37 protein-coding genes are annotated in these 40,670 nt (G+C 66.3%); 20 read left to right on the top strand and 17 right to left on the bottom strand.

Features of this window, described 5'->3' with window-relative positions; genetic code table 11:
* Window positions 1-61: 61 nt before the first annotated feature.
* From HWX55_RS33500 to HWX55_RS33485, 4 genes are all read left to right on the top strand, one after another.
* Window positions 62-1,222 carry an IS30 family transposase gene (locus tag HWX55_RS33500; RefSeq protein ID WP_175978805.1) on the top strand — a complete coding sequence of 387 codons (1,161 nt, stop codon included), beginning with the start codon at window positions 62-64 and terminating at the stop codon, window positions 1,220-1,222.
* A 114-nt stretch (window positions 1,223-1,336) separates the two neighbouring features.
* Window positions 1,337-2,173 carry a hypothetical protein gene (locus HWX55_RS33495; protein WP_175978807.1) on the top strand — a complete coding sequence of 279 codons (837 nt, stop codon included), beginning with the start codon at window positions 1,337-1,339 and terminating at the stop codon, window positions 2,171-2,173.
* 250 nt (window positions 2,174-2,423) lie between these two features.
* The gene (locus HWX55_RS33490; RefSeq protein ID WP_175978806.1) at window positions 2,424-3,332 is read left to right on the top strand and encodes a DUF3304 domain-containing protein; all 909 of its coding nucleotides are present in this window, start codon (window positions 2,424-2,426) and stop codon (window positions 3,330-3,332) included.
* Window positions 3,319-5,580, top strand: coding sequence for a DUF2235 domain-containing protein (locus tag HWX55_RS33485; RefSeq protein ID WP_175978804.1), 2,262 nt, complete (start codon window positions 3,319-3,321; stop codon window positions 5,578-5,580). Before HWX55_RS33490 ends, HWX55_RS33485 begins: the two co-directional genes overlap by 14 nt.
* An 81-nt stretch (window positions 5,581-5,661) precedes the next feature.
* Here HWX55_RS33485 and HWX55_RS33480 read toward each other — a convergent pair whose 3' ends face one another.
* From HWX55_RS33480 to HWX55_RS33465, 4 genes are all read right to left on the bottom strand, one after another.
* The gene (locus HWX55_RS33480) at window positions 5,662-6,615 is read right to left on the bottom strand and encodes an OmpA family protein (protein WP_175978803.1); all 954 of its coding nucleotides are present in this window, start codon (window positions 6,613-6,615) and stop codon (window positions 5,662-5,664) included.
* A 4-nt stretch (window positions 6,616-6,619) separates the two neighbouring features.
* Entirely contained in the window at window positions 6,620-7,609 is a 990-nt protein-coding gene (tagF, locus tag HWX55_RS33475; protein ID WP_175978802.1) for a type VI secretion system-associated protein TagF, read from the bottom strand.
* Window positions 7,606-11,550, bottom strand: a complete 3,945-nt coding sequence (gene tssM, locus HWX55_RS33470; protein ID WP_175978801.1) for a type VI secretion system membrane subunit TssM — start codon at window positions 11,548-11,550, stop codon at window positions 7,606-7,608. The genes tagF and tssM overlap by 4 nt, the downstream gene beginning before the upstream one ends.
* 301 nt (window positions 11,551-11,851) lie before the next feature.
* Window positions 11,852-12,697, bottom strand: coding sequence for a M15 family metallopeptidase (locus HWX55_RS33465; protein ID WP_050013094.1), 846 nt, complete (start codon window positions 12,695-12,697; stop codon window positions 11,852-11,854).
* A 121-nt stretch (window positions 12,698-12,818) separates the two neighbouring features.
* Between HWX55_RS33465 and HWX55_RS33460 the strand changes: the two genes are divergently transcribed.
* Together HWX55_RS33460 and HWX55_RS33455 are read left to right on the top strand one after the other, a co-directional pair.
* Window positions 12,819-13,790 carry a phage tail protein gene (locus HWX55_RS33460; protein ID WP_175978800.1) on the top strand — a complete coding sequence of 324 codons (972 nt, stop codon included), beginning with the start codon at window positions 12,819-12,821 and terminating at the stop codon, window positions 13,788-13,790.
* Between the two features lie 211 nt (window positions 13,791-14,001).
* Entirely contained in the window at window positions 14,002-15,030 is a 1,029-nt protein-coding gene (locus tag HWX55_RS33455; protein ID WP_050013092.1) for a transporter, read from the top strand.
* 19 nt (window positions 15,031-15,049) lie between these two features.
* Here HWX55_RS33455 and HWX55_RS33450 read toward each other — a convergent pair whose 3' ends face one another.
* Entirely contained in the window at window positions 15,050-15,202 is a 153-nt protein-coding gene (locus tag HWX55_RS33450) for a DUF1427 family protein (protein WP_080334215.1), read from the bottom strand.
* Between the two features lie 23 nt (window positions 15,203-15,225).
* A complete protein-coding gene (locus HWX55_RS33445) occupies window positions 15,226-16,203 on the bottom strand; it encodes a zinc-binding alcohol dehydrogenase family protein (RefSeq protein ID WP_175978799.1) in 978 nt (325 codons plus the stop codon).
* Between the two features lie 161 nt (window positions 16,204-16,364).
* On the opposite strand from HWX55_RS33445, the gene HWX55_RS33440 reads away from it, so the two are divergent.
* The gene (locus tag HWX55_RS33440) at window positions 16,365-17,285 is read left to right on the top strand and encodes a LysR family transcriptional regulator (protein WP_175978798.1); all 921 of its coding nucleotides are present in this window, start codon (window positions 16,365-16,367) and stop codon (window positions 17,283-17,285) included.
* A 122-nt stretch (window positions 17,286-17,407) separates the two neighbouring features.
* On the opposite strand, the gene HWX55_RS33435 is transcribed toward HWX55_RS33440, so the two are convergent.
* Complete coding sequence (locus HWX55_RS33435; protein ID WP_175978797.1) at window positions 17,408-19,576, bottom strand: M1 family metallopeptidase; 2,169 nt, start codon at window positions 19,574-19,576, stop codon at window positions 17,408-17,410.
* A gap of 14 nt (window positions 19,577-19,590) precedes the next feature.
* On the opposite strand from HWX55_RS33435, the gene HWX55_RS33430 reads away from it, so the two are divergent.
* The 5 genes from HWX55_RS33430 to HWX55_RS33410 all read left to right on the top strand — a co-directional run bounded on the left by HWX55_RS33430 (window position 19,591) and on the right by HWX55_RS33410 (window position 23,466).
* Window positions 19,591-19,803, top strand: coding sequence for a hypothetical protein (locus HWX55_RS33430; RefSeq protein ID WP_175978796.1), 213 nt, complete (start codon window positions 19,591-19,593; stop codon window positions 19,801-19,803).
* A 433-nt stretch (window positions 19,804-20,236) separates the two neighbouring features.
* Window positions 20,237-20,731: an LEA type 2 family protein gene (locus HWX55_RS33425; protein WP_175978795.1), complete on the top strand. Its 495-nt coding sequence runs from the start codon at window positions 20,237-20,239 to the stop codon at window positions 20,729-20,731.
* A 154-nt stretch (window positions 20,732-20,885) separates the two neighbouring features.
* On the top strand, window positions 20,886-21,218 hold the full coding sequence (locus tag HWX55_RS33420) for a YegP family protein (protein WP_175978794.1): 333 nt from the start codon (window positions 20,886-20,888) through the stop codon (window positions 21,216-21,218).
* A 134-nt stretch (window positions 21,219-21,352) separates the two neighbouring features.
* Window positions 21,353-22,486, top strand: a complete 1,134-nt coding sequence (locus HWX55_RS33415; RefSeq protein ID WP_175978793.1) for a class I SAM-dependent methyltransferase — start codon at window positions 21,353-21,355, stop codon at window positions 22,484-22,486.
* Window positions 22,487-22,575: 89 nt separating this feature from the next.
* Window positions 22,576-23,466, top strand: a complete 891-nt coding sequence (locus HWX55_RS33410) for an SAM-dependent methyltransferase (RefSeq protein WP_175978792.1) — start codon at window positions 22,576-22,578, stop codon at window positions 23,464-23,466.
* A 42-nt stretch (window positions 23,467-23,508) separates the two neighbouring features.
* Here HWX55_RS33410 and HWX55_RS33405 read toward each other — a convergent pair whose 3' ends face one another.
* Window positions 23,509-24,081, bottom strand: a complete 573-nt coding sequence (locus tag HWX55_RS33405) for a DUF1415 domain-containing protein (protein WP_175978791.1) — start codon at window positions 24,079-24,081, stop codon at window positions 23,509-23,511.
* Between the two features lie 76 nt (window positions 24,082-24,157).
* On the bottom strand, window positions 24,158-24,778 hold the full coding sequence (locus HWX55_RS33400; protein ID WP_050013084.1) for a TetR/AcrR family transcriptional regulator: 621 nt from the start codon (window positions 24,776-24,778) through the stop codon (window positions 24,158-24,160).
* A gap of 218 nt (window positions 24,779-24,996) precedes the next feature.
* Here HWX55_RS33400 and HWX55_RS33395 point away from each other — a divergent pair, with 218 nt between their 5' ends.
* The 3 genes from HWX55_RS33395 to HWX55_RS33385 all read left to right on the top strand — a co-directional run bounded on the left by HWX55_RS33395 (window position 24,997) and on the right by HWX55_RS33385 (window position 28,478).
* On the top strand, window positions 24,997-26,280 hold the full coding sequence (locus HWX55_RS33395) for an MFS transporter (protein WP_050013083.1): 1,284 nt from the start codon (window positions 24,997-24,999) through the stop codon (window positions 26,278-26,280).
* A gap of 154 nt (window positions 26,281-26,434) precedes the next feature.
* A complete protein-coding gene (locus HWX55_RS33390) occupies window positions 26,435-27,040 on the top strand; it encodes a nitroreductase family protein (protein WP_175978790.1) in 606 nt (201 codons plus the stop codon).
* A gap of 187 nt (window positions 27,041-27,227) precedes the next feature.
* Window positions 27,228-28,478 carry an Hsp70 family protein gene (locus HWX55_RS33385; protein ID WP_175978789.1) on the top strand — a complete coding sequence of 417 codons (1,251 nt, stop codon included), beginning with the start codon at window positions 27,228-27,230 and terminating at the stop codon, window positions 28,476-28,478.
* A gap of 109 nt (window positions 28,479-28,587) precedes the next feature.
* On the opposite strand, the gene HWX55_RS33380 is transcribed toward HWX55_RS33385, so the two are convergent.
* Window positions 28,588-28,791, bottom strand: coding sequence for a cold-shock protein (locus HWX55_RS33380; protein ID WP_006477070.1), 204 nt, complete (start codon window positions 28,789-28,791; stop codon window positions 28,588-28,590).
* Between the two features lie 419 nt (window positions 28,792-29,210).
* On the opposite strand from HWX55_RS33380, the gene HWX55_RS33375 reads away from it, so the two are divergent.
* Window positions 29,211-30,809: an APC family permease gene (locus HWX55_RS33375; protein ID WP_050013080.1), complete on the top strand. Its 1,599-nt coding sequence runs from the start codon at window positions 29,211-29,213 to the stop codon at window positions 30,807-30,809.
* A gap of 118 nt (window positions 30,810-30,927) precedes the next feature.
* On the opposite strand, the gene HWX55_RS33370 is transcribed toward HWX55_RS33375, so the two are convergent.
* The 7 genes from HWX55_RS33370 to HWX55_RS33340 all read right to left on the bottom strand — a co-directional run bounded on the left by HWX55_RS33370 (window position 30,928) and on the right by HWX55_RS33340 (window position 37,011).
* On the bottom strand, window positions 30,928-31,719 hold the full coding sequence (locus HWX55_RS33370; RefSeq protein WP_175978788.1) for a class III extradiol ring-cleavage dioxygenase: 792 nt from the start codon (window positions 31,717-31,719) through the stop codon (window positions 30,928-30,930).
* 199 nt (window positions 31,720-31,918) lie between these two features.
* Window positions 31,919-32,515 (bottom strand): UbiX family flavin prenyltransferase, encoded by a 597-nt coding sequence (locus HWX55_RS33365; protein ID WP_175978787.1) that lies wholly within the window; start codon window positions 32,513-32,515, stop codon window positions 31,919-31,921.
* Window positions 32,516-32,538: 23 nt separating this feature from the next.
* Complete coding sequence (gene grxD / locus HWX55_RS33360) at window positions 32,539-32,850, bottom strand: Grx4 family monothiol glutaredoxin (protein ID WP_006477066.1); 312 nt, start codon at window positions 32,848-32,850, stop codon at window positions 32,539-32,541.
* A gap of 67 nt (window positions 32,851-32,917) precedes the next feature.
* Entirely contained in the window at window positions 32,918-33,760 is an 843-nt protein-coding gene (prmC, locus tag HWX55_RS33355) for a peptide chain release factor N(5)-glutamine methyltransferase (protein WP_175978786.1), read from the bottom strand.
* Window positions 33,761-33,767: 7 nt separating this feature from the next.
* The gene (prfA, locus tag HWX55_RS33350) at window positions 33,768-34,850 is read right to left on the bottom strand and encodes a peptide chain release factor 1 (protein WP_006477064.1); all 1,083 of its coding nucleotides are present in this window, start codon (window positions 34,848-34,850) and stop codon (window positions 33,768-33,770) included.
* 71 nt (window positions 34,851-34,921) lie between these two features.
* The gene (gene hemA / locus HWX55_RS33345; protein WP_050013076.1) at window positions 34,922-36,220 is read right to left on the bottom strand and encodes a glutamyl-tRNA reductase; all 1,299 of its coding nucleotides are present in this window, start codon (window positions 36,218-36,220) and stop codon (window positions 34,922-34,924) included.
* A gap of 26 nt (window positions 36,221-36,246) precedes the next feature.
* On the bottom strand, window positions 36,247-37,011 hold the full coding sequence (locus tag HWX55_RS33340) for a response regulator transcription factor (RefSeq protein WP_124557528.1): 765 nt from the start codon (window positions 37,009-37,011) through the stop codon (window positions 36,247-36,249).
* A 171-nt stretch (window positions 37,012-37,182) separates the two neighbouring features.
* Between HWX55_RS33340 and HWX55_RS33335 the strand changes: the two genes are divergently transcribed.
* From HWX55_RS33335 to HWX55_RS33320, 4 genes are all read left to right on the top strand, one after another.
* Window positions 37,183-37,437, top strand: coding sequence for a hypothetical protein (locus tag HWX55_RS33335; protein WP_089488127.1), 255 nt, complete (start codon window positions 37,183-37,185; stop codon window positions 37,435-37,437).
* An 18-nt stretch (window positions 37,438-37,455) separates the two neighbouring features.
* Window positions 37,456-39,270, top strand: a complete 1,815-nt coding sequence (locus tag HWX55_RS33330) for an aminopeptidase P family protein (protein WP_175978785.1) — start codon at window positions 37,456-37,458, stop codon at window positions 39,268-39,270.
* Window positions 39,271-39,347: 77 nt separating this feature from the next.
* Window positions 39,348-39,899 (top strand): cysteine hydrolase family protein, encoded by a 552-nt coding sequence (locus HWX55_RS33325; protein ID WP_175978784.1) that lies wholly within the window; start codon window positions 39,348-39,350, stop codon window positions 39,897-39,899.
* Window positions 39,896-40,519, top strand: a complete 624-nt coding sequence (locus HWX55_RS33320; RefSeq protein WP_175978783.1) for an HAD-IA family hydrolase — start codon at window positions 39,896-39,898, stop codon at window positions 40,517-40,519. The genes HWX55_RS33325 and HWX55_RS33320 overlap by 4 nt, the downstream gene beginning before the upstream one ends.
* The last annotated feature ends 151 nt before the right edge of the window (window positions 40,520-40,670 follow it).

Raw genomic sequence — 40,670 nt, 5'->3', positions numbered from 1 at the left:
TGCGGATTCAACCGGTCGATGCAACACACTAGAATCTGCGCAAGCAGCGGAGGTGTTGCAAATGAAGCAGAGGCCGAGGATCTACTATTCTGAGAGTCAGAAAGCACTCATGTGGGACCGCTGGCGCAAAGGTGAAACGATTCATCAAATTGCCAAACTGTTCGATCGGGGCCACTCTTCGATACAGCGGATCCTGTCAGAGGCCGGCGGCATCGAGCCACCGCAAAGACATCGCGCACCGCAGACATTGACGCTCGCGGAACGCGAGGAAATCTCTCGCTGCCTGGTGAGCGGATTATCGATTCGGTCTATCGCGGCCAAGCTGGGACGTGCTCCTTCCACGATCAGCCGCGAGCTGCAGCGCAACGGAGGCAGCCAAGGGTATCGAGCGAGCCGGGCGGATGAGCTCGCCTGGGATCGGGCACGTCGCCCGAAGATTTGCAAATTAGTGAGCAACCAGACGCTGGCGCGAGTTGTCGCTGCAAAGCTGAAGCTGCAGTGGTCCCCTGAGCAGATTTCTGGTTGGCTCAAACATGCGTATGCCGTCAACAAGGACCATCTGGTGTCACACGAGACGATCTATCGGAGCCTCTATATTCAAGCTCGCGGTGCCCTGAAAAAGGAATTGCTTGAACACTTGCGACGCTCTCGAGCGATGCGCCGGTCTCGCCATCACACATTGAAAACCGAAGACCGCACGAACATTCGCGACGCTGTATCGATCAGTGAACGCCCCGCGACGGCGGAGGATCGCGCGATACCCGGGCACTGGGAAGGTGACTTGCTGTTTGGCAACGCTACCAGCCAGATTGCGACTCTTGTCGAACGTCAGAGTCGATACGTGATGCTGGTAAAAGTAGCCGGTAAGGATTCCGAGGCTGTGGTCAACGCGCTGATACGACACGCCAGCAAGTTACCTCGAGAACTATATAAATCGCTGACCTGGGACAGGGGCACGGAAATGGCTGATCACAAACGCTTTACCGTGGCGACCAAGATCCAGGTCTATTTCTGCGATCCGCAGAATCCGTGGCAACGCGGCTCGAATGAAAACATGAACGGACTGCTGAGGCAGTACTTCCCGAAAGGTACCGACCTCTCTGCCTATTCCCAAGCCCAACTCGACGCTGTAGCGAGGCGTCTCAACGAGCGTCCGCGTAAGACGCTAAACTTTGACACACCCGCCCAGCGGTTCCATCAATCCGTTGCATCGACCGGTTGAATCCGCAGCCGGTGACGGTTCCTGCCATTTCAGATGGCTTGCTGCCGCCATCGCCCGCAGAGGCGGTGCTGCACGGCTGATCGCGTTTGAAGGGAAACGTCAATGGGTGCAGCAATGAGATTGTCGAGTCTGGTTGGCCGCATTTTGGCAGGGTGTCTGCTTGTGACGGCCATGACTGCTTGTGGCAAGTCGGAACCCACCTACAGTGGAATTTCAGTCATTGGCCGGAATTATCTGCCGTACAACATGGGCGGCTTCACGATTGCCGACGCGTTTGGAAATACGGCGAGCGGGGGCGGCGACGATCCGCCCGGTGCAGGAGGCGGTAGCGTGAAATGTTGCTACAAGCTCAAGGGCACGGAATTCGTCGTCAAGTGGAATTACTACGATGTCGACCAATGGCATAAAGGGAACAAGCAGATGTTCCATGCCGAGACGAAAGTGTCGATGCCACAGTCCCAGTCGCCGGACGATGTCGGGGCGCGGATTCTCGAAGTGCATTTCTTTCCAGACCGGCACGTCGAATTCGAGTTTCCAGGCAAGATGCTTGACGACGCGCGACTGCCTATTGTCGATGTCGTGAGGTGGGCGAAACAGTACCAGACGCAACTGGAGAAGCGATATGACGAGCGCGAGGATCAGCAGTTTCGTCGTATCGCTCGTGTCGTCGCGTCGGCGTGGCTGAAATACCGTCTTACCGACCGCGATGATCTCGAGCAGTATGCGTATTACGCGTTGCTCGTGAACAGCCGGTTCGATGCACATCCGGCGGTCCAGCACATACTGCAGACCGCCGCCGGCAAGCCGGGGATGTTCGCGAAGTCGATGCAATCGCTGCCGAAGCGTGTGTTGTCCTCGCTGTCGAACGACGCGTTCGAAGCAGCGACGGTGCCGGCGATATCCGATGGTTTGCTGCCACCGCTGCGTGCAGAGGATGCGCTGTATCGGTGATCGTATCGGGTACGTATCGGATGCGATTTGCGATGCATGCGATCGGAGTCTTCTGCAGGAACGCAGCTGTGTGGCGTAAGTTTGCGACCGCCGTTTGCGACGGCAAGGTCGACACACTCACTCGCGGAGCGAATGCGGCAGAAAGCGCTGTTCGACCCGACGAACGAAAATATCCAGCCGGTCGCGGTGCCGGCCGTTCCCGACGGCATGCTGCCGCGGCCTTGTGAAGAGCGTGCTTGTGCCTGATTTCATGCAATACGCTGCACCGAAATTCCACGCGATCGTTCCAGACCGTCACGGCGCACGCGCAGCTCGCGGACGGTTCCTCGCCGCGTTGCGCGTCGCCGCCGCAGGCTTGCTGTTCGTGTCGATGGCGGCGTGCAGCAAGTCCGATCCGACCTACACCAGCATTTCAACGGAGGCGCTGAACTACCTGCCATACAACCTCGTTCGGTTCACGATCACCGACCAGTTCGGCAACAAGGCACGCGGTGGCGGCGACCTGGAACCCGGGGCCGGGGAAGGCAGCATCGCCTGCTGTTACTTGCTGAAGGGCAACGATTTCAAGGTTCAGTGGACGTATTACGATGCGGACGACTGGCGACCGGGTGAGCAGGTGAAGAAACAGCAGGCGGAGACGAACGTTTCGTTGCCGCCAACCAAGGAGCCGGATTCGATCGGCTCGCGCATTCTCGAGGTCCACTTCTACCCCGATCACCATGTCGAACTGGTATTTCCTGGCGAGATGCTGGGCAGTACCAGATTGCCGATCGTGGACGTGTCGCGTGACTTGACGAAACAGTACGGCAAGCGGCTCGACAAGAAGTACGAGGACAATGACGCTCAGTCGCATCGCAGGATTTCGAGAACCGTTGCGGAAGCCTGGATCAAGTACCGCTTCACAGATCGCAGCGACCTCGAGCAATACGCCTATTACGCGCTTCTGGTGAATCCCCGGTTCGACGCGCACCCGGCGGTGCAGAAGCTCATCCAGTCGAGCAAGGGGAAACCGGGCGCATTCGCGAAGGCGGTCGCCGCCCTGTCACCGACCGTTGTGAAGGAGCTTGGGCAGAACCGATTCCAGGCGGTTGCGGTCCCGTCGATTCCGGCGGGCCTGGTGCCGCCGCCACGTGAGGAGAATAGCCATGGCCGGGGCTAACGATCGAAACGCCATTCGACTCGATCCGGACGACGCTACGCCGCAGAGCGTGCGAATGGCAGTCGACAAGATGGCGACCGCCAACTATCCAAAGGGCGACTGTCTGCCGTGCGGGGCAACGATCCGTATCGGCGTATTCTTCGATGCGTTCGGTCGCAGCAGGGACGAAGACGATCCGGACAGCGGACTGTACTCGAACATCTCGCGTCTTTTCGATGCGCACCGCACCAACCTGGACGTCGATCGTCCCGTGAATCAGTTCTGGTTCCGTCTCTACTATTCGGGCCTCGGGACGGATCTCAACGCGGATGCCAAGTCGAACGACTGGCTCAATGCAGGCCTAGCCGCGGGGAAAATGGTCGGCAAGAAGGTGCTCGCCGCAACGAAAGGCGTTGCGGAGTCAGTCGCCCGTGTGAACCAGCCGATCAAGCAACTGGACGTGAAAGGTCGCGTGACGACGGCAGCCAAGCAGTCCGCCTCGGAGTTCTCGTTTCGGCCGATGCTGAGTGCTTTCAACGACTTCAAGAAGGACATCCAGAACATCCCCCGTACCGCGCGCCGCATCGCGAACGTACTGGACGCGTCGCCGGAGCGAATCTGGGAGCGCACGAAGGCAGGCGGCATCGCGGTGTTCCGGAATGCAAAGAACGACGCGAAGCGCAATCCGCTCAAGATCGTGCAATCGACAGTCCGTCAGGTCATTACGGGAATCGCGATCGAAAACGTACCGATCGTGCGCGATGCGCAGGTGATGAGCGCGTACTTCGGCACCGGCGTCGATTCGCGGCTCGTTGCCGCGAGGGACCAGTTGGAAAAAGCGGTCGAGGCGGTCAAGGGGCAGGCGTCGAAGATTCGAAAGATCGAAGTATCGGTGTTTGGTGCCGATCGTGGTTGCGTGCTGGCACGCGCGTTCGTCAACGATCTGGCGACCAAGTACAAGCGTCGCGACGATCAGGATCTTGCGCTCAACGGCATTTCGCTCGAAATAAAGTTCGTCGGTCTACTGGACGCGGTGTCGTCGATCATGTCGGAAGAGGCCGGCGAGATTATCGGCATCCTGCCGTTTCTCGGAACCATCAAGCCGAATTACAAGGACCGGTCGCTTGCCGTGCCCGCAAGCGTGCAGCGATGCGTGCATTTCGCCGCCGCTCACGAGATGCGCATGTACCAGCGCCTCGACAGCCTGGAAAAGACCCGTGCCGAGCAACGGCTCTATCCGGGAACGAGCAGCGACATCGCGGGCGGTTCGTTGCATGGCTCGCTGGGCTTCAATGCGGAGCTGATGCGTATTCCGCTCAGGGACATGCTGTTCGAAGCGCTCAAGGCCGGTAGTGCGCTTCTCGACATGGAAACGCTAGCCAAGCGGCGGCCTGACGTATTCAGTCGCTTCTCGATTGCGACGCCGATCACCTACGAAGGCAAGCAATACAGGATCAGGGCGCTTGTCGATGCGTACCGCAAGGTCGTTCCGGACACGCGAGGCGTGAACTTTCTGCCGCATGCGGAGGTATTCCTGCGCTGGATCGCCGTGCGATACCAGGACCCGGAATTCCGTCATTCCGTGACCGACCCGGCGACCGAGTGGCGCAAGGACGTCGAGAAAGCCGACTACGATCGGCGCGACGCAAAGGCGAAGCTCGACTGGGCGATGATGGGCAGCCAGCGGATGGACTCGCCCGAGATCCAGAAGCTGAAGCTCGCGAAGCAGGCGGCGGACAAGCGTTACAACGATTTATGGAAGGATGTCCCGCCGAGCAACTACATGACGGTCTGGCAGCGTCTCGACAAGGAGGCTAAGGAGATGACCGGCAAGTGGGAGAAGATGCGGCCGGAATACGAGGCCGAGCAACAGCGCCGCTTCACGCAGTCGTTCAACAACAAGCCGACCTATACGCCGCTGTTTCTTGCGCCCGCGTTTGCACGCCATGTCGAGCTGAACGAGGACGAGGTTGCGCTGGTCAAGGCCTGGCAGCAGGGGTATGCGGGAAAGAACCCGCTTCCGTCCGAGGTGATGGCGATGTTCGACATGCTCGTCCACGATACGTTGCTGACGAGCTGGCAGGATCACGTACTCGCGCCGTCACTGTACTTCAGGACACGGGACAAGGACGTGTTCGGAAAGACGGATTATGCGAAGGAGGACAAGCAGCGCAAGAGTGACGATCTCACCGCCGAACGAGTCGACCAGGCGAGCAAGCAGAGCCAGCAATGGGCGAAAGGTTACCAGGGCACGCCACCGACACATTGACATCCTTCAGCGGCGCGCAATCGCGTACCGCTGACACCCGGTCGCACCGGGGGGATCATCCCGAGCCGCCCCCCCGCCAACTCACTGCCCCACCCGGAACTCGATCCGCCGATTCCGCGCCCTGCCATCCGCCGTATCATTCGGCGCAATAGGCTGATCCGGGCCCACCCCCGTCGTCGTCATCTGCTGCGGCGGAATGCTCTTCGTGATCAGATAACCCTTCACCGCATCCGCGCGCGCCTGGCTCAGCGCGATGTTCGACGTCCGGTTCCCCGAATTGTCGGTGTGGCCGATGATGTCGACCGTGCGGTTCTGCATCTTCGCGAGCGCAGCCGCCATCTGGTCGAGAATCAGCTTGCCCTGCGGCGTCAGCGTCGCGCTGCCGGTCTCGAACTCGATCGTCCGGTTCGCGAGCGTCTGGTCGAGCACGCCCTGTTCGGACGCCGACACGCGCAGCCCGTTCTTGATCGTATACGTCGGGTTCAGCGTGTTCGCCATGTCGCTCGCCAGCTGCTGGCGCTGCGCCTCGTTGTGCACCTCGCCCTTCATCTCGATCTGCGTGCCGTTGATCTTCAACTGGCCCTTGCTGATCTGCTTGAGCTGCGCGCCGAGCAGCTTCTGCACGTTCGCGCTCCAGTTCGGCGGCGTCGCGACGTCGCCCACCTCGACCTGGTCGACGACGTTCGTCGCGCCGTAGGTGTCGCGCAGCTTCTGCAGCACGGCGGCCTTGGTCGCCTCGTCGGGCACCTTGCCGCCGACCACCACCTGGCCGGGCGTTGCATTCGCGGGCGGCGGCGCGATCGTGCCGGCGGCGGTGCCGTGCACCACCGTGCCCGACGCGCCGCCGGCGTTCGGGTTCGCCTGCGGCAGCGCGGTCGTCGCGACCGTGCCGTTGCCGACCGGCGTGACGGTCGCGCCCGTGTTCTGCGCGAAGGCCGCGCCGCTCGCGACGAGGCCGGCCGCGAACAGCGCGGCGAGGGCGGGCGAGACGGCGGCCGACAGGCGCGCGCGCCGGACCTGAATCGTGCGATGCATGCCGTCAGCCTCCGATGAACGCTTCGCGGAACGCGTCGATGGCGACGCGCAGCGAGAGTTGCGGTTGGTCGAGGTAGCTGACGAGCTTGCTGATCTGGTGATCGTTTTGCGCATGGGCGTCGATCCACTCGGGATCGTCGATGTCGATGTTGTGGGCGGCGTAGGTCTGCGGGTCGACGACGCTCAGCAGCGTCTTCGCCGACGCGCCGTTGAAGCCGATGACGAGCCGTTCGCGTTCGGCGATCGTGCCGATGAAGATGGCGAGCTCGAAGTCGGCCTGCGCGACGAATGGCGCGATCAGCTCGAGCCAGAACGCGGCGACGAGGCTGCGGTAGAACGGATCGACCGGCAGCGGCAGCGTGAGGCCGCGTTCGATGTGCGACGAGCCGCTCTGCATCACCGGCCGCAGCAGCGAGCCGAGCGCGAGCATCGCGCCGCGCAGCCGCACCGGATGACCGCTTTCGAGCAGCATCTCCTGCAGGCCGTGCAGCGACTGGTGTTCGACGAAATCGTTGAAGGTGCCGTCATGCGACGTGCCGGGGCCGCCGACGTCGATCGGCACCTGCGTGTCGCCGAGCGCCTGCAGCGCGCCGGGCGGCTCGTCCTTGCCGAGCAGCGGCGGGATCTGCGCGGCGACGCGCGACCACAGCCGCGCGAACGCGAGCGGGCTGCGCGCGAGGAACGCGAGCGGCCGGTCGACCTCCAGCGCGGTGGCGCCGAGGAACGGGAAGCGGCGCATCGACACGTCGTGGCTCGCGACCATGTGGCCCGCGATCGCGAGCTTGCTGCGCGAACCGAGGAACGCGAAATGCATCGGCTTCGCGTCCTCGTAGACGATCTTCCAGCGCGGATCTTCCGCGAGCAGCTCGAGCGCCTGCGCGATCCAGCGATCGAGCGTCTGCAGCAGCTGCGGATTGTGCGCGCTCTTCACGAAGTCGCCGCGCGACGGAATCTTGCCGAAGTAGGCGATTTGCGCCTGTACGGTTTGCGTCATTGCGCCCTCTGTGCATTCGTTGCGTTGGCGGCCGCGACGGCCGGCGCGGCGCCCGGCGTGCCGGTGCCGGCTTGCGTCGCGTTCTGCGCGGCGCCCGCGCTCGCGTCGGCGACCGACGACGGCAGCTGCAGGCCGCGCAGGCCTTGCTGCTGCGGCTGGTCGCCGCCACCGGCCGACGGTTGCGACGTACTGATGATGCGCATCGTCACCGACACGTTCACGCTGCCCTGTGCCCACGTCAGGTCGAAGGTGCCGTCCGGACGGCGCTTGCGCTGCGCCGAGTTGATCAGCTTCTCGAGACCGTAGCGGCCCGGCTCGTTGACGAGCTGCACCGTGCGGCCGTCGAAGGTCGTCGCGGACAGCGTCGCGCCCGGCGAGCCCTGCGGGTTCGGCCACACGAAGTTGGTCCACTGCGGCGGCGTGTTGCGGTAGCGCAGTTGCTGGCCGTCGATCGCGATCGTGTATTCCGTCGTGCCCGTGCTCGGTTGCGGCAGGATCTGGAACACGGTCTGCGGCTCGGACGACGCGGCCGCGCTGCCGGCGGCGCCGCCCGCGAGCGGCGCGACCCAGCGTGCGAAGCCGTTCGTGAAGTCCGGCGTGAGCCCGATGCCCATGTCGCCCCACGTGCGGGCGGCGAGCGTGTCGCCGCGGCGCACCGCGAGCGGTCCGAGCGTCGTGCCGACGAACTTCGCGATCGAGCCGTCCGGGCCGAACACCTGCGCGATCTCGCCGGCGCCGGCCTCGACCTTCGCGTTCGCCGCGAACGGGTACTTGGTCGCGAGCGAGCTCTGGAACGGCTGGTAGACCTGCGCGTTCCACACCTTGTTGACTTCGGCGCTGGCCGGCTGGATCACGACCGCGAACGCCTGCATCAGCGGCCGCACCAGCAGCGGGCGCAGCGACTTGCGTTGCGAATCGGTCAGGCCCGTCAGCATCTGCTCGTCGACGAGCTTCAGCGAATCGGCGAGTTCCGAACCGCTGCCGTCGAGCGTTTGCTGCATCAGCTGGCGCGCGCCCGGCCCCGGGTCGCCCTGGTTCTTGATCACGTTGAAGCGGGTGCGGACCTTCGACAGCGACTCCATGTAGCCCTTCAGCATCGACGTGCCGTCATGCGTCGCGACGATCCGCGCGAGGCCGACGAACTCCTGGCCGATCGGCCCCATCGGCACCTCGGCCGGATTGCCGTTGATGTCGATGTTGGCTGCCGCCATCTGGCCGGCCTGCGAGCGCGTGAACAGTTGCTTGACCCAGTTCACGACGCCCGTCTGCGCCTTCTTGATCGTCACGTTCGCGAGCGACGGGTTGTCCCACGACGTCTGGTCATACGCGGTCTCGAGGATCTTGCGGATCGGCGAATCCTGCGGGTCGCCGAGGCGGTTCATCCCGTCGACGGCCTGGCCGAAGCTGGTGAAGCCCTGCACCGCGATGCCCTGCATGAATTTCTGCCAGTGCTGCGCGTACTCGGTCTTGTACATGCCGACGAGCGTCTTCTGGATCTGCTCGGGGCTGCCCTCGAGCGTCAGGTCGTCCTGCGTCGACGTGTTGAGCACCCAGTCCTTCGCCTGCAGTTCCTTGGTCGCCGCATCGCGGATCGCCGGCTGCACGTAGTCGAACCACGCTTCACGCGTGAACGTGCCCGGAATCGCGTAGCTGCCTGCCACGAGCCCCTGGTTGCCGTCGCCGACGATGCGCGCGATGGTCATCGGCGCGAAGCGGGTCGACGCACGGGCCTTGATTTCCTCGTACACGCGCTGGCGGGCCGGCATGCCGCGCACGACGCGGCGCAGGTTCTCGCGGGTCTGGTCGACGAGCGCGAGGTTCGCGTCGATCATCGGCCAGTCGTTGTCGTTCACGCGCGACAGGTAGAACGAGATCATGCGCTCGGCGCTCCGGATCATCTCGTCGCGCGGCATGTTGCCGCGATTCGTCTCGAGCCAGCCGCGCCAGAAGCGGGCGAGCTGGTCGGTCAGGTGCGCCTGCTCGACGTGACGCTTGTCGGACAGCATCAGGTAGGTCTTCAGCGCGTTGTACGCGTCCTGCACGTTGGTCGGCGACGCGTCGCTGTAGAGGCCGCCCTGCGGCGCGGCGGGCTGCTGCGGGGCGGCGGCCGGCGCGGCGCCCGACGCGGCCAGCACGGCGCCGGCCTGCGGCGCGGCGCCTGCCGCGTTCGTCGACACCGGCATCGTGCCGCCCTGCACGGCGCCCGATTCCGGCGGGCGCGTCATCGGCACCAGCTGCTCGGGGTGCGCGTTCACGTCCTTCATGAACGACGCGAGGTTCTGCGACACGGGAGCCAGCAGGATCTGGCGCACGCCGTTGTAGTACTCGGTCAGCAGGTGCTGCTCGAGACGGTCGCCCTGGTACAGGCCGAGCGACACCGACAGCGGCTTGTCGCGGCGGAACTGTTCGAGCTGCTCGATCCGGTCTTCCAGGATGTCCATCGCCTGCAGGCGCGACTGCAGGTCGTTGCGGCCCTGCTGCAGGCGCGTGACGTTGTCGAGGTCGGCCTGCACGTTCGACACGAGCTGCTGGTTGCCGATCGTCGACCAGGTCCAGCCGCCCAACGCGAGCGCAAGCGCCGCGACGAAGCCGAAGAAGGTCGCGTAGCGCAGCCGCGTCTTGGTCGGGCTCGCGAACTGGCGCACCGTCTGGCGGTCCGCGAAGATCACTTTCGAGAACAGGTCGCGCAGGAAGAAGCCGTTCTTCGAGAACGCGCTGTGCGGTTTCGGCAGCGCGCTGCCGTCGAGGCCGAAGCGGTGCGCGATGCGCTGCGCGGCCGCGCTGTTGGTTTCGCCTTCCTGCAGCGCGCTGGTGAAGTAGAAGCCGCGGAAGATCGGCTTGTACTGGAACGGGTTGTTCTCGAACAGCGTCGCGAGGAATGCGCGCAGCGACGGCTTGATCGTCGAGAATTCGAGCGGGAAGCTCAACTGGCCCGGCGACAGCTGGTTGCCGCGCGACAGCGACAGCTGCGCGACGCTGATTTCCTTCAGTCCTTCGTAGAGTTCCTCGAAGTGCGTGTCGAACTGCGCGACGACGTCGCGCTTGTCGTCGGGCTCGTAGGGCAGGGTCGCGCCCCACACGCGGTCGTACTCGTGCTTGTCGCTGCTGCTGAAGAATTCGGTGAAGCCGGTGATCAGGTCGGCCTTCGTGAACATCACGTAGACCGGCGCGAACACTTCGAGCTTTTCCGTCAGCTCCTGAACGCGCTGACGAAGGTTCTTCGCGAGGTTGATCGCGAATTCCGGGCGGTTGCCGGTGAGTTCGGCGATGCTGGCCGTGACGATGATGCCGTTGATCGGCGCCTTCGGGCGGTAGCGCTTGAGCAGCCCGAGGAATCCGAGCCACTCGCTGCGGTCTTCCTCGTGCACCGAATAGCGGCCGGCCGTGTCGAGCAGGATCCCTTCGGTCGTGAAGAACCAGTCGCAGTTACGCGTGCCGCCGATGCCGTGGATCACGGCGCTGTTCTTGTCCGCGAACGGGAATTGCAGGCCGGAATTGAGCACGGCGCTGCTCTTGCCCGCGGCCGGGTTGCCGATCACGATGTACCACGGCAGTTCGTACAGCGCGGAGCCGCCCGACACCTGGCCGATCTTCGACGTCTTGATCGTCTTCACCGCGTCCGACAGGCGCGTGCGCAGCACGTCGAGGTCGGCCGTCTTCGCGTCCGGCGCAAGCGCGGCGGCGGCCGGTGCGGCGATCTTGCCGGTTTCCGCCTGCTCTTCCAGCACCTGGCCGAGCTGCTGGTTCGCGCGCTTCACGCGCCAGCGACGCCACAGCGCGACGACGAGCCACAGCGCGAGGACCGCCGCGAACGCGATCGCCGCCCACAGGAGCGGCAGCTGCAGCATGTCGGCGACGATGAACAGAATGGCCGCTAGCGCGACGATCCCGACGATCGAGAGCGTACGCGGATGAGTCAGCACGTTGAGGATGCGTTGCATAGGACGTTCAGGTTCCGGTGCGATTCGATGAGGCGACGCAGGCGCGCCGAGCGGCAAGGGTGGCGCCGCGATGTGTCGCCATGCTGTCAAACGGGATGAAGGGGGCTGGCATCAATGCGCCCGCGGCATCGGAGAAGGCGCGCGCATTAACGAAAGGACGCTGTGAGATTTAAAACGGAAGCGGCGGCCGGAAAAAATCGCGCACCGGAATGCCCGATTGTTTGCGCCGCCCAAATCGTTTCCTGCCGGGTGATTAAAAAGCCCCATGCCGCCCTCATTATTTCTTGTCCGGCAGCGCTGACTAGCTGCCGCGTCCCAGTTTAAAACCGGGTTTATGGTATTCCACGTGCCCGAGATCCATCATTTTCCATCGGCCGCCCCAGGTCAGGCCGACTTGCTCGGCGACCTGGCCGTACAACTGGTAGCCGCGCATCGCCCACGGATCTTTCTCGGAAATGACCAGCTTGCCGTCGCGCAGGAACGCGTTGTCGGCCGCCAGCCCGAACTGGTGATAACTCTGGAAGGCCGCCGCATTGGTCACGTTCGTGCCCATCTGCGCGAGCCGGTTCTGTCGTTCCGGGCTCCGGTAGCCTTCCAGCAGCGCCATTTCGTAACCATGTTGTTCGTGCATGATCTTGTAGACCAGCAGCAAACGCGTCCGGAAATCCGGGTCCAGCAGGTTCCAGTCGCGGCTTGCGTCCTTCAGCGCCGGGCGGACCTGTTCGACTTCCTTCGTGGCAAAGACTTCCGGCGGCAACGGCGGCGGCGGCACGAGTTGTTCGCCCTGCAACAGCGCGGCGATCTTCTCGTCGGGCACGCGCGCGGTGTCGTCGTACTGAAATAATTGCCGACCGCGTAACGCAATGGCCACCAATGGCGGCGTCGCAAGAATACCTGCCGACACCATAATCATCAAGCGCCGCCGAACCAGTAAATTTTGCACGTCACTAAATGCACCGCGCGTCACGCTTGCCGATTTAACAATCTGACTCCGCGCGCGGGCGGCGCGAGCGTTCGCACGGCGCGTGAGACGGCCGTGAAACTGGGCCACGGATTCGAAAACGGTCGCGCGGATACCCGGTAAAAGCAACAGTGCCGCGATGGCGACGGCAAGGGCGAAATAGGCGACGAGTGCGACGGCAATCAACGAAATCCCCGGAAATTGGAATTGATTGTGTTTTGCAATGCTTGCTCTTAGAATCAGGCTGCTTCGAGAGGCCGGGCTATATTATCGCGGTGAATTAAACCAGGATTCAATGAGACGCTGAATGAGTGCGCCGGAAAATTCAAATTCGAAAACTCCGCCCAGCCTGCTGTCCGATACTAAACCGGCAGGCGAGGGAGGACCTCGGCAGTCGCGCATTCTCGCGGATCTGGAAGGGCGTGTCACGCCGCCCGCCGAGCCGCCGCGCCGTTCGCTGAAGGCGCCGATCGCCGCCGTCGTGGCGTTGGTCGTGGCCGTCGGCGGCTGGGGCGCGTGGCGCATGCAGCAGTCGTCGGGCGAGCAGCCCGCCGCGATCGCGGCCGCGCCGGCATCGGCGGCGGCTGCGCCGGCCAAGGCTGCACCGGCCAGCGGCGCCGCCGTGCAGCTCGCGCAGAATGGCGCATCCGCTGCACCGGCCGCGCAACCGGCGACGATCGTCAACGACGATTCGGCGTCCCAGACCGTTGCATCCGCATCCGCTTCCGCCGCGGACAACAGCCGCCTGTCGCGTGCGCTCGCCAACGGCGCCGACGAGGGTTCGGGCGCGGCGGCCACGGCCGGCGTCGCCGCAACGGCGGCGGCCGCGGCAGCGGCGACGACCAAGACGGCGAAGGCCGACGCGTCGAAGAGCACGAAGGTCGCGGCCCACGGCAAGACCGACGCGAAGGCCGATACGAAGGCTGAAGCCCGCAAGCATCGCAAGGAACAGCAGGCCGAGCTCGCGCAGGCGAAGAAGCGTCGCGAAGCGGCGCCGACCCGAACCGCGAAGGCGGGCGCGAAGGACGATCCGGATGCCGATCTGCTTGCGGCGCTCGTCGCGCGCACGAAGCCGGCCGACAAGAAACTCGCCGCGCAGAAGGCGCAGGCCGTGCCGACCAAGACGGCCGCGACCGGCGGCTCGCTGGGGGCGCGCGTGAAGGAGTGTTCGGAGCGCGGTTTCTTCGAGGATCAGCTGTGCCGCTGGCGCGTGTGCGACGGCCACTGGGGCAAGGACCCCGCGTGCCCGAGTGCCGCGCAGTCGGAGACGCGGCAGTAACGCGCGTCGCGCACGCCACGATGCTTCCCTGTCAGCGCCGCCCATCGGGCGGCGCGTTGTTTTCAAAGGCACGGAGAAGCTGCCGTATGATGCCGCGTGATGCTGTCACGAAGGCGTCACGCCCGTCGGGCATACGTTTCCTTTCTTTTTCCGGCGCGGGCCCGCGACCCGCGATGTGCGGCGCGCCGCGCGCCGCACCACCTTCGACACGATGGACCTGATCGTACAGACTTACGGCGCCGATACGTCCGGCATGGTGTGCGGATTCCGCTTCGTTCCGGGCGGCGCCGGCGCGCTGCTCGATGCCGACGCGGCCGCCGCGTGGCTGCGCACATGCCGCGAGCACGGCGCGGCCGCATCGGGCGATTTCGTCTGGCTGCATTTCAATCTCGCGCACGGCGCGAGCGAGCGCTGGATGCGCACGCATCTCGGGTTGCCCGACAGCTTCTTCGAATTTTTGCACGAAGGCTCGCGCTCGACGCGCATCGAGCAGGAGGACGGCGCGTTGCGCGCGATCGTCAACGACGTGATGTTCAACCTCGAACTCACGCCGTCGGAGATCGCGACGCTGTTCGTCCACGTCGAGCGGCGCATCATGGTGACCGCGCGGCTCAAGCCGCTGCGCTCGGTCGACACGCTGCGCGCGTCCGTGCGCGACGGCGAGCTGTTCCGCTCGCCCGCGGAGCTGCTCGTGCATCTGCTGCGCGATCAGGCCGACCTGCTGATCCAGATCATGCGGCGCACGAGCATCGACGTCGACCGCATCGAGGATCGCTTCCTGTCGCAGCGGCTCACGTCGAGCCGCAGCGAGCTCGGCGCGATGCGCCGCACGCTGACGCGGCTGCAGCGCATGCTCGCGCCGGAGCCCGGCTCGGTCTTCCGGCTGCTCGCGAAGCCGCCCGCGTGGCTGCACACGGAAGACGTGCAGGAGCTGCGCGAGTCGACCGAGGAATTCTCGCTGGTGCTCGCCGATCTGGCGGGGCTCAACGAGCGGATCAAGCTGCTGCAGGAAGAGATCGGTTCGCGCCTCGACGAGCAGAACAACCGGACGCTGTTCACGCTGACGCTCGTCACCGTGATCGCGCTGCCGATCAACATCGTCGCGGGCTTCTTCGGGATGAACGTCGGCGGCGTGCCGTTCTCGGAGAACAAGCACGGCTTCTGGCTGATGGTGCTGCTCGTTGCCGGCTTCACCGCGCTGGCCGCGTGGTGGGCGTTCCGACGCCGCGACGATCGCTAGCGCGGCATCGGGCGTGGCATCAACGCAGCAGCGCGATCGCGCGTTCGCCGATCACCATCCCGAGCAGGCCGACGAGCGCAACGAGCGGCGGGGCCGGCGAGCGTACGTGCAGCAGCGCGTACAACACGCCGACACCGATGCCCACCGCGAGCGAGGTTACGTAATCCATCATGACGGTCTCCCGTGGGTCCGGTGTCAGGGCTTGAGGATGACGCGCTCGCGCGCACCGGCCAGCACCGCGCGATACGCGTCGTGCGCACGCTCGAGCGGGTACACGTAGTCGTCGCCGATCGGGAACGGGCGCAGCGTGCCGTTGCCGAAGCCGGGCGCGAGCGTGTCGAGGATCTGCGCGACCGCGGCCGCGCCGAGCTGCAGCGAATCGATGCCCACGAACGTGTGCTGGCCGCGATAGAACGAGAGGATGTCGAACGGCACGCTGCGCTCGATCGTCGAGATGAAGATCTGCCGCGCGCCGATCGCCATCGACGCGTTCGCCGCGTCGAAATACGGGCTGCCGACCGTGTTGTAGACGACGTCCGCGCCGTGGCCGCCGGTCAACTCGCGCACCGCGTCGGCTACGGTCCGGCTCGACGCGTCGATCATGTGGACGTCGCCCGACGCGTGACCGCGATAGTCGCCGGGCCCGCGCTCGACGCCGATCACGGTCGCGCCGCGCGCGCTGGCGAGCTGGATCGCGGCCTGACCGACCTTGCCGTTCGCGCCGAACACGAGCACGACGTCGTCGGCCGTCGGCATCCCGGCGCGACGGAGGCCTTCGTACGCGGTGACGAACGGCACACCGACGCCGGCCGCCTCGTCGAGCGTCAGCACGCCCGGCTTGCGACGCACGTGCGCGGCGTCCAGCACGAGCCATTCCGCATGCGAACCGTCGCGCCCGACGCCGAGATCGCCGCCCGAGCCCCACACCGGCGCGCCGATCCAGTCGTCGGGGCCGCTGCGCACGATGCCGGCCCAGTCGCGCCCGGGTGTGCGCGGCCACACCGCATGCGGCATGCGGCCGAGCGCGGCCTTCACGTCGCTCGGGTTCACGCCGGCCGCGTGCACCTCGATCAGCACCTGGCCGTCGGCCGGTACGGGCGGGGCGATGTCCCGGACCCGCGCGTCGAGCGACTCGATGTCGGCGGCGGGGGTGTCGAAGCGGATGCTGCGCATGATGATCTCCGTGAAGATGGCGGCTGCCCGGCCCGGCGGGCCGGCGCGTGCGGCGGATGAAACCGGTGAATGCAGTCTAGTGGGCCCGGTTTGACACGGAAACGTGCAAAGGCGGATGATTGTTTTGCGTTATCCGCATAGCCAATTCCGCAGGCCCCCGCATGGACGACTTCCTTTCCCCGCACCTCGCGCTGTTCGTCGACGTGGTCGACCAGCAGAGCTTCTCGGCGGCCGCGCGCCGGCTCGGCGTCGCCGCGTCGTCGGTCACGCGGCGCATCGACCGGCTCGAGACGCAGCTCGGCATCCGGCTCCTGCATCGCACCACGCACGCGCTGCGGCCGACCGAGGCCGGGCAGCTTCTATATGGGCGCGCGACCCGCATGCTGGCCGAACTGCGCGGACTACAGGAAGACCTGCACAGCCAGCACGACGAACCGGGCGGCCTGCTGCGCATCGACTGTCCGGCGCCGTTCGGCCGGCGGCACCTGATGGCTGCGCTGGCCGCGTTCATGCAGCGTCATCCGGCGCTGCAGGTCGATCTCGTGCTGACCGACAGCATGGTCGACCTGCAGGGCGCACGGCTGGGCTCCGACGTCGATCTCGCGGTGCGCATCGGCCCGCTGGAGGACACGCGTTTCGTCGCGACGGTGCTGGCGCCGCAGCGGCGCGTGCTGTGCGCGAGCGCGGCCTACCTCGCCCGGCGCGGCGAGCCCGCCTCGCCCGACGCGCTCGCCGGCCACGACTGTCTCGCGTGGCATGGCGCGCCGCCGCCCGGCGCATGGCGCTTCGGCGAGCGCCGTCACGTGCCGGCGCAGCCGCGGTTTCGCAGCAATCATTCGGAAGCGCTGCTCGAGGCGGCGATCGACGGGCTCGGTCTCGCGCACCTGCCGACCTGGCTCGTGGCGGACGCGCTGCGCGACGGACGGTTGCGCGCGCTGCTGCCGCAGTACGCGGCGGCGCCCGAGCCGGCGACGATTCACGTGCTGCGTCAGCAGCCGCGCGGCAGTGCGCGCACGTCGCGGCTCGTCGCGTTCCTCGCCACGTGGTTCGCGCAGCCGGCGTGGGATGCCGCATGGGCGTGACGGCCGGCGAACGCCGTGCCGCATGAAAAAAGGGCCTCGCATGCGAGGCCCGTCAACAGGTCGGAGAAACCGGTACGCCGGCCGGCGCCGCGGGTCGCGCGGCGCCGGCCGGATCTGCACCGTTACTGCGTTACTACCTTGCGCGGCTTGAAGAGGCCCTGGTATTGCCGTGCCGGGCGTTCCTTCGTCACCGGCTCGATGCCGCCAAAGGTCGGCGTCTGGCGCAGCTTCATCGCGGCCGGCGAAGCGACCGAGCCGATCGACGTCGAGCGCGAAGCCGGCGCGAGGTTGTTCGCGACGAGCAGCGCCGCTTCGCTCTTCAGGTTTGCCAGCAGCACCGGATCGGTCGAGCCGTTCACCTGCGTGAGCAGCCCGCTCCACGCCGCGTCGCTGTAGTTCACGACGTAGTAGTCGAGACCGCTCGGGTCGGCGACCACGCCCGTGCAGCCGTCGATCCGCGTCTGCGCCTGCGTGTCCTTCAGCGCGAGCGTCGTGCGTTTCGCGAGACCCTGGCCGTACGCGAGCGTGATCGGCACCGTCCATTGCAGGCCCGGATACGCGTTCTTGTTCGGGAACGGCTGCTGTTTCAGCGTGACGATCGTCTGGTTCTTCGTCATGTCGCACTGCGTGTCGAGCGAGATCAGCGGCACGCCGGTCTGACGCACGTAGCTGTCGCCGATCGGGCCGACCGCCACGCCGCTTTCCTTCGACAGCGCGTCCCACAGACGCTTCGGCGTCCCGTTGCCGAACGAGTAGTCGACCAGGTACTGCTGGAGACCCTTGCGCAGCGTCTGCTCGCCGAGATAGTTCTCGAGCGTCTTCAGCACGTGGCCGCCCTTGTCGTACGTGAACGCGCTCGCGCTCAGCACGAAGTCGTTCGACGCCCAGTCGTTGAAGTTCGGCGCGACCGGGAACGCGTTCGGGCCGATGTCACGATTGATCACGCGATACTTGTTCTTCACCTGGTCGAGCCAGCTGAACTCGTCGGGGAAGAACTGGATCGTCGTCTTCGTCTCGAAGAACGTCGCGAACGATTCGTTGAGCCACACGTTGTCCCACCAGTCGGTCGTCACGAGATCGCCGAACCACTGGTGCGCCACTTCGTGCGTCAGCACTTCGTTGCCGTAGCGCGACATCGGCTGGCCCGGCTGCGGCAGGATGTCGTCGGCGAACTCGAGGATCGAGCCCCAGTTCTCCATCCCGCCGAAATTCAGGTCCTTCTGCTCCTTGAACGCGTCGTTCGCGGCCACCGTGTCGAACTTCGTCAGCGGCAGCGGGATGCCCGTGTAGCGGTAGTAGTAGTCGAGCGCCTGCTTGGTGCGGTCCATCGCCGGCTTCGCCCAGTCGCTCATGCCCGGCGGCGTGAACACGCGCAGGTGCAGGCCGCCCTTGCCGCCCGGCAGCGGGCTCGTGAAGTCGTCCTCGTAGGTGTCGAACAGGCCGCCGCCGAAGAACAGCAGGTACGACGGCATCGGCGGGGTCTTCTCGAACTGCACGAGCTTGTAGCCGCCGCCGACGTTGGTCGACGGCTTCTCGGCCGCGTTCGACACGACGCGCCAGTTCTGCGGCACTTCGGCCGTCACTTCATAGGTCGGGCGGAACGCCGGCTCGTCCCAGCCCGGGAACCACTGGCGCGACAGGTTGGTTTCGCCCTGCGTCAGGATCGCGCCGCTCGTCTTGCCGTCGGTGCCCTTCAGGTCGACGCGGAACACGCCTTCCGCGGCCGAGCAGCCCGGATACGGATCGTCGCCGCAGCTGCCGCCCGTCTGGTTGACCGGATCGTCATACGACTTGAAGTTGATGATGCCCGACCACTCCATGTGCAGCGAATAGTTGCCCGGTGCGATCGTGCCGGCGGTGGGGCGCAGCTGATAGAAGTCGCCCTTGTCCTGCGGCGTCGCGATCAGCTGGATGTTGCCCGGCTGCAGCGTGATGCGGCCGTTGGTGAACTTGATCCGGTGGCCGGCGATCACGATGTTGTTGACCGGCTTCAGCACCTTGATCTCGACGTCGGCGCGGCCGTCGAACGCGTTCAACGCGTCGTTCGGGCGGAACCACAGCCGGTAGTTCACGGGCACCACGGTGTCCGGCAATTCGACAGGCGAAACGCTCTTGTCGACGTTCGATGCGCTCGGCGGCGCGGTGACGGCGGGCGACGAGCCCGTATGCGGCGCGCCGGCGGAGCTGAGCGCGGAAGCGGAGCCCGCACCGCCGTCGTCGCCGCCGCACCCGGCTAGCGCGAGTGCGGCGACGAGCGGCAGATAACGCATCTTGCGAATATGAATCGACATGACTGAAACCTCGATTGTTGAAAGAATCGTTCAGTGCTGCGAAAACACCGGCAAAAGCGATCCCCTCGCCGTTTAATCAACAGCGAAAAAATGGCAATGACGGATTATTCGAAAAAGACGGCGGCCGACTACGTGAAGGTAATCATGGTTTACTGCCCCCTCTGAATTTCCGGATGTCGTTTAACTGGCCGGTTCAAAATGGCCGGGCGCGTGTTGTACTGAATTGATTTCGCGCGCACGACACGGGGCCGCGCGCCCGGCGCGGGCGCGCAATCCCTTTGAACCGACGACCTACGGGGCTGGCCGGGCCAGGCCGCAGGACGGATGGACAGCGTGTCGCCGTCCCGTAAATTCGCCGTCATGCGGCTTCAAGGTTTGTCGGCTTGCTCCCAGGATGCGTAAATATACTTGATGGTTTTGGGTAAAGGAAACGAAAAATTTAGAAAGAGCATCTATTGAATTCCGGGCGCTTCATTGAATGCCGGAAGTCATTAATGCGCTTTCCGTTTAGCCGGAAATTTCGTAGTTTTAATCTATTAACGATATTGCGTTGCCGCGGAAACTACGAAATCCGGTGACGGGCGGCACGGCCGGTACAGGCTCGGTCGGTACAATGCAGCGACGCGCCCCGTTCACCGCTTGCCGCGAGGAGACCTTCCCATGCCACGCACCCTGTCCCGTCTCGCACCGCTGCGCGCCGTGCTGCTGCTGTTTGCCGTCGGGTTCCTGCTGGGCGGTTGCGCGGCGCTCATGCGCGAGCCGGTGCGCGTGTCGGTCGCCGGGCTCGACCCGCTCGTCGGGCAGGGCCTCGAGATGCGCTTCAGCCTGAAGTTGCGCGTGCAGAATCCGACCGATGCGCCGATCGACTACGACGGCATCTCGGTCTCGCTCGACCTGAACGGCGCGCCGTTCGCGAGCGGCGTCAGCGACCGGGCGGGCACCGTGCCGCGGTTCGGCGAGGCCGTGCTCGACGTGCCGGTTTCGGTGTCGGCGTTCGCGGCTGCGCGGCAGGCGTGGAACCTGCCCGGCGCGGCCGCGAACGGCGAACTGCCGTATGCGCTGCGCGGCCGCCTCGCGGGCAGCGGGCTGGGCACCGTACACTTCAGCGACGCGGGCACGCTGCGCCTGCCGACCCTGCCGGGGTGGGGCGGATAGATCGTTCGGGTAACTTCAACGTCGGTCAAGTGTGTCCGAAAATTCACCATTTAACAGTCTTTGACGCTTATCTTCGTGAGATGTCGACTTTTGTCGATGGGCCCCCTTACACTTGCCGATGTCCGAGGGTCGGACATTCTTTTAGGGGAATTCCATGGCGGCAAAATTCGAGCTCAAGAAGGCCACGAACGGCCAGTACTACTTCCACCTGAAGTCGGCGAACGGCGAGATCATCCTCGCGAGCGAGCGGTACGAGGAGAAAAGCGGCGCGAGAAACGGGATCGCGTCCGTGCGGGAAAACGCGCCGCTCGACGAGCGCTACGAGCGCAAGCTCGCCCACAACGGTGAGCCCATGTTCAACCTGAAGGCAGCGAACCACCAGGTCATCGGCACGAGCGAAACGTACAGCAGCGCGCAGGCACGCGACAACGGCATCGCGGCCGTCAAGCGCGATGCGCCCACTGCGGAAACCTTCGATCTCGCCTGATCGACGGTGGCGCCGCGCGGATGCCTTCGGGCAGCCGTCGCGGCGCCCGTTTTGCCGGGTCGGGCAAAGCGCGGTATGGTGTGGTCCGCGCGGTGAATTCTCGCCGCCGTTGAAGCCAACCGTACCGAGTTCGCGTGACCGATTTCCCGCTTTTCCACTGGACCGACGCCGACGGCGCCGATCATGCCGTGCGCTGGCGCTCCGAAGCCGGCGTGCAACCGCCGAAGCGCGCGGTGCCCGCCGACGACCGCCTCACCGCCGATGCGGCCTACCGTCTCGCTTGCGAGGGCACCGCGCTCGTCTGGCAGGGCGACTTCCAGAATGCGCGCCAGCTCCTGCAGGCGATGGCGCGCCGTGTCGAACGCAAACCGAAGAAGGCGAAAGCCGCGGCCGGCGTCGACGCGTTCAACCTGCATCGTCTCGCGCAATCGCAGCGCGCCCGCACGCTCGGCATGCTGCTGATCCCGCTCGACGCCGATTACACGATCCCGCTGCGCCGCGCGCCCGACGTGCGGGCGGCCTGCGAGGAGGCGTACGGCCCCGGCGGTGTGCCGTCGGTCGTGTCGCTGCGCGAACTGCTCGGCCTCGTCGGCGCGCACGAGTGGCGCAAGAAGGGCGTGCCGATCCCGGCGCTCGGCGGCGCGCCGATCCATCCGCACTACGGCGTGTTCTCGCCGGTGCGCGGCGAATACGTCGAGCTCGTCGCGCGTGCGCCGCTGCCGGCGACGTCGCTCGCGTTCGATATCGGCACGGGCACCGGCGTGCTGGCGGCGGTGCTCGCGTCGCGCGGCGTCGAGCGCGTCGTCGCGACCGACCAGGATCCGCGCGCGCTCGCCTGCGCGCGCGAGAACGTCGCGCGGCTCGGCCATGCGGGCCAGGTCGAGATCGTCGAGGCCGACCTGTTTCCTGCCGGCCGTGCGCCGCTCGTGGTCTGCAACCCGCCATGGGTGCCGGCCCGGCCGAGCGCGCCGATCGAATACGCGGTCTACGACCCGGACAGCCGCATGCTGCGCGGTTTCCTCACGGGGCTCGCCGCGCATCTGGAGTCGGGCGGCGAGGGCTGGCTGATCCTGTCCGATTTCGCCGAGCATCTCGGCCTGCGGCCGCGCGACACCCTGCTGCAATGGATCGACGAAGCCGGCCTCGTCGTGCTCGGCCGCGACGACATCCGCCCCGCGCATCCGAAGTCGACGGACGCCGACGATCCGCTGCATGCGGCGCGTCGCGCCGAGGTTACGTCGCTGTGGCGGCTCGGCGCCCGGGCCTGACCGCGTATTTTCGGTAAACTACCGCCATTCCTCACGAATTTCCGCCGCCGGGCCGTGGTCGACCGACCGTGGCCCGGCGTCGCTTCACGATGTCGAACAAGACCCACGAAATCCGCCCGGAGCAGTCCGTCGAGCTGCTGAAGGAACTGCACATCCTCACCCGCGACGGGAAGCTGAACCAGGACAGCCGGCGCAAGCTGAAGCAGGTCTATCACCTGTTCCAGTTCATCGAGCCGCTGCTCGCCGGCGTGCAGGCCGACAAAGGCCACGTGACGCTCGTCGATCATGGCGCCGGCAAGTCGTATCTCGGCTTCATCCTGTACGACCTGTTCTTCAAGCAGCAGCCGGGGCACGGCACGCCGGCGTTCGCGTCGCACGTGTACGGCATCGAGACGCGCGAGGAACTCGTCGCGCGCTCGACCGAGCTTGCCGCGCGGCTCGGGTTCGGCGGCATGTCGTTCCTGAACCTGTCGGTCGCCGATTCGATCACGTCGCCGCAACTGCCCGACACGGTCGACGTCGTCACCGCGCTGCATGCGTGCGACACGGCGACCGACGACGCGATCCGCTTCGCGCTCGCGAAGCGCGCGCAGCACATCGTGCTGGTGCCGTGCTGCCAGGCGGAAGTCGCGGGCGTGCTGCGCAAGAACAAGGGCAAGTCGCTCGCGAATGCGCTGACCGAGGTGTGGCGGCATCCGCTGCATACGCGCGAATTCGGCAGCCAGATCACCAACGTGCTGCGCTGCCTGCAGCTCGAGGCGCACGGCTACCAGGTCAGCGTGACCGAGCTGGTCGGCTGGGAGCATTCGATGAAGAACGAGCTGATCATCGCGCAGTACAAGAACCTGCCGCGCCGCAAGCCGGGCGAGCGGTTGAACGAGATCCTCGCGATGTTCGGGCTGGCCGAGCTGAACGAGCGTTTCTTCGTCGCGCAAGCCGCCGCGGCGGGCGACGCCGCCGTCGAGCCGGCCGAAGGCTGACGCGCGCGCGGGCATGGCGCCCGCGCCACGCACGTTGCACGCTCACACGTCGTCGCCCGGCCGGCGCATCCATTCGCGCCAGCCTTCGTGGCCAAGGCGGCGCAGCGTTTCCTGATTCTTTTCGTAGATCGCGGACGCGTCCGGGAACGCGTCGACCGCGCGTGCGATGCTGTCCTCGCGCAGCAAGTGCAGGATCGGATACGGCGCGCGGTTCGTGTAGTTCTCGATGTCGTCGGGTTCGGTGCCGTCGAACTGGTATTGCGGATGGAAGCTCGCGATCTGCAGCACGCCGTCGAGCCGCAATTGCCGCACGAGCCGCTCGGCGAAGAACAGCGCATCGTTGTAGTCGACGAAATCGGCGAACGCGTGCGGGTAGATCACGAGCGTCGTATCGATCTGCTGCGGGTCCGCCGCTTCCAGCGCGCGCAGCTCGGTTTCGAGTTCGGCGAGCGCGTCTTCCAGCGTCGTCGCGTTGCTGATCGCGTAGCGCACCTGTTCCTTCACGTAGACGCTTTTCGCGAACGGGCACAGATTGAGCCCGATCACCGCGCGCGCGAGCCAGTGTCGCGTGGCGGCGAGGATGTCGTCGTGCGAATCGGGGCGGGTGTCGGTCATCGTGATACCAGTCGGGCGGAAGGGCGAAGAGGGCCGCATTGTAGCGGGCGCGCCGCGGACGAACGCCCGCGGCCCGTCACGCGCAGGCCGCCTCGATCAATTGCGTGACGAGTGCGGGCGCGGTGCCGATCGGCGTTTCGCCATGCCGGTAGGTCTGGCTGGCCGCATAGATGCCTTCGACCACCAGCGCGAGCGCATCGGCGAGCGCCTTCGGCTGCCGCGCGCCGGCGCCTTCGCACAGTGCGACGAGCCGTTTCATCAGCTGCTCCTTGTTCTGCGCGACGCGTTCGCGCGCCGGGTGCGACGCATCCGGGAATTCGGCGGCGACGTTGACGAACGGGCAGCCGCGATAGTCCTTTTGCGTCGCGCGCTCGGCGAGATCGGCGAAGTACTGGATCAACTGCGCCTTCGGCTGGCCCGGATGCTTCGCGGCGCTCGTGTCGAGCCGCTCGAAGAAGCACGCGTCCATCCGTTCCAGATACGCGAGGATCAGCTCGTCCTTCGACGAGAACTGGCGGTACAGGCTCATCTTGTTGACGCCCGCGCGTTCCACCACCGCCTCGACGCCGACCGTGCGCACCCCTTCCTTGTAAAACAACTCCTCGGCGGCACGCAGCAGATGCTCCTGCGCGGTGGCGCCGTCGATCGGCCGGCGCGTGCGCCGCGCCAGCGGTTTGGCGACCTCGATGCCCGACATGATGGCCCTCGACTACGTAATGGATTGCTTGACATGTTACCGACTGGTAACTACGATCGCAACACAGTTGTGACCGGTCGGTAACAATCGCGGCCGGATCGACAGACGAATGCCAAGCGTCGGCCCGGGTCAGCCGATGTTGAAATGCGCGGCGGAGGTGGCCTGGTCGGGGCGGCGTGGTGCGATGGCGCCGGAACCGCCAACTGGAGAACGTGAAGATGAACTGGGCAGTGACACGAATCGGCGGGCGCTTCCATTACGGATGGCTCGCGGCGGCGGTGGTATTCCTGATCCTGCTGGCGGCGGCCGGCACGCGCGCGACGCCGAGCGTGCTGATGGTGCCGCTCGAACGCGAGCTCGGCTGGAGCCGCGCGGCGATTTCGCTGGCGATTTCGGTGAACATCGCGTTGTATGGCCTGACGGGCCCGTTCGCGGCCGCCGCGATGCAGCGCTTCGGGCTGCGTCCGACGATCCTCACCGCGCTCGTGACGATGAGCGCGGGCGTTGCGCTGTCGTCGATGATGACGCAGAGCTGGCAGATGGTGCTGATCTGGGGGCTGATGGTCGGCTGCTCGACGGGCGTCGTCGCGCTGACGCTGTCCGCCACCTTCGTCACGCGCTGGTTCCATGCGCGGCGCGGCCTCGTGATGGGGATCCTGACCGCGAGCACGGCCACCGGCCAGCTCGTGTTCCTGCCGATGCTCGCGGCGATCGCGCAGCGCCACGGCTGGCGGCCGGTCGTGCTGGTCGTCGCGGTGGCGGCCGCGATCGTGATTCCGCTGGTCGCGTTCCTGCTGCCCGAGCGGCCGGCCGACGTGAAGCTGCGCCCGTACGGCGAGCCGGCCGATACGCCGGCGGCGCCCGATGCGACGAAGGAGAATCCGCTCGCGGTCGCGTTCCGCACGCTGCTGATGGCGAGCCGTTCGCGCGACTTCTGGCTGCTGTTCTTCAGCTTCTTCATCTGCGGCGCGAGCACCAACGGCTATGTCGGCACGCACCTGATCGCGATGTGCAGCGACTACGGGATGACCGAAGTGCAGGGTGCGTCGCTGCTCGCGGCGATGGGCGTGTTCGATCTGTTCGGTACGACGCTGTCGGGATGGTTGTCCGACCGTTACGACAACCGCGTGCTGCTGTTCTGGTACTACGGGCTGCGCGGGCTGTCGCTGATCTACCTTCCGCATGCGTTCGGGATCGATTTCTTCGGGCTGCCGCTGTTCGCGATGTTCTACGGGCTCGACTGGATCGCGACCGTGCCGCCCACCGTGCGGCTCGCGACCGACGTGTTCGGCAAGGCCGCGGCGCCGGTCGTGTTCGGCTGGATCGTCGCCGGCCACCAGCTCGGCGCGGCGTTCGCGGCGCTCGGCGCCGGGCTGCTGCGCGCGAGCCTCGGCACCTACACGATCGCGTCGATGATCTCGGGCGGGCTGTGCATCGTCGGCGCGCTGATCGTGCTGCGGATCAATCGCGGCCCGTCGCGCGCGGCCGCGCAGGCGGCCTGAGCGCGGCGGACCGGCCGGCCGCACACCGCGGCCGGCCATTGCACGCGCGGCGATTTGCATAGCGCGGCAGGATCGGGCGCGCTGTCGCCCAAGCGGGTATGCTTGCGGTTCGCCGGGCGTTCGCGCCCCTTCATCGATGTCAGCGAGGAACCGCATGTCCGTCAAACCTGCTCCCACCACTGTTTCGATTCACGATCTGATCGCGGGCCGCTGGAGCCCCCGCGCGTATTCGGATGAAGCCGTCAGCGCCGGCGATCTCCACGCGGTGCTCGAAGCGGCACGCTGGGCCCCGTCCGCGTACAACGCGCAACCGTGGCGCTTCATCGTATTCGATCGCACCCAGGACGAAGACGCGTTCAAGCGCGCGTTCGCGACGCTGGTGCCGTTCAACCAGGGCTGGAATGCACCGGCGCCGGTGCTGATCGCGGTCACCGCGCACACGCTGACGCCGAAGGGCGAGCCGGCGCCGACCGCGCTGTACGACGCCGGCGCCGCCGCGATGTCGCTGGTGCTGCAGGCGCACGCGCTCGGCCTCGCCGCGCACCAGATGAGCGGGTTCGACGCGAAGGCATTCCGCGACGCGTTCGCGATTCCGGCGGATGTCGCGATCGTGTCGATCATTTCGCTCGGCCACTACGGCGACGTCGACAAGCTCGATCCCGTGCTGCGCGATCGCGAGAAGGCGCCGCGCACGCGCCACGCGCTCGGCGAAGTCGTCTACGCGGGTGCGTGGAAGAAGAGCTTCGACGCAGCGGCCTGACCCCGCGGGTGGGCAGGCTGCGTCGCGCATCCTGTCCGCGCCCGTTTCCGGCGCGCCACGCCGCGCGCCGTCGCCACCGGCGCCCGTTGCGCGGCCCCGGTGGCGGGCCCCGGTTGTGATCCCGCGGGCTTCATGTTAAAAAGCCGGTCCTTTCCGTTTTCGCGCCGGCCTGCTGCGGCAATTTCCCATGACTTACTGCGCGATCGATTTCGGCACGTCCAATTCCGCCGTGGCGCTGCCCGACGGCGATGGCATGCGCCTCGCGCCCGTCGAGGGCGACCACCTGACGCTGCCCACCGCGATCTTCTTCAACAACGACGAGGAGACGGTCGAATACGGCCGGGCGGCGCTGGCTTCCTATATCGACGGCTTCGACGGCCGGCTGATGCGCTCGATGAAGAGCATCCTCGGCTCGCCGCTCGCGGAAACGACGACCGATCTCGGCGACGGCAGCGCGATCGCGTACACCGAAATCATCGCGCGCTTCCTGACGCACCTGAAGCGCAAGGCCGAAGCGCGCGCGGACGCGCCGATCGGCCGTGCGGTGCTCGGCCGGCCGGTGTTCTTCGTCGACGACGATCCGCGCGCCGACCGTCTCGCCCAGGATCAGCTCGAGGCGGCCGCGCAATCGGTCGGCTTCGCGGACGTTCACTTCCAGTACGAACCGATCGCCGCCGCATTCGACTACGAATCCCGCCAGCCGGCCGAGCGTCTCGTGCTGGTCGCCGACATCGGCGGCGGCACGTCCGACTTCTCGCTGGTGCGCGTCGGCCCGGCGCGGATGGCGCGGCTCGAGCGCAAGGACGACGTGCTGGCGCACCACGGCGTGCACGTCGCGGGCACCGACTACGACCGGCGTGTCGAGCTGGCGGCGATCCTGCCCGCATTCGGCTACCGTTCGCTCGACCCGGAAGGGCGCGAGCTGCCGAACAAGATCTACTTCGATCTCGCGACCTGGCACCTGATCAACACCGTCTACACGCCGAAGCGCGTCGGCGAGCTGAAGCTGATGAAGCACCTGTACCAGGACGTGCGGCAGTACGACCGGCTCACGAGCGTGGTCGAGCAGCGGCTCGGGCACGCGCTGATGGCGCGTGCGGAAGAAGCGAAGATCGGCGTCGCGGCGGGCGGGGAGACGATGATCGACCTGAACGACGTGGAAGAGGATCTGCTGATCGCATTCGACGCGAATCGCCTCGTCGACGCGAGCCGCGACGATACCGCACGCATCGTCGACGCCGCGCGCGAGACGGTGCGGCTCGCGGGCGTGGCGCCGCGCGACGTCGGTGCGCTGTATTTCACCGGCGGTTCGACGGGGCTTGCATTCCTGTCGGGCGCGCTCGCCGGTGCGTTCCCGGATGCGCAGCCGGTGTTCGGCGATCGCCTCGCGAGTGTCGCGACGGGGCTCGGCATTCACGCGCAGCGACTGTTCGGCTGAACGGCGGGCGGCTACGGGCCGCCATGCGCCACCATGTAGGACGACCGGCGCGCAAAAACAAAAAGCCCCGCCGAAGCGGGGCTTTTTTACACGAATAATCGCGCCAAGCTTAGACCGGACGGATGTTCGCAGCTTGCAGACCCTTCGGGCCCGTCTTCACTTCGAATTCAACCTTCTGGTTTTCTTGCAGCGTCTTGAAGCCTTCGACGCGGATTTCCGAGAAGTGCGCGAACAGATCGTCGCCGCCGCCTTCCGGGGTGATGAAGCCGAAGCCCTTTGCGTCATTGAACCACTTGACGGTACCGGTTGCCATGTTACTTGTTCCTAAAAAAATAAAACGGGGCCGAGGCCCATGGGGTGCGGAAAATCAAGGAAGGGGTAATAGGACCAACCGGAGTACCGTTGATGGGCGAACTACGAAAGAACCAATTCACTCGCCGCTTGAAATCCTGCGAAGTCCTTTATACGGCTAATCCTTCTGACGGTCAACCGTATTCCCATGCTCTCAGGGTTATTGCGGATATCCGGTTTACAAAGCTTGCAAGCGATGCGAATTTTTTGTAGGGGTCGATCGATTTTGGCGCCACGTTCGAGGTGCAACCGTTAAACTACGCGCCGCGTGGACGGGTTGCCCCGATCGGGTAACCCTCCCCCCAAGAATGCGTGCGCGGCGCGCTCCGAGCCGATCCCGGACCGCAGGCCGACCATGCTTTTTGAGACACAGGAGAGGATGTGAAGAGTTCTATTCAACGGAACATCGGCCCGTTTGCATTGATGCTGACGGGGCTGGGTTCGATTATCGGCTCGGGCTGGCTGTTCGGTGCCTGGAAGGCCGCGAAGATCGCCGGTCCGGCGGCGATTTGCGCATGGATCATCGGTGCCGTCGTGATTCTCGCGATTGCGCTGACGTATGCGGAACTGGGGGCGATGTTCCCCGAATCGGGCGGCATGGTGCGTTACGCGCGCTACTCGCACGGTTCGCTGGTGGGCTTCATCAGCGCATGGGCCAACTGGATCGCGATCGTATCCGTGATCCCGATCGAGGCCGAAGCATCGATCCAGTACATGAGCACGTGGCCGTATCCGTGGGCGCACGCGCTGTTCGTGAACGGTGAATTACAGACGCTCGGGCTGCTGCTGTCGGCCGTGCTGGTCGTCGTCTACTTCATGCTGAACTACTGGGGCGTCAAGGCCTTCGCGCGGGCGAACACCGCGATCACGATCTTCAAGTTCCTGATCCCCGGCCTCACGATCCTCGGCCTGATGCTGTCGAGCTTCCATTCGGAGAACCTCGGCACCGCATCCAATGCCAGCTTCGCGCCGTACGGCTGGTCGGCCGTGCTGACCGCGGTCGCGACGAGCGGCATCGTGTTCGCGTTCAACGGCTTCCAGAGCCCGGTGAACCTGGCCGGTGAAGCGCGCAATCCGTCGCGCAGCGTGCCGTTCGCGGTGATCACGTCGATCCTGCTCGCACTCGTGATCTACGTGCTGCTGCAAATGGCGTATATCGGTTCGGTGAACCCGGCCGACGTCGCGAAGGGCTGGGAGCACTTCAACTTCTCGTCGCCGTTCGCGGAGCTCGCGATCGCGCTGAACCTGAACTGGCTCGCGATCCTGCTGTACGTCGACGCGTTCATCAGCCCGAGCGGCACCGGCACGACCTACATGGCGACGACCACCCGCATGATCTACGCGATGGAGCGCAACAACACGATGCCGAAGATGTTCGGCAACGTGCACCCGATCTACGGCGTGCCGCGCCAGGCGATGTGGTTCAACCTGCTCGTGTCGTTCATCTTCCTGTTCTTCTTCCGTGGCTGGAGCTCGCTCGCGGCGGTGATCTCGGTCGCGACGGTGATCTCGTACCTGACCGGCCCGATCAGCCTGATGGCGCTGCGCCGTTCGGCGACCGACATCGAGCGTCCGCTGTCGATTCCGCTGATGAAGCTGATCGCGCCGTTCGCGTTCGTGTGCGCGTCGCTGATCCTGTACTGGGCGAAGTGGCCGCTGACGGGCGAAATCATCCTGCTGATGATCGTCGCGCTGCCGGTGTATTTCTACTTCCAGGCGAAGTCGGGCTGGACCGGCTGGGGCGCCGACCTGAAGGCCGCGTGGTGGCTGGTCGCATACTTGCCGACGATGGCCGTGCTGTCGCTCATCGGCAGCAAGGAGTTCGGCGGTCATGGCTACCTGCCGTATGGCTGGGACATGCTGATCGTCGCGGCGATTTCGCTGGTGTTCTACTTCTGGGGCGTGAATACCGGCTACCGGACCCAGTATCTCGACGAGCGCGAGTCGCACGACGAGATCCTCGAAGGGGTCGGTGTCTGACGCGTGACCTGTCGCCGGATTCGGCGGCGGCAGGATGCAGCGCAAAAAAGCCCGCCCGAGCGCGATATTCGGGCGGGCTTTTTGTTGACTGGCTCGGCGGTTGCACCGCCGTCCGGGTTCAGGCGTCGGCGTTCGCGAACACGTAGTTCGTCATCGCGAGCACGCGCTGGTAGGTGCCGAGCGACTGGATGCCGAGCCGGTAGTCGTCGTCCGCCGCGCCGAGCGCCGTGAAGACCGGCAGCAGGTGCTCGTCGGTCGGATGCATCAGCGCCGCGTGCGGCGCTTGCCGGCGATAGTCGAGCAGCGCATCGACGTCGCGCGCGGCCAGTTTCGCCTCGAACCAGTCGGTGAATTCGGCGACGCGCGGGTCCGCATCCTCGGGCGCCGCGCCGAAATCGGCGGCGCGCAGGTTGTGCGTGATCTGGCCCGAGCCGATCACCATCACGCCTTCGTCGCGCAGCGGCCGCAGCGCGCGGCCGAGCGCGAAGTGATGCGCGGCGTTCGCGCGCGGCTGGATCGACAGTTGCGCGACCGGCACGTCGGCTTCCGGAAACATCAACAGCATCGGCACCCACGCGCCGTGATCGAGCCCGTGTTCGGTCGTCGCGGTCGCGATGCCGGCCGCGTTCAGCAGCGCGGCCGCGCGTTCGGCGACGTCCGGTGCGCCTGGCGCCGGATAGCGGATGTCGTACAGCGCCTGCGGGAAACCGTAGAAATCGTGGATCGTGTCCGGATGCGCGGCGACGCTCGCGACCGGCTGTTGCGTGCCCCAGTGCGCGGACAGCATCAGCACCGCGCGCGGGCGCGGCAACTCGGCGCCGAGGTGCGTGAACGCGCCGGACGGCAGCGTCGGGTCGATCGGCAATGTCGGGGCGCCGTGCGACAGGTACAGCGAAGGCAAGCGGTTCATGGTGATGACCTGCAAAAGGGACTGCCTGTGACTATAGGCGCGTACCGTGTATTGATAAATCGGCGATCGAGAATTTGATTGACGCTTGTTTGTTGATAATCGTGGCGACGGCAGGCGATCGAATGCGGATTCGCATCCAAAGGTGTGAAATCGATGGAGTTGCAGTGCGAATCGAAGGAGATCCGCGCAGAAGGATGGCTTACTGCGCGTGCCGGATGCCGGGCCACGGCGTCGTGAGCGGCGCGCTGAGCGCGAACAGGTCGAGCACGCGCGTGACGGTCTGGTCGACGAGTTCCTCGATCGTCTTCGGCATCGCGTAGAACGCGGGCAGCGGCGGGAAGACGATGCCGCCCATTTCGGTGACGGCGGTCATGTTGCGCAGATGCGCGAGGTTGAACGGCGTTTCGCGCACCATCAGCACGAGACGGCGGCGTTCCTTCAGCGTGACGTCGGCCGCGCGCGTGATCAGGTTGTCGGACAGCCCGTGCGCGACGCTCGCGAGCGTCTTCATCGAGCAGGGCGCGATCACCATGCCGTCGGTCGCGAACGAGCCCGACGCGATCGTCGCGCCGACGTCGCGCACCGAATGCACGACGTCCGCACGGCGTTCGACATCGGCCTTCGGCAGCTTCAGCTCATGCTGGATGTTGAGCCAGCCGGCGTTCGAGATCAGCAGATGCGTTTCGACGCCGCCGGCGGCGCGCAGCAGGTCGAGCAGCCGCACACCATAGATCGCGCCGGTGGCGCCGGTGATCGCGACGATCAGCCGGCGCGGCGGCGCGCTGGGAGATGCCATCGAAAAGGGGCGGGTGCCGCGTGTTAGGCGGCGGCGAACAGTTGCTGGAGTTCGCCCGACTGGTACATCTCCATCATGATGTCCGAGCCGCCGATGAATTCGCCCTTCACGTACAGCTGCGGGATGGTCGGCCAGTTCGAGAATGCCTTGATGCCCTGGCGGATTTCGTCGTCCTCGAGCACGTTGACCGTCTTGAACTGGTCGACGCCGCAGGCCTTCAGCACCTGCACGGCGCGGCCCGAGAAGCCGCACATCGGGAATTGCGCGTTGCCCTTCATGAAGAGCACGACCTGGTTTTCGTCGACGATTTGCTTGATACGTTGTTGGGTGTCCATGACTGACCTTGCGTTTGCGGGGCGTTAGATCGAAATGATAGCGGATTTCAACCGGGCGGGCCGGCCATCAGCCCGGCAGGCGGCCGCCGGTCGTGCGTTCGATGGCGGCGAGATCGGCCAGCGATTCGACCGCGACGAAGCCGTGCGACGCCAGGATCGCGCGGACGGCTTCGGCCTGGTCGTAGCCGTGCTCGATCCAGAGCGTGCCGCCCGGTTTCAGATGTGCGCCGGCGCCCGCGACGATCGCGCGGATCGCGCTGAGGCCGTCGGCATCGTCGGTGAGCGCACCGCGCGGCTCGAAACGCAGGTCGCCTTGCGCGAGGTGCGGGTCGTGCTGCGCGATGTACGGCGGGTTGCTGACGATCGTATCGAACGCGAGCGCGGGATCGAGCGCTGCGTACCAGTCGCTCTGCAGCCAGTGCAGCGGGCCGCCTGGGCGCCGCGCGTCGAGCAGTTTGTCGGCGTTGCGTTGCGCGACCGCGAGCGCGGCCGGCGAGCGGTCGAGCGCCCAGACGCGCGCATCGGGACGCTCGGCCGCGATCGACACGGCGATCGCGCCGCTGCCGGTGCCGAGGTCGAGCACGGCGGCATGCGGCAGCCCGCCGATCGCGTCGAGCGCGGCTTCGACGAGCAGCTCGGTTTCGGGGCGCGGGATCAGCACGTCGGGCGTCACGTCGAACGGGCGGCCGAAGAACTCGCGCATCCCGACCAGTTGCGCGACGGGCTCGCCGGCGACGCGGCGCGCTTCCAGTGCGCGGAAGCGTTCGACCGCGGCGTCGTCGAGCGGCGCGTCGCCGCGCGTGATCAGCTGCGTGCGGGTCCAGCCGAGCGCATGCGCGAGCAGCACGCGCGCATCGACCGGATCGAGCGGCGATGCGCGTAGCAGCGCGTCGGCGGTGGTGTCGGACATCGCGGCCTCAGTCGGCTTCGCCGAGCGACGCGAGCAGCTCGGCCTGGTGCTCGGTGACGAGCGCGCCGATCAGTTCGTCGAGATCGCCGTCCATGATCGCCTCGAGCCGGTACAGCGTCAGGTTGATCCGGTGGTCGGTCATCCGGCCCTGCGGGAAGTTGTACGTGCGGATTCGCTCCGAGCGGTCGCCGGAGCCGATCAGGCTCTTGCGCGTCGCGGCTTCCTTCGCGTGCTGCTCGTGATACTGCTTGTCCTTGATGCGCGCGGCGAGCACCTTCAGCGCACGATCCTTGTTCTTGTGCTGCGAGCGATCGTCCTGGCATTCGACGACGATCCCGGTCGGGATGTGCGTGACGCGCACCGCCGAATCGGTCTTGTTGATGTGCTGGCCGCCCGCGCCGGACGCGCGGAACGTGTCGATGCGCAGGTCGGCCGGATTGATCTCGACCTCGCCGATTTCGTCCGCTTCCGGCATCACGGCGACCGTGCACGCAGACGTATGGATGCGCCCTTGCGTCTCGGTGGCCGGCACGCGCTGCACGCGATGGCCGCCCGATTCGAACTTCAGGCGCGAATACGCGCCCTGGCCCGCGATCCGCACGATCACTTCCTTGTAGCCGCCGAGATCCGACGCGCTCTCCGACATCATTTCGACCTGCCAGCGCTGGCGTTCCGCGAAGCGCAGGTACATGCGCAGCAGGTCGCCCGCGAACAGCGCCGATTCGTCGCCGCCGGTGCCCGCGCGGATTTCGAGGAAGATGTTGCGGTCGTCGTTCGGATCCTTCGGCAGCAGCATCTTCTGCAGCTCGGTCTCGAGGCGCGCCATGCCCTCGCGCGCGCTGCGGATCTCGTCTTCCGCGAAATCGCGCATCGACGGATCGGCGAGCAGCTCCTGCGCGGCCGTCTCGTCGCTGCGCGACTGGCGCCATAACGCGTATTGCTCGACGACCGGGCCGAGTTCCGCATGTTCGCGTGTCAGCTTGCGGTACTGGTCGAGGTCGGCCGTGACGTTTTCGCGGCTCAGCAGGTCGTTCAGTTCGGCCAGCCGTGTGGACAGCTGGTCGAGCTTGCGTTGCATGCTCGTCTTCATGGTGTGGAGCGGCGCTCCCGGGCAAGGGGTATTCGGAAAGGATAGGCCGGCGGCAGGGCGACCGGGCGGCGCTAGTGGCCGGATGGGTCGTTCGAGCGCGGCGCGTGCTGGTAGAAGCCGCGCATCAGGTCGATCAGCGAATCGCGATCGGCGCCGTTGACGCGGTTGAGCGCGCTCGTCGGGCCGTGGATCAGCTTGTTTGTCAGCGCCTGCGACAGCGCTTCGAGCACCGCAGCCGGATCGTCACCGCGCGCGAGCAGCTTCTGCGCCTTCTCGACTTCGGCCCGGCGCAGCGCGTCCGCCTGCGTATGCATGTGACGGATCACCGGCACGACGCTGCGCGTGTCGAGCCATTGCATGAAATTCTGCACGCGGGTTTCGATGATCGCTTCGGCCTGGGCAACCGCGGCCTGGCGCGACGCGTTGCCCTCGCGCACGATCGCGCCGAGATCGTCGACGGTGTAAAGGAACACGTCCTTCAGCTTGCCGACTTCGGGCTCGATGTCGCGCGGCACCGCGAGGTCGACCATGAAGATCGGCCGGTGGCGGCGCGCCTTCACCGCGCGCTCGACCGCGCCAAGGCCGATGATCGGCAACGTCGACGCGGTGCACGACACGATGATGTCGAATTCGTGCATGCGCGTGGGCAGGTCGGCCAGCGGCATCGCGCGGCCGTTGAAGCGTTCGGCGAGCCGCTGGCCGCGTTCGGCCGTGCGGTTCGCGACGACGAGTTCGCGCGGGCCTTGCGCGGCGAAGTGCGTCGCGCACAGCTCGATCATTTCGCCGGCGCCGATGAACAGCACACGCTGATCCGACACCTTTTCGAAGATCCGCTGCGCGAGGCGCACCGCGGCGGCGGCCATCGACACCGACTGCGTGCCGATTTCGGTCGTGCCGCGCACTTCCTTCGCCACCGCGAACGTGCGCTGGAACAACTGGTTCAGGTAGGTGCCGAGCGCGCCCGCTTCGGTCGCGGTGCGAACGGCATCCTTCATCTGGCCCAGAATCTGGGTTTCGCCGAGCACCATCGAATCGAGGCCGGATGCGACGCGAAACGCGTGCCGGACCGCTTCCGACTGCGGCAGCGCATAGACGTGCGGCGCGAGCTCGTCGACCGGAATCCGGTGATATTCCGACAGCCAGCGGAGCGCGCCTTCGCGGGCCGCGCGATCGTCGGTCGCGCAATACAGTTCGGTGCGGTTGCAGGTGGAAAGGATCGCCGCCTCGGGCGTATTGGGCGCCTGCGGGCCGAGAAACACGTTCTTGAACGTGACGAGAGCCGGTTTGATTTGCTCGAGCGGAAACGCCACGCGTTCGCGCAGGGCGACAGGCGCAGTGTGGTGGTTGATTCCGATCGTGAGGAGTTGCATATCGAGGGCTATCGTTTAGCCCCATATTATAGCGTTTCAGTGATTTCCTCACTCGCTGCATACCGGGCATCGGCGTGGCGGGGCCGCGAATTTGGGGGTTCGATCGGCACGCGGTCGAGCTGATAGCCGAAGCCGTAGAGCGGCAACAGCCGGTAGCCGCGCTCCGGAAGCAACTGCAATTTGCTGCGCAGCCGGGACGCATGCGTGTCGAGCGTGCGCGACTTCATGTCGCGGCGGCGGCCCCATACCGTTTCGAGGATATGGGCGCGCGACACGGGCCGCGACACGTTCGTGAGCAGCAACTGCGCGAAACGGAACTCCTTCGGCGTGAGTGAAACGATTGCGTCGCCGAAACGCACGAGGCAATGCGTGGCGTCGAATGCGTATTCGCCATACGTTTCGCGCGAGCGAGCGGGTGCGCGCCGTACGCCCGCGCGCCGGCTTAGCGCGTTGACGCGCGCGAGAAACTCGGGCCCGCTCACGGGGCGCACGAGGCAATCGTCGGCGCCCGCGTGCAGGCACGAGACGATTTCGCTTTCGCGCGCCGACTGCATCATGGCAATGGCCGGCAGCCCGGGCAGGACCGCCTGCGCGCGCGGAATGACTTCCTGCGCCGGCTGATCGCCGGCCCAGTGGCCGGTGACCAGCATGTCGCAGGTGTTGTCGGCGGCGAGCCATTCGAAGAATGCGGTGCTGGACGGAAACGCATGGCACACATGACCGCCCGCGAAGAGCAGGCGGTTCAGGAGTGCGCTATGACGCGACTCCGGATCGATCAGAGCGATTCGCATGACGATTTCTTCAATACGGCAGCCGGTGTGCGCTTGCCATAACGTCGAGTCGGCCCCTACACTCGAATGTTCGCGGCGCCCGGCTGGTCTCGGGTTCGATGGATGAATCGATGCTAGCCGCTGGCAACGTTCACGCCTATGGGACGAATCTGAATTTATAGAAGGCGTTGAATGAACTGGTTTGGAATCCTTGTCCTGGGAGCGGCCGTCGGGCTGTTCGGCCGCTGGCTGCATCCGATGCGGCGCACGCGTCGGCCGGCGTGGTGGATCGCGGTGCTCGTCGGCATCGTGGGCGCGGCCGCCGCCCGCATGGTCGGCAATCTCTCGGGACTGTTTTACGATGGCGAGACGCTCGAATGGCCGGTCTGCACCGGCGTCGCGTTCCTCGCCGTAGCCGTGACGGTCGCGCTGTCGGCCCGTCGCTGAATGCTCTCAGGTGAAATCATGAATGCCCGTCTCCCCGAAGTCTCGCCGGTGCCGGCCCGTCTCGCGCTGCTGCGTGACGCGATGGCCCGCGAGAACCTGGCCGCCTATCTCGTGCCGTCCGCCGATCCCCATCTGTCCGAATACCTGCCGGAACGCTGGCAGGCGCGCCGCTGGCTGTCGGGTTTCACGGGCTCGGTCGGCACGCTGGTCGTGACCGCAGAGTTCGCGGGGTTGTGGGTCGACAGCCGCTACTGGGTGCAGGCCGACGCCGAGCTGGCGGGCACGGGCGTGCAGCTGATGAAGATGACGGGCGGGCAGCAGAGCGCACCGCACGTCGACTGGCTCGCGCAGAACGTGGCGGCCGGCGCGACGGTCGGCGTCGATGGCGCCGTGCTCGGCGTCGCGGCCGCGCGCGGGCTGACGGCCGCGCTGAGCGCGCGCGGCATTGCGCTGCGCACCGACGTCGACCTGCTCGACGCGATCTGGCCGGAGCGGCCGGGGCTGCCCGCCGACGCGGTGTTCGAGCACGTGGCGCCGCAGGCCGACACGACGCGCGCGAGCAAGCTGGCCGACGTGCGCCGCGCGATGCACGCGCAGGGCGCGCAATGGCACTTCGTGTCGACGCTCGACGATCTCGCGTGGCTGTTCAACCTGCGCGGCGCCGACGTCAACTTCAATCCGGTGTTCGTTGCGCACGCATTGATCGGCGCCGATCGCGCGACGCTGTTCGTCGCCGACGGCAAGGTGCCGCCGGCGCTGGCCGCGTCGCTCGCGCAGGATGGCGTCGACGTCCGCGCGTACGACGCCGCGCGCGCGTCGCTCGCGGCGCTGCCCGACGGCGCGACGCTGCTGATCGACCCGCGCCGCGTGACGTTCGGCACGCTCGAGGCCGTGCCGGCCGGCGTGAAGCTCGTCGAGGCCGTGAATCCGTCGACGTTCGCGAAATCGCGCAAGACCGCCGCCGAGATCGAGCACGTGCGCGTGACGATGGAGCACGACGGCGCCGCGCTCGCGGAGTTCTTCGCGTGGTTCGAACAGGCCGTCAATCGCGAGACGATCACCGAACTGACGATCGAGGAAAAGCTCACGGCCGCGCGCGCCCGGCGCCCCGGCTACGTGTCGGCGAGCTTCGCGACGATCGCCGGCTTCAACGCGAACGGCGCGATGCCGCACTACCACGCGACGCGCGAGTCGCACGCGACGATCGCCGGCGATGGCCTGCTGCTGATCGATTCGGGCGGCCAGTACATCACGGGCACGACCGACATCACGCGCGTCGTGCCGGTCGGCACCGTCAGCGACCTGCAGCGGCGCGATTTCACGATCGTGCTGAAGTCGATGATGGCGCTGTCGCGCGCCCGCTTCCCGCGCGGCATCCGCTCGCCGATGCTCGACGCGATCGCCCGTGCGCCGATGTGGGCGGCCGGGCTCGACTACGGCCACGGCACCGGGCATGGCGTCGGTTACTTCCTGAACGTGCACGAAGGCCCGCAGGTCATCTCGCACTACGCGCCGGCCGAGCCGTACACGGCGATGGAAGAGGGGATGATCACGTCGATCGAGCCGGGCGTGTACCGTCCGGGCCAGTGGGGCATCCGGATCGAGAACCTGGTCGTGAACCGGGCGGCCGGGAAGACGGAGTTCGGCGATTTCCTCGCGTTCGAGACGCTGACGCTGTGCCCGATCGACACGCGCTGCGTGCTGATCGAGATGCTGCACGACGAAGAGCGCGCGTGGCTGAACACGTATCACGCGACGGTGCGCGAGCGTGTCGGCCGGCACCTGAGCGGCGACGCGAAGGCGTGGCTCGACGCGCGCACGCAGCCGATCTGACGCAACGCGCGGCAACGGCCGGATGGCGATTCGGTCACGATCGAACGACGGCCGGACGATAACAGTGAGGGCAAGCAATGGCGGATACGGCGGTGATCGTGGTCGACATGCAGCGCGGGCTGGTGGAGCGGGCGCGGCCCGCGTACCGGCTCGACGACGTGGTGTCGGGCATCAACCGGTTGACGGCGGCGGCGCGCGCGGCGAACGCGCCGGTGTGCTTCGTGCAGCACGACGGCGACGCGGACGACGACGTCGTGCCCGGCACGTCGGGCTGGGAACTGCATGCGGGGCTGGTCGTCGGCCGCGACGACTGGCGCGTGCGCAAGCAGGTGAGCGACGCGTTCCACGACACGCCGCTCGCGGCGCAGCTCGATCGCCACGGCATCCGTTCGGTGCTGATCTGCGGCTATGCGACCGAGTTCTGCGTCGATTCGGCCGCGCGCCGTGCCGCGCTGCTCGGCTATCGGACGACCGTCGTGTCCGACCTGCACACGACGAACGAGCGCGCGCACCTGTCGGCGGCGCAGATCGTCGCGCACCATCAGTTCATCTGGCACAACAATTCGCTGTCGGGCAACGCGGTGACGCCGCGTCCGCTCGCGGACGTGCTCGCCACGGAGTTCGCATGACGATCAAGGCAGTGGTGTTCGATTTCGGCGGCGTGCTGATCGACTGGAGCCCCGAGTACCTTTACCGTCAGCTGATTCCCGATGCCGCCGAGCGCCGCTGGTTCCTCACGCACGTGTGCGCGATGGACTGGGTGGTCCGCCAGGACGGCGGGCAGACGATCGACGAAGGCACGGCCGAACTCGTCGCGAAGTTTCCGGAGCACGAGGCGCTGATCCGCGCGTTCTACGCGCGCTGGCACGAGATGATCGGCGGCGTGCTCGACGAGGGCGCGGCGCTCGTCGACCGGCTGGACGCGCAGGGCATGCCGCTGTTCGGGCTGACGAACTGGTCCGCGCAGACGTTTCCGTATGCATGGGACAACTTCCCGGTGCTGCGCCGCTTCAAGGACATCGTCGTGTCGGGCCGCGTGAAGCTCGTGAAACCCGATCCGGCGATCTACCGCGAGATGCATGCGCGGATCGACCCGCACCTGCCGGGAATCGCGCCGCACGAGCTCGTGTTCATCGACGACAACGCGCACAACGCGGCGGCCGCGACGGCGCTCGGCTGGCATGGTATTCATCACACGAGCGCGGCGGCGACCGAAGCGCGGCTGCGCGAACTGGGCGCGCTGGTGTAAGCGGCGGGGAAGCCACGCGGGATAAAAAAAGCGAGCCAAGTGAACTGCACCCCAAAAGTTGGACACTAGTCCAACCTTTGGGGTGTTTTACATGACGAAGTACAACGAGCAGTTCAGACAAGGCATCGTTGACGAGTATCTGGCCGGCGGA

It is taken from the genome of Burkholderia sp. BCC1047, from assembly GCF_902833155.1.
Lineage (GTDB): Bacteria > Pseudomonadota > Gammaproteobacteria > Burkholderiales > Burkholderiaceae > Burkholderia > Burkholderia sola.
Note: the sequence above shows the minus strand (reverse complement) of the source record. Positions and strands in the feature narration are given on the sequence as shown.

Excerpts from the sequence above, each read along its gene's own strand:
- HWX55_RS33460 (WP_175978800.1), top strand. The coding sequence starts at position 12,819 with ATGAGTGCGCCGGAAAATTCAAATTCGAAAACTCCGCCCAGCCTGCTG.
- HWX55_RS33440 (WP_175978798.1), top strand. The coding sequence starts at position 16,365 with ATGGACGACTTCCTTTCCCCGCACCTCGCGCTGTTCGTCGACGTGGTC.
- HWX55_RS33485 (WP_175978804.1), top strand. The coding sequence starts at position 3,319 with ATGGCCGGGGCTAACGATCGAAACGCCATTCGACTCGATCCGGACGAC.
- HWX55_RS33435 (WP_175978797.1), bottom strand. The coding sequence starts at position 19,576 with ATGTCGATTCATATTCGCAAGATGCGTTATCTGCCGCTCGTCGCCGCA.
- HWX55_RS33390 (WP_175978790.1), top strand. The coding sequence starts at position 26,435 with ATGTCCGTCAAACCTGCTCCCACCACTGTTTCGATTCACGATCTGATC.
- tagF (WP_175978802.1), bottom strand. The coding sequence starts at position 7,609 with ATGACGCAAACCGTACAGGCGCAAATCGCCTACTTCGGCAAGATTCCG.
- HWX55_RS33380 (WP_006477070.1), bottom strand. The coding sequence starts at position 28,791 with ATGGCAACCGGTACCGTCAAGTGGTTCAATGACGCAAAGGGCTTCGGC.
- HWX55_RS33330 (WP_175978785.1), top strand. The coding sequence starts at position 37,456 with ATGAATGCCCGTCTCCCCGAAGTCTCGCCGGTGCCGGCCCGTCTCGCG.
- prmC (WP_175978786.1), bottom strand. The coding sequence starts at position 33,760 with ATGTCCGACACCACCGCCGACGCGCTGCTACGCGCATCGCCGCTCGAT.
- HWX55_RS33425 (WP_175978795.1), top strand. The coding sequence starts at position 20,237 with ATGCCACGCACCCTGTCCCGTCTCGCACCGCTGCGCGCCGTGCTGCTG.
- HWX55_RS33500 (WP_175978805.1), top strand. The coding sequence starts at position 62 with ATGAAGCAGAGGCCGAGGATCTACTATTCTGAGAGTCAGAAAGCACTC.
- HWX55_RS33365 (WP_175978787.1), bottom strand. The coding sequence starts at position 32,515 with ATGGCATCTCCCAGCGCGCCGCCGCGCCGGCTGATCGTCGCGATCACC.
- HWX55_RS33370 (WP_175978788.1), bottom strand. The coding sequence starts at position 31,719 with ATGAACCGCTTGCCTTCGCTGTACCTGTCGCACGGCGCCCCGACATTG.
- HWX55_RS33325 (WP_175978784.1), top strand. The coding sequence starts at position 39,348 with ATGGCGGATACGGCGGTGATCGTGGTCGACATGCAGCGCGGGCTGGTG.
- hemA (WP_050013076.1), bottom strand. The coding sequence starts at position 36,220 with ATGCAACTCCTCACGATCGGAATCAACCACCACACTGCGCCTGTCGCC.
- HWX55_RS33445 (WP_175978799.1), bottom strand. The coding sequence starts at position 16,203 with ATGCGCAGCATCCGCTTCGACACCCCCGCCGCCGACATCGAGTCGCTC.
- grxD (WP_006477066.1), bottom strand. The coding sequence starts at position 32,850 with ATGGACACCCAACAACGTATCAAGCAAATCGTCGACGAAAACCAGGTC.
- HWX55_RS33395 (WP_050013083.1), top strand. The coding sequence starts at position 24,997 with ATGAACTGGGCAGTGACACGAATCGGCGGGCGCTTCCATTACGGATGG.
- HWX55_RS33490 (WP_175978806.1), top strand. The coding sequence starts at position 2,424 with ATGCAATACGCTGCACCGAAATTCCACGCGATCGTTCCAGACCGTCAC.
- HWX55_RS33405 (WP_175978791.1), bottom strand. The coding sequence starts at position 24,081 with ATGACCGACACCCGCCCCGATTCGCACGACGACATCCTCGCCGCCACG.
- HWX55_RS33420 (WP_175978794.1), top strand. The coding sequence starts at position 20,886 with ATGGCGGCAAAATTCGAGCTCAAGAAGGCCACGAACGGCCAGTACTAC.
- HWX55_RS33400 (WP_050013084.1), bottom strand. The coding sequence starts at position 24,778 with ATGTCGGGCATCGAGGTCGCCAAACCGCTGGCGCGGCGCACGCGCCGG.
- HWX55_RS33450 (WP_080334215.1), bottom strand. The coding sequence starts at position 15,202 with ATGATGGATTACGTAACCTCGCTCGCGGTGGGCATCGGTGTCGGCGTG.
- HWX55_RS33340 (WP_124557528.1), bottom strand. The coding sequence starts at position 37,011 with ATGCGAATCGCTCTGATCGATCCGGAGTCGCGTCATAGCGCACTCCTG.
- prfA (WP_006477064.1), bottom strand. The coding sequence starts at position 34,850 with ATGAAGACGAGCATGCAACGCAAGCTCGACCAGCTGTCCACACGGCTG.
- HWX55_RS33495 (WP_175978807.1), top strand. The coding sequence starts at position 1,337 with ATGAGATTGTCGAGTCTGGTTGGCCGCATTTTGGCAGGGTGTCTGCTT.
- tssM (WP_175978801.1), bottom strand. The coding sequence starts at position 11,550 with ATGCAACGCATCCTCAACGTGCTGACTCATCCGCGTACGCTCTCGATC.
- HWX55_RS33455 (WP_050013092.1), top strand. The coding sequence starts at position 14,002 with ATGGACCTGATCGTACAGACTTACGGCGCCGATACGTCCGGCATGGTG.
- HWX55_RS33410 (WP_175978792.1), top strand. The coding sequence starts at position 22,576 with ATGTCGAACAAGACCCACGAAATCCGCCCGGAGCAGTCCGTCGAGCTG.
- HWX55_RS33335 (WP_089488127.1), top strand. The coding sequence starts at position 37,183 with ATGAACTGGTTTGGAATCCTTGTCCTGGGAGCGGCCGTCGGGCTGTTC.
- HWX55_RS33320 (WP_175978783.1), top strand. The coding sequence starts at position 39,896 with ATGACGATCAAGGCAGTGGTGTTCGATTTCGGCGGCGTGCTGATCGAC.
- HWX55_RS33480 (WP_175978803.1), bottom strand. The coding sequence starts at position 6,615 with ATGCATCGCACGATTCAGGTCCGGCGCGCGCGCCTGTCGGCCGCCGTC.
- HWX55_RS33385 (WP_175978789.1), top strand. The coding sequence starts at position 27,228 with ATGACTTACTGCGCGATCGATTTCGGCACGTCCAATTCCGCCGTGGCG.